The organism is Paenibacillus sp. DS2015, from assembly GCF_050433705.1.
Taxonomy (GTDB): Bacteria; Bacillota; Bacilli; order Paenibacillales; family Paenibacillaceae; genus Paenibacillus_AQ.
This window is the reverse complement of sequence record NZ_JBNPWS010000016.1, coordinates 1-57671: the sequence shown is the minus strand read 5'-3', so window position 1 is coordinate 57671 and position 57671 is coordinate 1. Positions and strand designations below refer to the sequence as shown.

At 42.3% G+C, this 57671-nt stretch carries 56 protein-coding genes and 1 riboswitch (1 of these 57 running past the window's edge); of the genes, 12 read left to right on the top strand and 44 right to left on the bottom strand.

Features of this window, described 5'->3' with window-relative positions:
- Nucleotides 1–575 carry the 3' portion of a TVP38/TMEM64 family protein gene (locus tag J2T13_RS14885; protein WP_429372571.1) on the top strand. Its footprint begins 40 nt before the window's first position, so only the last 575 of its 615 coding nucleotides appear in the window; the start codon falls outside the window, past its left edge; the stop codon is at nt 573–575.
- A 93-nt stretch (nt 576–668) separates the two neighbouring features.
- Nucleotides 669–1643: a peptide-methionine (S)-S-oxide reductase MsrA gene (gene msrA, locus J2T13_RS14880; protein WP_429372569.1), complete on the top strand. Its 975-nt coding sequence runs from the start codon at nt 669–671 to the stop codon at nt 1641–1643.
- 163 nt (nt 1644–1806) lie between these two features.
- Here msrA and J2T13_RS14875 read toward each other — a convergent pair whose 3' ends face one another.
- From J2T13_RS14875 to J2T13_RS14865, 3 genes are all read right to left on the bottom strand, one after another.
- Nucleotides 1807–2826 (bottom strand): S66 family peptidase, encoded by a 1020-nt coding sequence (locus J2T13_RS14875; RefSeq protein ID WP_429372567.1) that lies wholly within the window; start codon nt 2824–2826, stop codon nt 1807–1809.
- 177 nt (nt 2827–3003) lie between these two features.
- Complete coding sequence (locus J2T13_RS14870; protein WP_429372565.1) at nt 3004–3321, bottom strand: acetyl-CoA acetyltransferase; 318 nt, start codon at nt 3319–3321, stop codon at nt 3004–3006.
- Between the two features lie 151 nt (nt 3322–3472).
- Nucleotides 3473–4189, bottom strand: a complete 717-nt coding sequence (locus tag J2T13_RS14865) for a YitT family protein (protein ID WP_429372564.1) — start codon at nt 4187–4189, stop codon at nt 3473–3475.
- 544 nt (nt 4190–4733) lie between these two features.
- Between J2T13_RS14865 and hmpA the strand changes: the two genes are divergently transcribed.
- Nucleotides 4734–5939, top strand: a complete 1206-nt coding sequence (gene hmpA, locus J2T13_RS14860; protein WP_429372562.1) for an NO-inducible flavohemoprotein — start codon at nt 4734–4736, stop codon at nt 5937–5939.
- Between the two features lie 111 nt (nt 5940–6050).
- Here hmpA and J2T13_RS14855 read toward each other — a convergent pair whose 3' ends face one another.
- Entirely contained in the window at nt 6051–6548 is a 498-nt protein-coding gene (locus J2T13_RS14855; RefSeq protein WP_429372560.1) for a Crp/Fnr family transcriptional regulator, read from the bottom strand.
- Nucleotides 6549–6732: 184 nt separating this feature from the next.
- On the opposite strand from J2T13_RS14855, the gene J2T13_RS14850 reads away from it, so the two are divergent.
- The gene (locus tag J2T13_RS14850; RefSeq protein WP_429372558.1) at nt 6733–7128 is read left to right on the top strand and encodes a hypothetical protein; all 396 of its coding nucleotides are present in this window, start codon (nt 6733–6735) and stop codon (nt 7126–7128) included.
- Here the strand turns inward: J2T13_RS14850 and J2T13_RS14845 are convergent.
- The 4 genes from J2T13_RS14845 to J2T13_RS14830 all read right to left on the bottom strand — a co-directional run bounded on the left by J2T13_RS14845 (nt 7125) and on the right by J2T13_RS14830 (nt 10179).
- Nucleotides 7125–7580 carry a hypothetical protein gene (locus tag J2T13_RS14845; protein WP_429372557.1) on the bottom strand — a complete coding sequence of 152 codons (456 nt, stop codon included), beginning with the start codon at nt 7578–7580 and terminating at the stop codon, nt 7125–7127. The two genes, J2T13_RS14850 and J2T13_RS14845, sit on opposite strands and share 4 nt — an antisense overlap.
- A 116-nt stretch (nt 7581–7696) precedes the next feature.
- A riboswitch (cyclic di-AMP (ydaO/yuaA leader) is annotated at nt 7697–7862 on the bottom strand.
- Nucleotides 7863–8223: 361 nt separating this feature from the next.
- Nucleotides 8224–8589 (bottom strand): hypothetical protein, encoded by a 366-nt coding sequence (locus J2T13_RS14840; protein WP_429372555.1) that lies wholly within the window; start codon nt 8587–8589, stop codon nt 8224–8226.
- Nucleotides 8590–8605: 16 nt separating this feature from the next.
- The gene (locus tag J2T13_RS14835) at nt 8606–8941 is read right to left on the bottom strand and encodes a YolD-like family protein (RefSeq protein ID WP_429372553.1); all 336 of its coding nucleotides are present in this window, start codon (nt 8939–8941) and stop codon (nt 8606–8608) included.
- Nucleotides 8938–10179, bottom strand: coding sequence for a DNA polymerase IV (locus tag J2T13_RS14830; protein WP_429372551.1), 1242 nt, complete (start codon nt 10177–10179; stop codon nt 8938–8940). Before J2T13_RS14830 ends, J2T13_RS14835 begins: the two co-directional genes overlap by 4 nt.
- 430 nt (nt 10180–10609) lie before the next feature.
- On the opposite strand from J2T13_RS14830, the gene J2T13_RS14825 reads away from it, so the two are divergent.
- From J2T13_RS14825 to J2T13_RS14815, 3 genes are all read left to right on the top strand, one after another.
- Nucleotides 10610–11710 carry a hypothetical protein gene (locus J2T13_RS14825; RefSeq protein ID WP_429372549.1) on the top strand — a complete coding sequence of 367 codons (1101 nt, stop codon included), beginning with the start codon at nt 10610–10612 and terminating at the stop codon, nt 11708–11710.
- On the top strand, nt 11711–12331 hold the full coding sequence (locus J2T13_RS14820; RefSeq protein WP_429372548.1) for a hypothetical protein: 621 nt from the start codon (nt 11711–11713) through the stop codon (nt 12329–12331).
- Between the two features lie 603 nt (nt 12332–12934).
- On the top strand, nt 12935–13609 hold the full coding sequence (locus J2T13_RS14815) for an SOS response-associated peptidase (protein ID WP_429372546.1): 675 nt from the start codon (nt 12935–12937) through the stop codon (nt 13607–13609).
- A 66-nt stretch (nt 13610–13675) separates the two neighbouring features.
- Here J2T13_RS14815 and J2T13_RS14810 read toward each other — a convergent pair whose 3' ends face one another.
- From J2T13_RS14810 to J2T13_RS14795, 4 genes are all read right to left on the bottom strand, one after another.
- A complete protein-coding gene (locus J2T13_RS14810; protein WP_429372544.1) occupies nt 13676–13963 on the bottom strand; it encodes a stage VI sporulation protein F in 288 nt (95 codons plus the stop codon).
- A gap of 62 nt (nt 13964–14025) precedes the next feature.
- Nucleotides 14026–16083, bottom strand: coding sequence for an ATP-dependent DNA helicase RecG (gene recG / locus J2T13_RS14805; RefSeq protein ID WP_429372543.1), 2058 nt, complete (start codon nt 16081–16083; stop codon nt 14026–14028).
- A gap of 15 nt (nt 16084–16098) precedes the next feature.
- Nucleotides 16099–16956 carry a DegV family protein gene (locus tag J2T13_RS14800; RefSeq protein WP_429372542.1) on the bottom strand — a complete coding sequence of 286 codons (858 nt, stop codon included), beginning with the start codon at nt 16954–16956 and terminating at the stop codon, nt 16099–16101.
- A gap of 28 nt (nt 16957–16984) precedes the next feature.
- A complete protein-coding gene (locus tag J2T13_RS14795; RefSeq protein WP_429372541.1) occupies nt 16985–18763 on the bottom strand; it encodes a DAK2 domain-containing protein in 1779 nt (592 codons plus the stop codon).
- Nucleotides 18764–19138: 375 nt separating this feature from the next.
- On the opposite strand from J2T13_RS14795, the gene rpmB reads away from it, so the two are divergent.
- The gene (rpmB, locus tag J2T13_RS14790; protein WP_429372540.1) at nt 19139–19327 is read left to right on the top strand and encodes a 50S ribosomal protein L28; all 189 of its coding nucleotides are present in this window, start codon (nt 19139–19141) and stop codon (nt 19325–19327) included.
- Between the two features lie 141 nt (nt 19328–19468).
- On the opposite strand, the gene spoVM is transcribed toward rpmB, so the two are convergent.
- The 19 genes from spoVM to J2T13_RS14695 all read right to left on the bottom strand — a co-directional run bounded on the left by spoVM (nt 19469) and on the right by J2T13_RS14695 (nt 40696).
- Nucleotides 19469–19549 carry a stage V sporulation protein SpoVM gene (gene spoVM, locus J2T13_RS14785; protein ID WP_082063033.1) on the bottom strand — a complete coding sequence of 27 codons (81 nt, stop codon included), beginning with the start codon at nt 19547–19549 and terminating at the stop codon, nt 19469–19471.
- 162 nt (nt 19550–19711) lie between these two features.
- A complete protein-coding gene (locus J2T13_RS14780) occupies nt 19712–19972 on the bottom strand; it encodes a hypothetical protein (protein ID WP_429372538.1) in 261 nt (86 codons plus the stop codon).
- Nucleotides 19973–19975: 3 nt separating this feature from the next.
- Nucleotides 19976–20638: a ribulose-phosphate 3-epimerase gene (gene rpe, locus J2T13_RS14775; protein ID WP_429372536.1), complete on the bottom strand. Its 663-nt coding sequence runs from the start codon at nt 20636–20638 to the stop codon at nt 19976–19978.
- Nucleotides 20639–20643: 5 nt separating this feature from the next.
- Nucleotides 20644–21567 (bottom strand): ribosome small subunit-dependent GTPase A, encoded by a 924-nt coding sequence (gene rsgA, locus J2T13_RS14770; RefSeq protein WP_429372534.1) that lies wholly within the window; start codon nt 21565–21567, stop codon nt 20644–20646.
- A gap of 56 nt (nt 21568–21623) precedes the next feature.
- On the bottom strand, nt 21624–23840 hold the full coding sequence (pknB, locus tag J2T13_RS14765) for a Stk1 family PASTA domain-containing Ser/Thr kinase (protein WP_429372533.1): 2217 nt from the start codon (nt 23838–23840) through the stop codon (nt 21624–21626).
- Entirely contained in the window at nt 23837–24613 is a 777-nt protein-coding gene (locus J2T13_RS14760) for a Stp1/IreP family PP2C-type Ser/Thr phosphatase (RefSeq protein WP_429372531.1), read from the bottom strand. Before J2T13_RS14760 ends, pknB begins: the two co-directional genes overlap by 4 nt.
- 6 nt (nt 24614–24619) lie before the next feature.
- The gene (gene rlmN, locus J2T13_RS14755) at nt 24620–25660 is read right to left on the bottom strand and encodes a 23S rRNA (adenine(2503)-C(2))-methyltransferase RlmN (protein WP_429372529.1); all 1041 of its coding nucleotides are present in this window, start codon (nt 25658–25660) and stop codon (nt 24620–24622) included.
- A 147-nt stretch (nt 25661–25807) separates the two neighbouring features.
- The gene (rsmB, locus tag J2T13_RS14750; RefSeq protein ID WP_429372527.1) at nt 25808–27193 is read right to left on the bottom strand and encodes a 16S rRNA (cytosine(967)-C(5))-methyltransferase RsmB; all 1386 of its coding nucleotides are present in this window, start codon (nt 27191–27193) and stop codon (nt 25808–25810) included.
- Nucleotides 27190–28128, bottom strand: coding sequence for a methionyl-tRNA formyltransferase (fmt, locus tag J2T13_RS14745; RefSeq protein ID WP_429372525.1), 939 nt, complete (start codon nt 28126–28128; stop codon nt 27190–27192). Before fmt ends, rsmB begins: the two co-directional genes overlap by 4 nt.
- A gap of 7 nt (nt 28129–28135) precedes the next feature.
- The gene (gene def, locus J2T13_RS14740) at nt 28136–28618 is read right to left on the bottom strand and encodes a peptide deformylase (RefSeq protein WP_429372523.1); all 483 of its coding nucleotides are present in this window, start codon (nt 28616–28618) and stop codon (nt 28136–28138) included.
- 80 nt (nt 28619–28698) lie between these two features.
- Complete coding sequence (gene priA, locus J2T13_RS14735) at nt 28699–31227, bottom strand: primosomal protein N' (RefSeq protein ID WP_429372521.1); 2529 nt, start codon at nt 31225–31227, stop codon at nt 28699–28701.
- Nucleotides 31227–32447, bottom strand: a complete 1221-nt coding sequence (gene coaBC, locus J2T13_RS14730; protein WP_429372519.1) for a bifunctional phosphopantothenoylcysteine decarboxylase/phosphopantothenate--cysteine ligase CoaBC — start codon at nt 32445–32447, stop codon at nt 31227–31229. Before coaBC ends, priA begins: the two co-directional genes overlap by 1 nt.
- A 130-nt stretch (nt 32448–32577) precedes the next feature.
- The gene (rpoZ, locus tag J2T13_RS14725) at nt 32578–32793 is read right to left on the bottom strand and encodes a DNA-directed RNA polymerase subunit omega (protein WP_429372517.1); all 216 of its coding nucleotides are present in this window, start codon (nt 32791–32793) and stop codon (nt 32578–32580) included.
- A gap of 91 nt (nt 32794–32884) precedes the next feature.
- Nucleotides 32885–33460 (bottom strand): guanylate kinase, encoded by a 576-nt coding sequence (gene gmk, locus J2T13_RS14720; protein WP_429372691.1) that lies wholly within the window; start codon nt 33458–33460, stop codon nt 32885–32887.
- Nucleotides 33461–33473: 13 nt separating this feature from the next.
- Complete coding sequence (gene remA, locus J2T13_RS14715; RefSeq protein WP_044876249.1) at nt 33474–33734, bottom strand: extracellular matrix/biofilm regulator RemA; 261 nt, start codon at nt 33732–33734, stop codon at nt 33474–33476.
- Nucleotides 33735–33788: 54 nt separating this feature from the next.
- The gene (locus J2T13_RS14710; protein WP_429372514.1) at nt 33789–34685 is read right to left on the bottom strand and encodes a YicC/YloC family endoribonuclease; all 897 of its coding nucleotides are present in this window, start codon (nt 34683–34685) and stop codon (nt 33789–33791) included.
- 36 nt (nt 34686–34721) lie between these two features.
- A complete protein-coding gene (locus J2T13_RS14705; RefSeq protein ID WP_429372512.1) occupies nt 34722–36608 on the bottom strand; it encodes a bifunctional homocysteine S-methyltransferase/methylenetetrahydrofolate reductase in 1887 nt (628 codons plus the stop codon).
- A 378-nt stretch (nt 36609–36986) separates the two neighbouring features.
- Nucleotides 36987–37823 carry a diaminopimelate epimerase gene (dapF, locus tag J2T13_RS14700; protein WP_429372510.1) on the bottom strand — a complete coding sequence of 279 codons (837 nt, stop codon included), beginning with the start codon at nt 37821–37823 and terminating at the stop codon, nt 36987–36989.
- Between the two features lie 74 nt (nt 37824–37897).
- Nucleotides 37898–40696, bottom strand: a complete 2799-nt coding sequence (locus J2T13_RS14695; RefSeq protein ID WP_429372508.1) for a calcium-translocating P-type ATPase, SERCA-type — start codon at nt 40694–40696, stop codon at nt 37898–37900.
- Between the two features lie 252 nt (nt 40697–40948).
- Here J2T13_RS14695 and J2T13_RS14690 point away from each other — a divergent pair, with 252 nt between their 5' ends.
- Nucleotides 40949–42694 (top strand): Rqc2 family fibronectin-binding protein, encoded by a 1746-nt coding sequence (locus J2T13_RS14690; protein ID WP_429372506.1) that lies wholly within the window; start codon nt 40949–40951, stop codon nt 42692–42694.
- An 82-nt stretch (nt 42695–42776) separates the two neighbouring features.
- Here J2T13_RS14690 and J2T13_RS14685 read toward each other — a convergent pair whose 3' ends face one another.
- The 8 genes from J2T13_RS14685 to J2T13_RS14650 all read right to left on the bottom strand — a co-directional run bounded on the left by J2T13_RS14685 (nt 42777) and on the right by J2T13_RS14650 (nt 50970).
- Nucleotides 42777–43631: a PHP domain-containing protein gene (locus J2T13_RS14685; RefSeq protein ID WP_429372504.1), complete on the bottom strand. Its 855-nt coding sequence runs from the start codon at nt 43629–43631 to the stop codon at nt 42777–42779.
- A 33-nt stretch (nt 43632–43664) separates the two neighbouring features.
- Nucleotides 43665–44558: a selenium metabolism-associated LysR family transcriptional regulator gene (locus tag J2T13_RS14680; protein WP_429372503.1), complete on the bottom strand. Its 894-nt coding sequence runs from the start codon at nt 44556–44558 to the stop codon at nt 43665–43667.
- A gap of 237 nt (nt 44559–44795) precedes the next feature.
- Nucleotides 44796–45233 carry a hypothetical protein gene (locus tag J2T13_RS14675; RefSeq protein WP_429372501.1) on the bottom strand — a complete coding sequence of 146 codons (438 nt, stop codon included), beginning with the start codon at nt 45231–45233 and terminating at the stop codon, nt 44796–44798.
- A 264-nt stretch (nt 45234–45497) separates the two neighbouring features.
- Complete coding sequence (locus tag J2T13_RS14670) at nt 45498–45761, bottom strand: YlbG family protein (protein WP_429372499.1); 264 nt, start codon at nt 45759–45761, stop codon at nt 45498–45500.
- 33 nt (nt 45762–45794) lie between these two features.
- On the bottom strand, nt 45795–46229 hold the full coding sequence (locus tag J2T13_RS14665; protein WP_429372498.1) for a YlbF family regulator: 435 nt from the start codon (nt 46227–46229) through the stop codon (nt 45795–45797).
- A gap of 111 nt (nt 46230–46340) precedes the next feature.
- Nucleotides 46341–47960 (bottom strand): helicase-associated domain-containing protein, encoded by a 1620-nt coding sequence (locus tag J2T13_RS14660; RefSeq protein WP_429372496.1) that lies wholly within the window; start codon nt 47958–47960, stop codon nt 46341–46343.
- Nucleotides 47957–49675 carry a DNA repair helicase XPB gene (locus tag J2T13_RS14655; RefSeq protein ID WP_429372494.1) on the bottom strand — a complete coding sequence of 573 codons (1719 nt, stop codon included), beginning with the start codon at nt 49673–49675 and terminating at the stop codon, nt 47957–47959. Before J2T13_RS14655 ends, J2T13_RS14660 begins: the two co-directional genes overlap by 4 nt.
- Before the next feature lie 125 nt (nt 49676–49800).
- A complete protein-coding gene (locus J2T13_RS14650) occupies nt 49801–50970 on the bottom strand; it encodes an amidohydrolase (protein WP_429372689.1) in 1170 nt (389 codons plus the stop codon).
- Nucleotides 50971–51211: 241 nt separating this feature from the next.
- Here J2T13_RS14650 and J2T13_RS14645 point away from each other — a divergent pair, with 241 nt between their 5' ends.
- Nucleotides 51212–51553, top strand: coding sequence for a YugN family protein (locus J2T13_RS14645; RefSeq protein ID WP_429372492.1), 342 nt, complete (start codon nt 51212–51214; stop codon nt 51551–51553).
- 14 nt (nt 51554–51567) lie between these two features.
- A complete protein-coding gene (ftsW, locus tag J2T13_RS14640; RefSeq protein ID WP_429372490.1) occupies nt 51568–52791 on the top strand; it encodes a putative lipid II flippase FtsW in 1224 nt (407 codons plus the stop codon).
- A gap of 34 nt (nt 52792–52825) precedes the next feature.
- Here the strand turns inward: ftsW and J2T13_RS14635 are convergent, their stop codons facing one another.
- On the bottom strand, nt 52826–53212 hold the full coding sequence (locus J2T13_RS14635) for an Asp23/Gls24 family envelope stress response protein (RefSeq protein ID WP_429372488.1): 387 nt from the start codon (nt 53210–53212) through the stop codon (nt 52826–52828).
- A gap of 235 nt (nt 53213–53447) precedes the next feature.
- Between J2T13_RS14635 and cax the strand changes: the two genes are divergently transcribed.
- Complete coding sequence (gene cax, locus J2T13_RS14630) at nt 53448–54518, top strand: calcium/proton exchanger (protein WP_429372486.1); 1071 nt, start codon at nt 53448–53450, stop codon at nt 54516–54518.
- A gap of 81 nt (nt 54519–54599) precedes the next feature.
- On the opposite strand, the gene J2T13_RS14625 is transcribed toward cax, so the two are convergent.
- The 4 genes from J2T13_RS14625 to J2T13_RS14610 all read right to left on the bottom strand — a co-directional run bounded on the left by J2T13_RS14625 (nt 54600) and on the right by J2T13_RS14610 (nt 57419).
- Nucleotides 54600–54893 carry a DUF1507 family protein gene (locus J2T13_RS14625; RefSeq protein ID WP_429372484.1) on the bottom strand — a complete coding sequence of 98 codons (294 nt, stop codon included), beginning with the start codon at nt 54891–54893 and terminating at the stop codon, nt 54600–54602.
- Between the two features lie 132 nt (nt 54894–55025).
- Nucleotides 55026–55271, bottom strand: a complete 246-nt coding sequence (locus J2T13_RS14620; protein ID WP_429372482.1) for an HPr family phosphocarrier protein — start codon at nt 55269–55271, stop codon at nt 55026–55028.
- A gap of 94 nt (nt 55272–55365) precedes the next feature.
- Nucleotides 55366–56481 (bottom strand): aminopeptidase, encoded by a 1116-nt coding sequence (locus tag J2T13_RS14615; RefSeq protein ID WP_429372480.1) that lies wholly within the window; start codon nt 56479–56481, stop codon nt 55366–55368.
- A 113-nt stretch (nt 56482–56594) separates the two neighbouring features.
- On the bottom strand, nt 56595–57419 hold the full coding sequence (locus J2T13_RS14610; protein ID WP_429372478.1) for a hypothetical protein: 825 nt from the start codon (nt 57417–57419) through the stop codon (nt 56595–56597).
- Nucleotides 57420–57671 lie beyond the last annotated feature (252 nt).

Below are 57671 nucleotides of genomic sequence, written 5' to 3'. Positions count from 1 at the left end.
TGGGAATAGCCTTTATAAATAAAACGGTCATTTGGGACTGGATGAACCGTAACGACTCTCTGACACTTCTCATCACTATGGCTACTTTATTTGCTCTCTTCCCTATCGTTCCATATAAATTGGTCATTGCTACTTTGGGATATACCAGCGGTATCGTATGGGCTTCCATCATTTCATGGCTAGGTACTATGCTAGCTGGAGTCATTGTTTATGGTCTCGTGAGATATGCCTTCCGTGAACAGGGGCGACGTTACCTCGCCAAAAAACCATGGATTCAATCATTCACTACAACGATTGAGACTCATCCATTCATCGCCATCATGATCGCACGACTGCTACCGATTGTGCCCCAGATGGCAGTGAATATTTTCGCTGGTGTAGCCTCTATCTCTTTATGGCGCTATACCCTTGCATCGGGTATCGGTAAACTTCCTGGCATTGTGCTCTATGCCTATCTGGGTGAAAACCTTGCCTCTAGTCCTTATACCTCTTTATCTGTTTTAGCTATTTATTTATTACTACTGGGCATTGTATTAAGCCTCTATAAAATGATCTTGAAACGACGCAGTATTTGAAGCAGCTATATCCCTGTTCTTGGTTCTATAGACAATATGAATTATAATGAAAGAGACTTAAATCATTTACAGTTAACGAAACGGAGTGATATTATGACAGATTTACAACCAACCACAAGTGAAAAGGCTACTTTTGCGGGCGGATGCTTCTGGTGCATGGTAAGCCCGTTCGAGGAACTACCTGGCATATTGAAGGTCGTTTCCGGGTATACCGGTGGACATACAGAGAATCCAACTTATGAAGAAGTATGTACGCATACAACTGGACATGTGGAAGCTATTCAGATTACTTACAATCCGGTTGTGTTCCCATATGAGAAACTGCTAGAGCTATTCTGGCAGCAGATTGATCCTACCGATGCAGGAGGACAGTTCTATGACCGAGGCAGTTCTTATGCCACAGCCATTTTCTATCATACGGATGAGCAACGCGTTCAAGCTGAAACATCTAAGCAGGCACTTGAACAGAGCAAACGATTCGACAAACCCGTCGTCACACCCATTCTTCCAGCTAAACCATTCTATGAGGCAGAGGAATATCACCAAGGTTATCACAAGAAAAATCCAGCTCACTACAAGCGGTACCGCACTGGATCTGGACGGGATGCCTATATTGAGAATCACTGGTCTATAAATAAAGAGGACTTGAAGCAACGCTTAACGCCCATCCAATATGCAGTTACACAGAAGAATGGGACCGAGCCAGCATTCCAGAATGAATTCTGGGATCACCATGGTGAAGGAATCTATGTCGATATCGTCTCAGGTGAACCTTTGTTCAGTTCTGTTGACAAGTATGACTCTGGCTGTGGCTGGCCTAGCTTCACCCGTCCACTTCAGGAGTATGTAGTTAAGGAAAAAACGGATGCTACTCACTTTATGATTCGCACAGAAGTACGTAGTAAAGACGCCGATTCACATCTAGGACACGTATTTAACGATGGTCCCGGACCTACAGGTTTACGCTACTGCATTAATTCTGCCGCTCTCCGCTTTGTACCCAGAGAGGATCTTGCGCAGGAAGGTTATGCAGAGTATCGCGTTCTATTTGAGAATAACAATTTATAATTTCTCCTATTCATACAAATCATGAGTGAACCAAATGACGTATCCCTTAAGCTCTGGGATACGTCATTTTTATTGGCTTCATTAATTGGTCTTTATGGGTTCCTTTGTTGGCTCATTCACCCACCAAACATTTATATCGCACGTCAGCTTTTAAATCTCCCCATTATTCATTAAAATATTGTATGACCGTCCCCTTACCTTCAGCTACCTTAACTTCGACATAGGCTCCATTGATCAAGGTGATTTGCGGAGGCCTATGACCACAATCTATATCATAGATAATAGGAAAACCAAGCTCCTCAGATAATTCTTGGTATACATCTTCTGCTGTATAATCGTTGATAGGATGATTGGCATCACTTCGCCCAAACATTATACCCGAGCAATGCTCAAACCAACCTGCCAACTTCATTTGAACAAGCGATCTCCGTAAATCCGTTGTTGATAATTCACAATTCTCAAGATACCACACTATAGATTCGCCATGGATCATATGACTTCTGAAATGGTGTACATCACCATAGGGCGTGCCAATTAAGTGTCTTATCACATCTATACAGCCACCTAATAACCGTCCTTGGATTGCGACATCGCGATTTGTAGTCGTTCGCCAATAGGTTTGTTCAGATAAATTAAATATACAAGGCGAGAGATTATCCCCCGGCGGCCATTCTTTTTGATATTGAGCTGATGAATGTTGGAGGATAGATCTTCCTGTAGGTGTTGTTAAGACCGACTGCCACATCGCTGTTGTGTCATCCGTGATTTCCCCTCTCAAATCTACAAAGCTCGCCCCATGAGCCGTTGCCATCCCCGTTTTCAAGGTGATTGCTAACAATAATAGACTTATATCTGAATACCCCATGATCCACTTATTCTCGATATGCTTATAATCAATGTCTTCAAGAATCTCGATAAGTAGTTCACCACCCCAAATGGGGATGATGGCATGAATATGCTCGTCTTGCATCATGTCATTGAACTCTTGAGCACGTTGTTTAGCTGGTGCCGATTTCGCCTTATGTTGAGTCCATACCGTTTCTCCACATTTAATCGTAAACCCTCTCGCTTCCATACGGCTACAAGCTTGTTGCAACATCATATGTAGGTCAACCCCCATCCCAGATGAGGGCGCTGTCACCCCAATGGTTGCATCCTTTGTCACGAACGGATATTTAATCATGACGTATCCCCCCCTACCTTAAAATATGTAAATATACTATATTTCATTATTTATTATACTCCCAATGCCACTTCCTCCATAGTGCATGTCTATCCACCATCTATGAGGAATTTGGATCATACTCATAAGAAAGAGTGGTGCCTCTATTTCGGCAGCCCTCTTTCTTTGATTCCTCCATTACAACAGTAACGTAATCACTAACAGTTCATAAAGTACCAAAGGCAAGATCACATTATTATAAGGATTATACAACTGGCGGTTCATATGTGGATTACCCGATACATTTAAATATAAATGTGCGCCATCTAAATTGGCGAGTAATCCTTGATAGATATGACCATCGACGGTTTGAACACGAATGTTATGATTCATATATTGATGAGCCATCTGATGAACTCGATCCCGCTTGTGTCTAAGAGTCTGTATCGTGTGAGGATCCGCTTGATAAATCACCTGCGGGGTCGGGGTAAGCAGGGATGGTGGAACGATTGTCATACATCTCACTCTCCATTTCTGTAACTTTCTTCATTCCATCATATGCTCCAGCCTAGCAGTTGGAACTAGAACAAGCGCTTTTTAATACCTTCTGCACCCTTAATTACAAGAAAAAACCGCTCAGTTCTATAAACAGAACAGAGCGGTTATCTTATGTTAGCTTCACATTATTTATCGCATGTATGGGTTTGGAAGTTACCGTCTTGTTAGGTAATGAAGGTATTGATACCTGTGGTGCAACCCTAACTTTACGTGGAGTCTTCCTTCTTTGATAAGTTACCGTTAACGTAATGACCTTACTTGCAACACTTACGGCTAGAATCGTATACAACGTTTCCCTTAAAGGTAAATAAAATAGTGAAAGCAGCAGAACAACAGCGTCCAGTAGGAAAAAGACATTGCCCAACTTCATTCCTGTCCAGCGACTAATAAGAAGCGATAGAATATCGTCTCCGCCAGTAGCTCCTCCAAAACGTAGTACAAGTCCCGTTGCAAATCCCGTCATTACCCCCGATAACAAGGCAGCTAGAAATAAATTATTCTGCATATCAATAACTAACGTAGAGTAACGTTCTAATCCTTCATAAAAGATAGAAAAAGAGATCGTTGCAATAATCGTGTTCATTAAAAATTTACGACCTTTGATAAATATCGCAATCAAAAGCACAGAAAAATCTAATACAATGATGCTTAGTGCAGGTGGCAGATCTAACACGTATTTGCCTAATAATGCTAGGCCAACAAACCCACCCTCGGTTAAATGATTCTGAAAATTAATGTGATAATAAGTAAAAGACATTAAAAATGTTCCTAACAGCATTACGGCGATTTGTAGTATCGTTGAAATCAATTGTTCTTTTTTCCTCATACAAGTTTCCCTCTAATCGTAGAATATTGGTCATAAACAGCACAACCATCTACGGGGAGCTAACTTGTAGGACATGGCCCTTCGCATCTTCAGCTTCCTTCTTTCGCAGAGGTTGTTGTGTCATCAACTATCCGACATTGCTCTACGAAAGACGCTAAGTGTATGAGAGATCGTAACGTTTCCAGATCGTCCTTTGGGGAATGTTCCTTCGGGGACACATGGTATCCTGATCCTTTCTCTTATTAGATATATTCTGACGTTATTATAACACCATTTAGAGCATTGCTAAACAGCTAACCTGATAAAAGCTGTATTTCCCTAGTTATATTCCAACTTTCCCTTTTGAGTGGCTACGAATGAGATCGAAGCATTTCGGACAAACCTTCCACACTTTCTGCGATTCACAGTGAATAATATCATTGCAATTTTATTTTCGTTCACATTTTATCAACTTTTCCTGTGACGAAAAACACACTTTAGCTTATTCCCCTTCGATATACTTTAATATGTAGCAAATATTTCATTGCAGAAAGAGGTAATGGTTATGTTAGACCCACATATTATTGAAATTATTAAATCAACTGTTCCCGTATTGCAGGTTCATGGGAAGTCTATCACTACTGCTTTCTACGGAATGCTATTTGAGAATCACCCCGAACTGCTGAATATATTCAATCATGCCAACCAACGTCAAGGCAAACAACAAGCAGCCCTTGCTAACGCCGTGATCGCCGCAGCTGCCAATATTGATCAACTAGAGAACATTCTACCCGTAGTGAAACAGATCGCTGTGAAGCACCGGGCATTAGGCGTCTTGCCGGAACATTACCCTATTGTAGGTGAAACGCTATTATCAGCTATCCAACAGGTACTTGGTGATGCAGCGACACCAGAAATTATGGATGCATGGGCCCAAGCCTATGGCATAATCGCTGATGCTTTTATCGGTATTGAAGGTGAGATGTATCGTGAAGTAGCAGAGGCACCTGGGGGTTGGTCTGGATTCAGAAACTTTGTTGTAAGCCAGAAAGTAAAAGAAAGTGAACTCATTACTTCCTTCTACCTCTCCCCTCAGGACGGAGGCGCTATCTCCTCTTATTTACCGGGACAGTATATCACTGTACGCGTTCAACCCGAAGGTGAACAATACACCCACATTCGCCACTATAGTCTATCAACAGCATCTGGACAGCCTTATTACCGTATCTCCGTTAAACGAGAAGACGAAGCTGTTAATAAGCCAGCAGGCATTGTATCTACTTACTTACACGAAGCCGTTGATGTGGGTAATGTATTGGAAGTCAGTACCCCAGCTGGAGTCTTCACACTGGATCAAGGTATAGATATCCCAGTAGTTCTTATCAGTGGGGGGGTTGGACTAACTCCAATGGTGAGTATGCTAGAGACATTGGCTACGGAACAGCCTGAGCGTGAAGTAACGTATATTCATGCTGCCATCAATGGAAGACTACATGCGATGAAGGGATTAATTAATGAACTGGTTCAATGCCATCATCATCTGAAATCCTATGTGTGTTATGAATCTCCAGTGGAAGGGGATGTCTATGATAAATCCGGTTACATTGATCTAGCCTGGCTTCAAGAGGTAGCAGACCCGAACGCCGACTTCTACTTCTGCGGACCTACCCCTTTTATGAGCGCCATATATAAGATACTGTTGGAATGGAACGTGCCTGAGGAAAGAATCCATTTTGAATTCTTCGGTCCAGCGGGTAGCTTGATAGAGTAACGAATAAGGAATTATAGTATTAACTTTAGAGTAACATGTAATAATAAAGGGTCTATTCCAAAAAGGTCTATCCCGACCTGAAGAATAGACCCTTATTGGTTGTTGCATTCATTACTTTAATCGCAACAAACGATTCACCGTTTCTCTACGCACACCAATCAACTGCCCAATTTCCTCTTGTGTCAGCAGTTCCGTCACATCTACCCCATGAGAGTAGTCATGTAACCATTCACTAAGTAGCTCCAGACGCTCCGCCGGAGTCCCCACGGTTAGATGATCCAAACGTTGCTGCATGAAACGTAATTTCTCCTGTAATAATAGTGCGACTTCCATTGGTTTATTGTGATCCTCCCGCAGTTGACGATACCATTCGGTAGCAGGTATGGCTTCCACTTCACTACGCATAAGTGCTATAGCGGTACCGTGGGCTTCTTTAGGTGTAATCAGGGAATGATGGGGTACCGTTTCTCCGGCGTATAGAATGTTGAACAGCACCATATTTCCATTCTCATGTAACCTTGTCACCTTAAATAATCCACTTTTGATATGGTATAGATATTCCCCACCATCACCTTGATGAAATAAAATTTCTCCCTTATGTAAAATCATTATATTATGTTCCTCCATTATTTAAACTTAACCAGATTTATTCAACCTTATCTAGTTAGTATAACAGATGGTTATCATTCTCTTGCAAAAATTGGTGCTTGCCACGGGGAATACTTCTCCCTTAGTATGAACATAATAAGAACATGTGTTCTTATTATCAAAATTCATACGAGGAAGTGCTGTCATGAAAGCTACCCCTCCCGCTCCATCAGAAGAGGATGCCCTACTAGTTAAGAATTACTTATTACACATGATTATGCTAGATGTTCTAGAGCGTGACATTCAATCTATGGTGACCCTCTCACTCAAGATGCAGCCATTATATATTCGAGGGTTGTCAGGAATTCAAAAACAAGTAATGAGTCACCTCTCCACCCTTCGTCTTCATATGGGGGCTCGAGGTATCCGTATCTACCAAGAATCACGTACGAATTCTAGCGTTGAGACCTTATATCTGTGTCGAGGATATCATCGCCGCCTCTTCATGCCCCTGTCCTATATCAAATCAGAAGTAACACTTAAATTAAACATATATTTAGGAGCAACATCCACACTTCCCAATTCGAGAATAGAGTACTAAAACGCGAAGTACGCTTGGGAACGATCAAATAACAAAGAACGCTCCCGAGAATGACTGACCCGTTCCAGTTGCTGCATAGGATTGTTTAGATTCGAAATCAGGTCAGTCAATGCGCATTCCACTAATATCTTCCTTTCAGGTCCCCATACTTCATCTTTGTCTTGCACATAGCGTATACTCTCCGCGATAGAAAGACCTTTTAAACGTATAAATACAGAGGCCCATTGAACGAGGTCTATATTCGTTCTCGTGTCTGGTATGGTGTACTCTGCATACCCAGCCACGCCGCAACTGAATACCTTTAACAATCCACATATGCAAAGTGCGCTGCCCAAAGGATTACAATTCTCTATTGGTTCGGAATCAAATCGAAATATTTCCATATGACTTACTTTTAATTCAGACCGTTCCTTCTCTTCTAACCAAGGGAAATACCCGGTTAATTGCAACATGACAGGATTCTCCTCATCTACAAAAAATAAAATACAAAGAAGCCCTAAGAGCAGAGAAACTCGGCTCATGGGCTTCTTCCACAGTAAATAGACGCACTGTAGAGGCTACGGTCGCAGTTCTCTCTCAACTACGCTTACGAGGTTAGCTGTCGGATTCGGGCTTGAGAGTGCCCTACCTAAGTGCTTGTGTGGCAAGCATAAGGATTCACCCCATGAGGCCGTATTCGCGGCTCTCGGTTGGTTCCCCCATTTCCCTATTCGGGAATTCAGCGTTGGAATGAAAATGTTAAGTTATTGAAATGAATCATACGCTCTATGGAATTCAAAAGTAAAACTCTAATAAGAGGGTTATTCTACGTATTTCGAATGAAAACACGAGTGAAAGCGAATACATATTGAATACACATTGATTTTGTACATAAATACTACGTTATGCTTGTGTTATCAATAAATATTAGAGAACGAGAGAAATAAGGAGTTAGATACAGTAAATTGAAGATATATATTGAATAAGTCACCCATAATGTTCTATATTCCCAGATTTGCATTCATGTCTTTTTTTACAGAAACAATCGCCAGGGGTATCATTCATCTCATTAATACAACAAGAGATTATGAACAGAATACCAGTTATGTCAATTTATTAAAGAGTAGAGGCGGTTAAGTACTCGACCAACATAACCTCCGAATCATACTTAACTTTACTCCATAACATTTCAATTTGTTGTTGGTATCCCCTACATCTATATTGAGCTATAAGCCTATCTGCAGTTCTCGATTGGGCGATTATCCTCATATCCTTACTGATCAATTCATTTTTAACGATATGCAGATCTTTACTAACTTGGTTCTGGACGCTGTCTAAATACTCACTAAACCACTTTCTTAAGCTCATACTGCTATTTATTACTCGCTGCTTGTCATACTCTAGAACATCAAGCAATATGGGTAGTTCAAGATATTTTTTGACAAGTAGCAGTTCTGGCCCTGTCTGACTCTGTCTCACCATTATGCAAGCTTCCTCTCTACATGAACTGAACACTTACAATTTCGTCAAAATCAATCCATTCCAATCCTTCTTCGATCTCCATCCTAATTTTCTTTGTGAACGGGCTTATTTCTGTTACTACCCCACAGATTACATGAGGCTCATATTCACTAAATAATCTAACTTTTATGACCTCTTTGTAATGTAGTGAATCACTTATATTTCGGGTCATGATCTCCAGTTCATCTTCGTGGATGATTGGACGACTTTGTCTGTTGTACTGTTGCTGATGTTCAATAATACGTTCTTTATGTTGAGGTAACATCATCCGACTCGATTCCCACAATCCATTCCCATGAAGTTTTTTGCTCATCTGTAATGCCCCCCAATTTTAGCAGCTCTGTCCACTGCCTGCCCTGCCGAAGTTATTGAACTTGCTCTTAGAATGGAAATATCTCCAAATCGGTCCTTTATATCATCCATAACCTTATCAATAGCCCTTTGATGCTCCTTATCGTCAAACAAGGTTAACTGATAAGAATCAGCACCGGATAGCTCGGATAACGAAATGGCTACTCTTCTAACAGGCTGCCTATCCCAATGCGTATGAAAAAGTTTCTTTGCGACTTCGTATACCTCACGGGTTATGTTTGTAGGATCTTCCAGTTTCATTTGTCTATGAAATCCTGTAGGTCGGTCAAAGTCAGCACCAGAAACACTTATGGAAACCACACTCCCCATCAATCCCTTTTTCCTTGACCTCCTGGAGACCTCTGTACAAATATCAAGAATAACCGCTTCAATTTCCCATGCTTGCGTATAATCTCTAGGAAGGGTCATCCCGTTCCCAATATCTTTTTGAACATTATGCGTTGTTACGGTTACAGGCGAGTCGTCGATCCCATTGGCAACACGCCATATCACTTCCCCATTAACTCCCCATTTCGATCTTAGTTTATCTAGAGGCGTTGTCGCTAAATCCCCTATGCTTCTAATCCCCATCTTCCAAAGGTGTTGCTGCATCTTTGACCCGATTCCCCACATGTCTCTAACGGGTTTATCCCAGATGTATTTATGTAGCTCACTTTTCTGTAAATGAAATATACCCTCTGGCATCTTCTTCGCAATCATGTCACAGCAGAGCTTAGCGATTACTTTATTTTCTCCAATTCCGGCTCTGGCAAAAATTCCTGTCTCGCTGTAGATTTTATTCTGAATTTGCCTTGCTAGATCAATTGGATTATCAGCAAATAAGTGCATCGAGGAAGTATGGTCTGAGAACATTTCATCAATGGAGTAAGACTCCACTAAGTCCGTAAACGACTCCATAATCTTCATGATTAGCGTCGATACTTCTATATACTCTTGCATATGTGGCTTTACAATAATCAACTCAGGGCATTTCTGTAGAGCTTGCCACAGGGGTTCTGCAGTAGTCACCCCTTTCTTTTTAGCTAAGGGACAAGCTGCTAAGATTATACCTGACCTTCTGGATGGGTCTCCTGCCACCACCAAGGGTTTATCTTCATAAGAAGGTACCTTGGCCTTTTCCACGCTTGCATAAAAACTTTGCATGTCAATTAACATCACTATTCTCTGCTTCTTCAACATGCGGACCACCTCTCAATAGGAACGTACGTTCGTTATTTTATATTCGTATTATACACCCAATCCCCCTTCTTTAATCAAGAGGTATTATTTGTATCATCACTTCCGAATCTTAAGCCACAAACCGGCCACTGTTCGCATAGTCTGTGACAGGACCGATTTTCATTTTTCTTTGATTTATGCGAGATTGCTACCCTACTGATGTTCTAGGAGGCCCAGACATATTCACAAAAATAGTAGTTTTATGCAGATGTCTAGCTGTAACTACGTTCATTAATCATATTTTTTGGAATTAATGTAATTTGTTTCAACATGACTATTTTGGGTTATTATTCCAGTAAGGAGGTAAAATAATTTCAGTATAACAAATAACGTAGAACATTTAGTTTCACTTAAATTGGAGTTAATACAAAACGATTAGAGGAGAAAAATGATGTCTAAATACTTAAAATCATTTACTTTAAGTGCAGCACTGGTATTAACATTATCTACCGGAGTTGTCATTGCAGATTCTGATATACTACAAAAATATGCTACACAAAGCGACAGCAAAATTCAAAGTGAGCTAAAAAAAATCAGCAACGACGAACTACTAAATGAGGTTAACGATCTTTCAAAAAAAATTGAACCATCCTCTGATATTAACGTACTAATTCCTTTTGCTGCAGAATTACTTGATCGGAAAGATGTAATCTCAAATGAAGAGATTCTATCTTCAATTAAAGACTCAAAAAATACGACTATAACGCGGAATACTATGATTGAACTTTACCATGTCAAGAATAATAACGATGACAATAATAAAAACGAACTAAAGAAAATATTAAAAGATAAATCTTTTGATAGAAATGTAAAGGCAAAAATTATTTCTACATCTGATTTTCAAAAAGAAGATGTTCCTTTATTACAAGCAATAGTGCTAGAAGATGAAGACCAACTAGCATTTCAGGCTATGAAGAAACTAAGAAAATTAGACAAGGAAATGGCATTCCATATTTCTGAAGAGATACTAAGTAATTACAAAATTCACTCTGAAGATAAGATATCTTCGGCATTAAAGGCGACATCTTACTATATTAAAAATAGTAACAATGAAGTTACCCTCTCTAATAATTCAAACGAGAGTGACTTGGTTAATCTGAGTCTAGATATTATGAACTCTGATAAGTACAGTTCCACACTTAAAGACTCAGCATTCTTTGCTACGTCCGATTTAAGGAGTGAGAATGCAATATTAACTATCCTCTCACAAGACAATATTGATCAAGAACTAATTGTATATGCAGTCGGTCAGAACTTTTTTGTATTAAACGATATTTTAAATAGTAATCCTACTGAAAATCAAATTACATTAGTAATAAAGGCAATGGAAATAAATCCACTGACTGATTTATATGATTCCTTAAACAAAATTGTACCAACAATTCAAAATAATGATTTAAGAAAACGAGGGGAACAAGTGCTTGTTAACATTAAAGAAAATGGAGAAAAAGCAAATTATAAGTGGTTGGATAATGCTGGGGGTGAGAAATAAATGAAAAAGACAAAATTAGGTATGACCTTTCTTTTCGTAATTTCTTTCATGATTTCGGCTTTAAATATTGGAGCAGAGAATGTAAACGCAGCCACAGGTAACCAAGGTTATGCAATTTATAGAGATGGTGTGTTTTTCAACTCAACTGATCACGCAGGTTTTATGAATAAGCCTGATACTAACTCCTACACTAATCCTATCATTCACCATTCAGGTAATGGCTATGTCAATTTTGATACTTACACTGGCTTTTTAGCAAATAATACATTTAAGGGAGTATACCGACCGAATGGAACAGTGAGTAGTACAAATAGAGATACATTTGTTGCGACAGCAAGAACATTACAAACAGAACAGATTTCTTATAATCTCATGTTTCAAGTGAACTATACAGATTTTGAAGTGGGGAGTTATGTTTCACCGGATGAAGTTACGGAAATGAGATGTGATGGGGTTGTAGAATACGTTTATGAATGGAATAACTTTAAAGTTTACGGCAATAGTACAAATTGGGATGTTTCAAAAGCTACTCTTGCTAATAAAGACGAACACAGAGCGACCCAGGTGACCCCGAGATCACAACGCAATTACCTTACACTAGTTCAAACAAGTAAACCTTGATAACAAAATTTTTGTTAGGTTTATGTCTCGGGGTTCCTTTTACTATAATTAATTTCAGTGGATACTTGAAAGGTAACATACCCTCTACTTTTCAAATATTTAGTTCAATTGTATTTTTGATTTTATGGTTACTTTGGGGATTTCACTATAATTATAGGAACAAAGACAGTACGATTTTTTTGAAATTTAGTACTCTATATTGGATTTTGGCCTTTGTTTTTGTTTTTGTTATGAACAGCATAGACTGGATCGTTTTTTCAATTCCTACAGTCATTATTTTTTCAGGTCCCTTATATGGGCTTAGATATTATATTCCAAATGTTTCTTACGAATCATTCGCATATATTAGTTTGATCGTTGCATATGCTTTTAGCTTAATTGGCTCTTTGTTGGGATATATTACGAATAAAAGCTTTGCCAAAAAGTAAAATAAAAGATCATATGATATTAGCTAAAAAAGATGGATAAGATTGCTGCATAGTATTAAAATTTACTATGCTTGCTTATCCATCTTTTTTATGGGTGAATAAATCAAATATAAGAATGTGAAGGAGAAATATAATCTATAGTGGATACCCAAAAAAATCATGAGGAGGAATTTTCATGTGTGGTCGCTATAGCTTAACCGTTACTATTGAAGAGCTCATGCTACGCTATGAGATCGATGCAGCATCGGCGATTCCATATCATCGTCCGCAATACAACATCGCCCCTACCCAGCTCGTGGTATCCATCATTCATGACGGACATAACCGCCGACTAGGAGAGCTGAGATGGGGTCTGGTGCCCTCTTGGGCTAAGGATGACAACATGGGAAGCAGAATGATCAATGCACGCAGTGAGACACTGAATGACAAACCTGCGTACAAGCTCCCTTTTGCACGCAAACGATGTCTAATTCCAGCAGATGGTTTCTATGAATGGCAGAAGCGTGAGAACAGCAAACAACCTTATCGGATCACTCTGAGAGACGGCAGCATTTTTAGCTTCGCAGGATTGTACGATACTTGGATAGCCCCAGACGGTAGTAAACGAAGTACGTGCACGATTATTACCACAACTCCCAACTCTTTGATGGCCCCTATTCATGATCGTATGCCTGTTATATTGAAGCCAGAAGATGAGATGAAGTGGCTGAACCGCCAGGAAATGGGAACACCCTCTCTACAACAACTACTCATTCCTTATCCTGCTGAGGCTATGCAAGCTGACCCTGTCAGTACAGAAGTCAACTCTGTAAGAAACGACTCAGCCTCCTGTATCCTCAAGTTGACATAACAAATCCTCTGCCATGTGACTAGAGATGTCCATGCAGAGGATTTGAATTCTATTATACTTCCATGGTTAACGAAACATCCCCCAGAGCTTGATCAGATGAAGTGTGCTATTAGGATCAATCTTCTGAGATAGAACAAATTTAACAATTTGCCCTTCTTCCGCAGGCGTCAACTTCTCATGTAGCGCGCTCCCAATAGACTTTACGAGCCTTTTCACCTTAGCACTGTCCTGTAGATCATGCTTATTGAGGCCATCAAGCAACTTTTTGACACGCTCTTTGGCGGCTGCATTTTTCATTTTGAGTTTAATCCGCTCCACTAACTGCGGGGTGATTCCATACTGCTGATAACCCAAGATTGGCACCTCCCGTCAATTACAATTCTATGTAGTATATGACGAGAGTCCTGTCCAATTACCTAATCAATCAGGTTTCCTTCAAAAATCTGTTCCTGCTGTAAATAATGGCGAAGTGGGGCATACGTAGGAGATGTCCAAAAGGACTCATCACTAACTAACAATGCAACATCATCTCGCGCTTGTTCCAGCACGGCAAAATCACTAAGCATATCCGCTAAACGGAATTCAGGCAACCCACTCTGCTTCGTACCAAAAAAATCTCCAGGCCCTCTGAGCTCTAGATCGCGTCTCGACACCTCGAACCCATCATCCGTCTCTGTCATCACCCGCATGCGTTCTTGACCGATCTCGGTCTTCGGATCCGCAATTAGCACACAATAGGACGCATGTGCTCCACGACCGACACGTCCACGCAATTGATGCAATTGAGAGAGTCCGAAACGATCCGCATCCATGATAACCATGAGTGTAGCATTCGGTACATCGACCCCGACTTCCACCACTGTGGTGGAGACAAGTAGATGAATCTCATTATTGTTGAAGGCTTGCATGATTGCTTCCTTCTCCACCGGAGTCATTCGGCCATGCAACAGCCCCACCCGATAAGCGGGAAAGGCTTGCTGCATTTGAATATGCAGATCAATAACATTCTGCACATCCAGCTTCTCCGACTCCTCAATAAGAGGGCAGATCAGATAGGTCTGGCGACCTTGGTCCACTTCCCGAGAAATGAATCCCAACACACGCTCCATCATGCCATGTTTCACCCAGTACGTAGCAATTGGAATACGCCCTTTAGGGCGTTCATTTATGGTGGAGACATCTATATCGCCAAAAGCAGTAATCGCCAGTGTACGTGGAATCGGTGTCGCTGTCATCGTCAACACGTCCGGGTTGTACCCTTTACGACGTAGCACACTCCGCTGATTCACACCGAAGCGATGTTGCTCATCCGTGACGACCATTCCTAAATTGCGAAAGAATACCTCATCCTGAATCAACGCATGCGTACCCACCACAACGTCGATCATTCCCATTTGCAATGCAGCCAATAGATCCTTTCGCTTACGTCCTGTCACACTACCTGTTAGCATACCAACAGAAATACCAAAAGGCTCGAATAGGCGGACTAATGATCGTAAATGCTGCTCGGACAGTATTTCTGTAGGCACCATCAAGGCACCTTGGAATCCTGATCGTACACTAGCATAGAGAGCTATAGCTGCAATGATCGTTTTACCCGACCCCACATCACCTTGAAGTAAACGATTCATACAATAAGGAGCTCGCATATCCTTCAATATCTCTAATTCGACTCGCTTCTGCGCATCCGTCAATTCAAACGGAAGACTACGGACAAATTCACGAACCACAGCATTCTCCACCGTGTGAACGACCCCATCCATCCTGCCCCGCGTTAACGCTCGAAAGGCTTGCATTTTTAATTGAAAAAGAAATAACTCCTCATACACCATCCGCTCACGCCCTTGTTGACCTTCCTTGGTGTCTTCTGGCTGATGGATGGTTATAATGGCTTGCTTCCTCGGTAACAGATGATACTTTTCTAACAGGGTATAAGGTAATATTTCTGGAATCATATCCCCATACTGCTGCAGGGCCTGTCCTATCGTTTTGCGCATCCACGCTTGCGTAATCTTAGCCCCCACAGAATATACAGGTTGTAATGACCCCCCTCGTCTTACTCCTTGATCAGGAAACTCTGAGTCCGATACGGTCAATTGCATCCGCCGTTGGTCCCATTTCCCGTTCACTATAATTTCTCGACCTGGTGTTAATTGATCTCGTAGGAAATGGCGATTAAACCATGTCCCCGTAAACATCCACTCTTCGGCCATCATTTTACACGTTAATCGCGACTTTCCCCCATAACGTTGTAGCACCGGGATTCCCACGATTTTGGCTTGAATAGTCACCTTATCCCCACTCTTAACCTCACTTAAGGAACGAAGACGATAATCCTCATAGCGATACGGATAATACTCTATTAAATCCTTAACCGTAAAGATGCCAAAGGCGTGAAGCTCCCCCTCTTTGAGGGCACTCACGCCACGTACCTGTTTCACCGAAATTTGATCTAGACTGAGATTAGTTCTCATGATTTATACCTCGATTCAAGCCGGCCATATAAATACGGCAATGACTCCAGCTCCAACGTGGCTACCTACTACAGCGCCAACGTTCGTTAGAACGACTTCTTCTAGCTTAAAATGACTAGATAGCTCCTCTAAAAAGGATTCTGCCGAAGCCGGATCTGCCGTATGTCCTACCGCCACATTTATGGTGTTGATATTACCCAAGTCTTGTTGAAATAATTCAATCATTCGAGCTATAGCCTTCTTACGACCTCTAACCTTCTCGACAGGATAGATAATGCCCTCTTCATCAATAGAGAGAATTGGCTTAATATTGAGTAGGGTACCGAATAAAGCAGCCGCTTTGCCGATTCGCCCTCCCTTTTGCAAATTTTCAAGTGTATCCACTAGAAAATAAAGTTTCCGTTGCTTCCGCAACTGTTCCACAGCTTCCATAATCTGCTCTACAGCCCATCCCTCACTCGCAAGCCGAGCCGCATGAATGACTAATAGACCGAAGCCATAGGAAGCTGACAATGAATCAACAATCGTAATATCAGCTTCCTCCTCCATCATAGACTTAGCAATCAGAGCCGATTGATAAGTTCCACTAAGCGCAGAAGAAATATGAATGGAGAGAATCGGTGAGCCTGGATGTTCTTCCCTAATTTGCTCGTAAATCCGTACATAATCAGCAGGAGACGGCTGTGATGTTGTCGGTAGCTCCTTAACCTGAGCTAATCGATCATAGAATTCCTTCGCTGATATATCTACACCGTCCAGAAATGTCTCTTGCCCAAACAATAATCGCAGAGGAACCACATAAACATGATGTTTCTGTAGTAACTCTGCGGGAATATCAGCCGTGCTGTCCGTAACTATAATGGTATTAGCCAAGAAAATCCCCCTCTTCACAATGGATCGATTAGGATTCAACTGAGAATATATAGTAATAAATGGGCTGTCCGCCTTCATGAACTTCTATTTCTGCTTTGGGATAGTTCTCCTGCAACCATGTGTCGAGCGCATCTGTCATTTCCGAATCCGCTTCTTCACCCGATAAGACGGTAACAACCTCATCCCCATTAACTAACATCTTGGATAATAAATCCTGACAAGTAGAAAGTATACCCTCCGTAGCTGACACAATCTTGGAATTCTGAATTCCAATATACTGTCCGGCTTTAATTTCCAGTTCATCAATGCAAGTGTCTCGAATAGCATGAGTTACCTGTCCCGAAGTGACTTGAGTAATCGCCTCTAACATATTATCTGTGTTATTATCCAAACTCTCTTCCTCCAAGAATGCAAAGGCAGCAGCCATCCCTTGCGGGATGCTCTTGCTTGGAATAACAGTGACACTCCGCTCTCCTTCTAGCAATTCTCGTGCCTGTTCCGCAGCAAGTACAATGTTAGAGTTGTTCGGTAAAATGTAAATATGCTGCGCAGAAATGGAAGCAATCGCATTTACGAAATCCTCTGTACTTGGATTCATGGTTTGTCCACCAAACAGTACCACGTCCACGCCTAAGCTCGTGAATATTTCTGTGATTCCTTTACCCGAAGACACCGCGATAAAGCCATACACGGCCATCTCCTCAGCAGGAGGTTCCACTGGCGTTACGACAACCGTCGCCTGCTGCATTGGAATCTCAGCAAAAATTTCAGACATAGGTGCACTATCCATCCCAGCCGACAGTAAGTCACGATGTTGCTCACGCATATTCAGAATATGAATTTGTGTAATTTCACCGTATTGCAGAGCCAAATTCAGCACTTCACCAGGACACTTGGAGTGAACATGTACTTTGATAATTTCATCATCAGCAATGACAATAATAGAATCGCCATTGGTTGATAACGCTTCCCGAAATTGCCCCTCATGAAATGGAGTTTGCGTATGACTTAACTGACGATTTATGAAGAATTCCATATCATATAAGAACTCAATATCTGCCGTATCAAGCTGAGATTGCGCCGTCATAGGAACCTTAACAGCAACCAGTGGTTGGAGCGGTGTACCGGTATAATCTTTCAGTGGAGTCAACGTGCCCGAAGAGGCATTAGCCGATGGGTGTGTGTTAACATTACCCTTCAGATATTGTAAGAATCCTTCATAAATATAGACTAGTCCTTGACCCCCTGAATCTACTACCCCTACTTGCTTAAGGATCGGAAGTAATTCTGGTGTCTGAGATAATGATTCTTTAGCTTTCAAAAGTACTTGTTCCATTAGTTCTGTAATATTGCTTGTCCGACGGGACATATAAACGGCATGTTTAGCAGCATCCTTGGCAACGGTAAGAATTGTCCCCTCAACAGGCTTAACAACCGCTTTGTACGCCGTATCTACACCAATCTGTAGTGCCGCGGCAAATTGCTGAGTATTCAATTCCTCATAGGTTGTGGCATAACGTCCAAACCCACGGAACAATTGGGAGAGAATAACACCCGAATTACCTCGTGCCCCCATAAGAAGTCCCTTAGACAATACACCTGCACAATATCCAATAGAAGCCGTATTATTTTTCTTTAATTCTGTAACTCCCGCAGTCATCGTCAAATTCATATTGGTTCCCGTATCGCCATCCGGCACTGGAAATACATTCAGGGAATTGACATGCTCGGCATGCTGTTGCAATTGTTCGGCTCCAAGCAGAACCATACCTGTGAAATCTGTTCCATTCAAAGAACGCTTACTCAAGTGAGAAATCCCCTTCCTAGCTTTAATACGTCATAACTCGCATCTGTATATTTCAACAACCATTTTTCAATGTAGAGACTTTACGAACCTATCTCTACCGACTAACTTTATTCTAATTACTTATCATATAATAAATCATACCATTTGTTAATGCTAAAAGTTTCACCCCTCGGGCTAGAAGTAATGTCTGAACTGCGCATCATTACTGCAAAAAATCGTTACCCGAGTATGCAAGATACGGGTTATACAATATTGTACTATAAGAGCCATAAGAAATAAATGTTTTTGCTAATGGTTGACGTAGCAATTTTTGCTGTGATATTATATATAAGTATTGTTTTAATGCAGGTGTAATGTAACAAGGAGGTGTAATCTATGTCTCGCAAATGTCATGTGACAGGTAAAAAACCAGGCAGCGGTAATAATGTTTCTCACGCCAACAACCGTAACCGACGTACCTGGGGCGTTAATGTGCAAAAAGTTCGTATTTTGGTGGATGGTAAACTAAAACGTGTCTACGTCAGTACTCGTGCACTTAAGTCTGGTAAAGTCACTCGCGCCTAATATCTACAACAGCATATAAACAAAAAGCACCTTGTTTTCCGCAGGTGCTTTTTTGATGCGATAAAAAGGTTTACAAATTTTGTTAACGGTACCCTTAGCACCTGTGTCAGATTTCCTTGGTGTACAAATTCACTACTACAATTAGCTTTTGTGAAATGTGTTAAGAATGGCTTTAACGAATCCTCCCAAAAACCTTGGTAACTTGAATGTGTAAAATTTCATACCTCACCCTCCCCATCATTCCCATGCCTACATCTTACGTTTACCAATGAAATATCAAAAAGCATTGTCTGTACCTTCACTTTCTGATATATAAACAAAAAAGGCTACATGAGAAATCTGCTCATGTAACCATGTTTATGCGGGAACATCATACCCTATGCCTCACATCAAAGTAAGGTCAAGCTGATTATATTTATACACTGACACCATAAATAGAAATACAATGTAATAAAGAATAGCCACTACAACATATCCGATTCTAAGACCCTTACGTTCGAAATTACGAAAATAATAAATAGCAATCATCATCGCAAGCAATGAAGCGATCACATTAAATGGGGACTTTAGTAGTGAAAAAATACCAAGCAACGAACCTGTACCTAGACTTGCTAATGTAAGCCAGAGCGACTCTTTGAGTGTCATAGCTTACTTTCTCCCTATGCTTTGGCGAATTTGTGAAATCGCATGAGCTCGATCCTGCTGCCCAAATACAGCACTCCCCGCCACTAGCACATCTGCACCTGCTTCCACGACCTTCGGAGCTGTCTCAGCTGTAATTCCACCATCTACCTGAATATGAACATCAAGATAAGAAGCTTCGTTCATCCACTGACGTAACTGCCGAATTTTATGAAGTGTATGAGGTATGAAGGCTTGTCCTCCAAAACCAGGATTAACTGTCATAACCAGTACCATATCAATATCACCTAACACTTCTTGGATCACTGAAGCAGGTGTACCTGGATTAATGGCTACGCCTGCTAGTGCACCCTGCTCTTTGATCATATGCACCAAACGATGGAGATGATTAGTTGCTTCAGCATGGACCGTAATGACCTTTGCACCTGCCTTAATAAAGTCAGTTACATAACGTTCCGGTTGTTCAATCATGAGATGTACATCTAAAGGCAGGCTTGTGTAATGCTGGATTGCGCTCACAATAGGTGGGCCTAGTGTGATATTAGGAACAAAGTGTCCATCCATCACATCGACATGAATCCAATCTGCCCCAGCAGCCTCAACTTCGGCAACTTCTTGCCCAAGCTTGGCGAAATCAGCTGATAATATAGAGGGTGCAATTTTAATCATTAGGATTAATACCTCCGCTTCTTGTCTTTGATCTCTGCATAGAAATGCTCGTAGTTCTTATAACGACCCAATGAAATATCACCGTTGTCTCTAGCCTCAATAACTTTACAACCTGGCTCATGTAGATGGCTACAACCTCGAAACTTACAATTAGCCGCAAGCGGAGCAAATTCTCTGAAGCAAGCAGACAACTCATCTGTTTCCACTTCTAAGAAGTCAAGCTGACTGAATCCAGGTGTATCTGCTACAAAGGCACCGTTCTCTAATTCAATCAATTCAACATGGCGAGTCGTATGTTTCCCTCGACCTAACTTCATGCTTATTTCGTTAGTTTCTAAGTTTAATCCAGGCATCATTGCATTAATAAGAGATGATTTACCAACCCCAGATTGCCCTGAGAATACACAGATATTACCGGCTAGACGCTCCTTCAATCTCTCTTGACCTGCTCCAGAACGTGAACTTGTGACGATCACTTCATAGCCAATACGCTCGTAAAGTTCCTGTACATACGTAATCGGATCATCCTTATCCAACAATTCGTTGTCCACTAAATCTTGCTTGGTTAAGCAGATCAGAGTATCCAATCCAGCATGCTCAATATGAACAAGAAACTTATCTAATAATCCCAAATTTAGATCTGGCTCACGAAGAGAGAATAACAAAACAGCAAATTGTACATTAGCCACCTGAGGACGAATTAACTCGGAATGGCGAGGTTTAACCTCAGTGACAGTCCCCTCGCCATTCTCTGTTAGTGAATACACGACATGATCTCCCACTAAAGGCGTAATGTCTCTATTCCTAAACACACCTCGGGCTCTACATTGTATCGCTTTCTGTCCTATCGTCGTTACCGCCCTGCCGTTCAATATTGGCTTGACGTAATAATATCCGCTGAGCGCTTTTACGATCACACCATCTGGCATACATGATTGGCCTCACTTTCCATCGATCTGTAGGTCTTTCTATCTTTGAAAGGGTATTATCGTTTAGATGAAGTTAATTGGTTGCCATTCGTATTACCGTCTTTCCCTTTATTGCCCTTATCTATGTTCTTATCTTTGTTATTTGACTTGCCGGGAGAAGTCATAGCTGTTGGATCGTCTTCTACGTCTCCCGTATTATTCTCGGGATTACCTTCAGTATCGGTATCAGGCTCCTCTGGAGGCATCACAGGCTCATCCTCAATGATGGGTAATACAGGCTCCGGTTGCTGAATTACGACTTCAGGAACAGTACCATTCTTAACATCATTATAATAAATCGTGTATTTATCGGTAAGTTGTCCATCCAGAAACACGGACACAACAGCATCCTTATTCGGTGCCAACACTAACTTAACTGGGAAGACTTGGGTAGTCTGAATAGACTGCGTCCCATAATCTTTAGCCTCTTCACTACGAGCATCAGTGTATGTGATACGAACCTTCGTCTTCTCACCTTCCACTTTAGGTGCAACCGGTAGTTTAAACGTATAATCTAACGCTTCTACTGGATAACCTGTGCTAACAAACAGTGTGATCTCTTCACCAGGAGACACCTTTTCCTTCGGATCGTATGGCCACTGTTGCGTTACCTTTCCTTTTTCAACCTGATAACTAGGATCTTCCTTAATCGCCAAAAGTTTCAACCCTTTAGCCTCAAGCTCACTTTGTGCTGCTTGTTGGGTCATACCGACTAAGTTAGGCATAGGAATACTTTCTTGACCTTTACTTACAGTTAAAATAATTTCCGTAATGTCCCCATCAAAATCGGTATTCGCACCTGGACTTTGACCAATAACCGTCCCGCTAGGTTCATCACTGAATTCTTCTTTTTTGGTAATATTATCTTCTTTTATCATCTTAGCAATGAGTATCCTAGATGCTTCTTCAAAGGTTGAACCTTTCACGCTCGGCATGTTGATGAACGGCTTCGCTGTGCTGACCGAAAGACCGATACTCGATCCTTCCTTGACCGTCGTACCTTCCTTCTTAGTCTGCTCATACACTATTCCCTCAGCAAATTCTGGTTTGTACGCACGCGTGATATTGTCAACTTCAATGCCTAGCTTCTTAAGTTCAGCAACAGCAACATCTTCCTGCTTGTTTATAACACTTGGAACTGTAACTTCTGCTACAGCAAACATATTATTCACATACAAGATAACACCTACCATAGCAATAAGTATAAAGAGCGTTAATGATATCCAAAGTGCAGGCTTGGCCCACTTCTTCTTGCCTTTATTGCTTGTCATAGGCTTATCATCCTCATCATCTTCTTTGAATAGATCCTTATTTCTTCTAAGTGATGTGCCCTGTTGTTGTACTTTAATTGCAGGTAATGCTCGCGTCTGATCTATATCAAAATCGGCAAACTGCAGCTTAGGTTCATTTCGTCTTTCAGGAAGCAAACTGGTCTCTATATCCACTATCATCTCTTTTGCAGACTGATAACGTTCTTGAGGATTTTTGCGCATTGATTTCAATATAATATTCTCTACACTTTGTGGAATAAGTGGGTTCACATCTCTTGGATCATCAAACTCCTCTTGTAAATGTTTCAGAGCCACGCTGATCGGACTTTCTCCCAGAAAAGGAAGTGTAGCCGTCAACATCTGATACATAACAATACCGAGAGAGTATAGGTCTGACTTCTCACCAGTCGCAACACCCTTAGCATGCTCAGGAGAAAAATAGTGCACAGATCCTATGAGAGAACCCGTCTGTGTAATTGTTGTGGATGTCACTGCCCTTGCTATACCGAAATCAGTAACTTTCACTCGACCATTTCGACCAATAAGAATGTTATGAGGCTTTATATCTCGATGAATAATTTGGTTCTGATGTGCATGATCCAGTGCATCACAAATTTGCGCAGCAATTCTCACAGATTCTTCCACCTGCAAGGGTGCTCGCTCCTTAATAATTTCATTCAGATTGTAACCTTCTACATATTCCATCACAATATAATGAATCTCATCTTCTTGCCCAACATCATAAATACTAACTACATTGGGATGAGATAAAGAGGCTGCTGATTGAGCCTCGCGTCTAAAACGCCGAATAAACTCTTCATCGTGCACAAACTGTTGACGCAGCACCTTAATAGCAACGTTTCGGCCCAACAAAATATCATGAGCTTTATAGACGAGAGCCATTCCGCCCCCACCTATGCGCTCTATAATTTCATAACGACCGCCCAATTCATGTCCGATCATGAATCCCACTCCTTTGTACTTTCCCCTAAAGCTTCGTCTTGAAGTTCAAACAGGGCGAGCGTGATATTGTCATCGCCTCCGGCAAGTAGTGCCAGTTGTAGCAATCGATCTGCTCTTTCTTCCAGCGAGACATCTTGCATTCCGGCTATTTGCCCTAGAAGCTGACTGTTCACCATATTGGTTAGACCGTCACTGCAGAGAACTAGAACTTCTCCCGGAGAAAGTGTAATAGGATTGAAGTCCACAGCAACTTCAGCATCCGTCCCAAGAGCTCTTGTAATCACATTTCGACGTGGGTGACTTTGTAATTGTTCACTACTTATTTGTCCGTTTTTATACAATTCATTGACTAGTGTGTGATCTTCCGTAACTTGAACAGCTTCGCCCTTAGTCACTTTATATGCTCTACTATCCCCAATATGACCAATCCATCCAGAAGATCCATCCATTAGCAACGCTACAACCGTCGTGCCCATATTGTGATACTGCTCATTGTTAGCTGCCTCACGATGAATGATGTCATTCGCATGTAAGATGGCATCTCCCAGAGCGGCACGTAGAGCTTCCCCCGACATCCCTTCTTCAAGAACAGCTAGATCTGTCGAGATGCTCTCCACCGCAAGTAGACTTGCCCGATCCCCAGCCTGATGACCACCCATTCCATCAGCAACAATTCCAAGCACGTACATGGCCTCTTTATCACTGATCCATACTGAATCTTCATTAACTGAACGCACGCATCCAATATGGCTGACACACACTTTTTTGATCAATTATAATCACCTCAACTCCATATGCTTGGCCCGTAGTTGTCCACAGGCGGCCGCTATATCGTGGCCCTGTTCACGGCGAATTGTCACATTCACTCCGTTATCTGCAAGAATCTTTTGAAACTGGAAAATATCGTTGCGTGATGTACGAACATATTTACGTTCAGGCACATGGTTAACTGGAATCAGATTAACATGACATAACATATTCTTCAAGACAGAGGCCAATTCCTCTGCATGCTCCGGTTGATCGTTGACGCCTCCGATAAGTGCATATTCGAAGGAAACACGACGACCTGTCTTAGCTAGATAATAACGAAGCGACTCCATGACATCATCAAAAGGAAAACGACGGTTAACAGGCATCAACTTCGAGCGTAATGCATCATTTGGAGCATGAATCGAGATGGCAAGATTGATTTGTGTATTCTCATCTGCAAATTTATAAATATTAGGAACAATCCCACTTGTTGATACTGTAATATGGCGTTGCCCAATATTCAAGCCATTCTCATGAATCATAATCCGTAGAAACTTCATAGTAGCTTCATAGTTTTCAAAAGGCTCACCTGTGCCCATGATAACAATGCTACTCACACGTTCATTTTTCTCATCAAGTATCTTTTGCGCCTGAACGACCTGTGCTACGATCTCACCCGCGGTTAAATCCCGCTTCAAGCCACCCAGTGTAGATGCACAGAACGTACACCCAATCCGGCACCCTACTTGGGTCGTGACGCAAACACTGTTACCATAATTATGCTTCATAATAACGGTTTCGATTGCATGATCATCATGCAATCCGAATAGGAATTTCACAGTTCCATCCTTGGACACAAATTTAGTGATTTCACTAAGGGTCACGAACTGGAACTGATCCTCTAGCTTCTGTTGTAGCTCTTTGGAGAGATTGGTCATCTCTTGGAAGTTGTTAATGCGTTTCACATACAGCCAGTCGAAGATTTGGCCTCCCCGAAAAGCGGGTTCACCATTCTCCTTCGCCCAATCTTGAAGATCTTGGTAACTGTAATCATATATAAAAGGTTTCATTATCTTCTCACCTGCTCTTCTTGTTCATATTATTACAACTATTATTTCTCATTCTTACTATTTTAACACAAAGTAAAGTGACGGTAAAAGAGAAAACCCGCTAAAGCTCGGCGCTAGCGGGTTACATGAAGCAAAAGCCAACGATCTTTAGGAGAACCTCTGAATTCGAGCGATAAAAAATCCATCACTGCTGAAATGATATGGTAAAATTTGTATTCCGCTTCCACGTGGTAATGCCACTTGGCGTAGATCATCCCAAGAAGAGGGTTCCTCTACGGGGATTCCAAATTGTGGGTGGTTGTCCAAGAAACGAGCCACTAACTTCTCATTCTCTTCAGGTTCAATCGTGCAAGTACTGTATACCAGTATGCCCCCAACTTGGAGTAGTGGAGCCACTGTTTCTAGCAATTCATACTGAAGCGCTGCAATGCCTTGAATATCTTCAGGCGTCTTAGCCCACTTCAAGTCCGGTTTACGACGTATAACTCCAAGACCTGAACAAGGTGCATCCAGTAAAATCCGATCAAAGGAAGCTTCTGAATATCTATCCTTCAGTTCCAAGGCATCTCCTACAACTGTTTCAATGGATTCTAACCCCAGCCGTTCCGCTTGTTCGCGAATCAGATTCTGTTTGTGAGGGTATAGATCATTCGCAACCACTAGCCCCTCATCTTTCATTATTTCAGCGATATGAGCTGACTTCCCCCCAGGCGCAGCACAACAATCCAGCACCTTCATTCCGGAGACAGGTCCAACCGCAGTACCAACAAGCATGGAACTCTCATCCTGAACAGACAGCCATCCATCACGGTACCACTCGGTTAGAGCCATATTCCCTCCACTCCTCACGAGAATCCCCTCAGAAGTCAGGGGAGAAGGAACAGCCTCTATGCCATTCTCTAGCATGGCATTAATCATCTTCTCACGACTAATCATTGTTGTATTAACACGCACACTAACAGAGGGAGGTTCATTGTTCGATGCACAAATCTGTTCAGCAACCGTTTCCCCATATAATTCTATCCAGCGTTCCACAAGCCATTTTGGGTGAGAATGCTGAAGACTAATTCTGTTAACTGGTGAAAGATTCTCAGGTATAACTAACTCTTCCTTACTACGCAATATATTGCGTAGTACACCATTGACCATACCTGAAATTCCTTGATGGCCCCGCTTCTTAGCGATATTAACCGCTTCATTCACAACAGCATGCGGAGGAATTCGATCTAGATAAAGAAGTTGATATAAGCTCATTCGTAGTACACTTCGTACCCACGGCTGTAACTTCTCCATTCCTTTACTAACATAACGATTCAAGAAATAATCCAGTGTATTTAGGCGGGATATCGTACCATACACCAATTCAGTTGCGAGTGCAGCATCCTCTCTAATCAGAGAAGCTCTTTGAAGGCCTACGTTTAACTGTAAATTGCTATAAGCACCCTCTTGTTCCACACTTGTTAGCACATCTACGGCTAGCTCTCTAGCTGTAGGCTTATGCCCCTTAGATGTTTTGTTACCGTTATTACTCATGTCAGCACCGTGCCTTTAGCCATACTGGTTCCACGAACGAATGAGTCGACTTCCAGCACTTTTTTGCCACTAGGCTGTACCTTTGTCAACGTTAGTGATCCATCTGCTGTTGCAACTTCTATACCTTCTGAACTCAGCTTTAACACCGTTCCAGGAACTGAAGTACATTCAGACGTAGGTTCAGTAGGTTCAAGTGCTTCCCACACTTTAAACACTTCACCCTCCCAGATCGTAAAAGCGCCAGAGAAAGGTACTAAGCCGCGGATTTGGTTATATAGTTCACGTGCACTACGATTCCAATCCATCTTCTCATCTTCACGCTTAAGATTCGGTGCATATGTCGATTCTTCATCATTCTGAGGAATAGCCGTCACTTTACCTTCTAGTAACGGAGGCAATTCCTTCTGAAGTAGTGAGGCACCCACTTCGCTAAGCTTCTCGAACACCGAACCTGAAGTGTCATTATTCTCAATAGGGACCTCTACTTGAGAAATCATGTCCCCTGTATCTAACCCTTCTGCCATATACATTAATGTGATCCCTGTGACCGTCTCTCCATTAATGATGGAGCGCTGAATAGGCGCTCCGCCTCTATACTTTGGCAATAACGAGCCATGGATATTAACACATCCAAATCGTGGCATATCCAAGACTGCCTTTGGAAGAATCTGTCCATAAGCAGCAGTAACAATCAGATCAGGCTGATACATGGCCAACTGCTCTACCGCCTCAGGACTACGCATACGTAGCGGCTGTAATACAGGCAATCCGTATTCAAGCGCTACTTCCTTCACTGGTGTCGGAGTCAGTACCTTTTTACGTCCCTGTGGGCGATCAGGCTGAGTTACAACAGCGACAACGTTATAGCCTTCTTTAATTAGCATACGTAGGCTAGGAACGGCAAAAGCCGGTGTTCCCATAAATACAATATTCATGAAGCCGTCATTCCTTTCCAAGCCGTTCCGGTATATACTCATATACTTTTTCGGCAATGTCCGTAAAAAGCACACCATTCAAATGATCAATCTCGTGTAAAAATGCGCGTGCAAGTAATCCTGTTCCTGTAATGGTTACTTCTGTACCTTCAGGATCAAGACCCTTAACCGTTACCGTCTCAGCACGTCTTACGTCACCGTTAATCCCAGGGATGCTTAAACAACCCTCTGGACCAAATTGTTCTCCTTCTTGAGACACAACTTCAGGATTAATAAGCTTGATCAGTCCATGCTCATCTCCTGCATCGACCACAATTAGACGTTTCAGAATACCCACCTGCGGTGCTGCAAGACCCACACCTTCTGCATCATACATCGTGTCCGCCATATCGTTCAGAAGCTTCTGAACATTAGGTGTAATCTTCTTTACTTCTTTGGCTGTCTGATGTAACACTTCATCCGGTTCTAATACGATAATACGAATAGCCATTTGATCTAACACCGTCCCTTAAAAATTATCTTTTTTTCACTTTTATAAATCATACCATGATGATCTTCATTATATGTTTGTTACATTAACATTTGTGGGTCTATGTCTATGCTAATTTGAAATTTAGAGTCGTGCACGGAATCTTGAACATGTCCCGTGGCCTCCAGCACAAGCCCGATGGCATCGATGTTCCCACGCCATTTTATCATACATTGGAATCTGTATCTATTTTTTATCCTGGGAATTGGTGAAGCGACCGGTCCTAGCACCTCAAGAGCGTCTGCCGACAATCTGTCCAGACTCCCATACCACCCCCGCTGTCTCGCCTTTCCTTGTAAGGTGGAAGCCATGTTCTCAGCCATTCGAACTAACAAGGGTAACTGCTCATGAGACAAAGTTACTAGAATTAATCTGCAATAAGGAGGGTAATGTAGACCGCGGCGATGTTGTAGCTCCTCTTTGACAAAGGAGGTGTAATCATGCCCACTCGCATGAATAATCGAATAATGATCTGGTGTATATGACTGAATCATGACCTCACCTGGTAAATGATGGCGACCTGCGCGTCCCGCTACTTGGGTAAGCAGCTGAAAGGTTTTCTCTGCGGCACGGAAATCTGGTAAATTCAGTGCAGAATCAGCCGTAATCACACCAACCAACGTCACATCCGGAAAATCAAGCCCTTTAGCCACCATTTGAGTCCCAAGCAGTACATCCGCTTTTTTATTGTGGAACTGATTCAACAACTTCTCATGAGAACCCTTCTCTGTCGTCGTATCCACGTCCATTCTAATGACTCGTATACCAGGAAATAGTTTCGCTAGTTCTTCCTCCACACGTTGTGTACCTGTACCGAAATATCGAATATGCTCGCTCCCACATTCTGGGCATACCTCTGGAGCAGGTTCTGAATAACCGCAATAGTGACAACGTAAATTGTTGGATTTCTGATGGAAGGTCAGAGAAATATCACATTCAGAACAACCCGCAACATAACCACAGCTACGACACATCACAAAAGTAGAATACCCGCGGCGATTAAGCAACAGCACCATCTGCTCCTGCTTCTCTAAACGAATGTTAATTGCCTCATGTAATGCCCTACTGAACATCGACCGGTTACCTTCACGTAATTCTTCACGCATGTCTACAATTTGAACTCCAGGTAGCTTATTACCTAATGCACGTGTGGGCATCTCGAGTAATGTCGGTGAAAAGTTAGGGTTGGACTGAGATCTAGTAGCATGGTACGTCTCTAGCGATGGCGTTGCAGAGCCTAGTATGACTACTGCACCATGTTGCTGAGCTCGCTTAACAGCGACATCTCTAGCATGGTACTTGGGACTCTCTTCCTGTTTATACGATGTCTCATGCTCTTCATCCATAATAATAAGACCCAGATTCATAAATGGCGCGAAGACGGCCGAACGGGCACCTACGACAACAGAAGCTTTGCCTTCACGTATTTTGCGCCATTCATCATAACGCTCTCCTGCTGACAATCGACTGTGCATCACAGCAACAAGATCGCCAAATCGACCTTTAAAGCGTTCCACCATTTGGGGAGTCAACGAAATTTCCGGTACCAGCACGATCGCCTGTCGCTTTTGCTCCAAACAACGTTGGATCGTTTGCAAGTAAATTTCAGTCTTTCCACTTCCCGTTACACCATGAAGTAGAAATACACCATGCCGTCGCTGATCTAACGTATCCACGATCTGATCATAAGCACGTCCTTGCTCATCCGTTAACGTTAGCGGGGTCGTCGGTTTGAAATATCGTCCCTTGTATGGATCACGAAATACCTCTTGATCCTCAATTGTAATATATCCTTTGTCTGCAATACTCTTAACCGTACTTGAAGTGACTTGTAAAGTGGACATGATATCTTTCAACGGTAATGGAAGCAGCTCACTAGATTCGACGATGAATTGAAATACTTCACGCTGGCGCATCGCCTTAGCTGGATATTGTTCAATGATTTGACGAGCTTCTTCTACACTTACAGCTAAATGTACAGCTTTGAGCGTTTTCTTATGTAGCTTGTCCTTAATCGTCTGGTTTTCCTGCAGAATACCTCTACGAAGTAAAGATTTGAGCATACCAGCATGATCTGGATAAGCTCTACTCAATTGTTGTAGCGTGACTTCACCTTTGTGTCTAATGAACGCAATAATCTGTGATTCCTCCGTTACTGTCTCCACAATATCCGGAAATAACGAATCCTCATCTTGTGCACGTTCTTCTATATCTGCAATGGAAATATACCGTTCTGCTTTCCCTTTCAGTGCTGTGGGTACCATAGCCTGGATGGCGGTTATTTCACGGCATGCATAGCTACTACTCATCCATCCAGCCAGCTCCACAAGGTCTGGTGACAGGGGCGGAATAATATCCAATATTTCCTGGATCGGTTTCATCTTAAACGTTTCCACTTGTGGCTTAGGATGCAGCGATACCACAAATCCTTGAACGGTACGATGCCCAAAGGGTACACCTACTCTGCTTCCGACTTCGATCCACGCCCGCATGGACTCCGGAATAAGATAGTCAAATGGACGATCGGTTTCCCGTGAAGGAACATCGACAATCACCTTGGCCATTTCCATCAAGAATAGACTCCTTGTATACGTTCTGCAGTGATCTTAAGCAATCGGCGGGCAACTTCCTGTTTAGAGAGCATGGGCAATTGTTCTACGAGACCGTCAGCGTCATAAATCTGTACGATATTCGTATCCGAACGAAAACCGGCACCTGCAGTGGATACATCATTAGCAACGATCAAATCGCAATTTTTACGTACGAGCTTTTCCTTCGCAAACGTTTCTACATCGTTGGTTTCCGCTGCAAAGCCGATCAAAAACTGTGATTTTTTTAATTTACCAAGTTGTTCTAGAATATCCACCGTTTTGACCAACTCAAGCGTCATTCTGTTCCCGGACTTCTTAATTTTACTGCTAGCCACATGCTCCGCACGATAATCCGCCACAGCTGCTGCCTTAATGACCACATCGCTATCTTCCCACAGGTCAAGCACAGCATCGTACATTTCTTGTGCAGACTGAATAGACACCACTTTAATTCCTTTAGGTGGAGCCATGTCTGTGTGCCCTATTACAAGATGAACATCCGCACCCATGTCGTGAGCAGCTTGAGCTATAGCAAAGCCCATTTTGCCTGAAGAGTCATTCGTAATGTAACGAACAGGATCTAACCGTTCAATGGTTCCTCCTGCTGTAACCACGATCTTTTTACCTTCCAAAAGCTTGGGTTCCGCTTGCTTCTGCTCGGCGAAGAATTGCTCGATCACCTGTATGATGGTCTCTGGTTCTTCCATCCGTCCTTTGCCAACATATCCACAAGCCAGTAAACCCTCACCGGGTTCGATCATCATCACGCCACGTGACACTAGGGTATTCATATTATCTAATACAGCTGGATGCTGATACATATGCACATTCATAGCCGGTGCTACCATAACAGGAGCCATCGTTGCTAGCAACGTAGTAGATAACATATCATCAGCTAAGCCATGCGCCATTTTGCCAATCATATTAGCGGTTGCAGGTGCCACAAGGACAAGATCCGCCATATCAGCCAAGTCAATATGAGATACAACCGATGGATCACGTTCATCAAAAGTATCGCTATATACCGGATTCTTGGATAGTGACTGCAATGTCAGCTCCGTAATAAATTGTTTAGCCGAAGAAGTCATAATAACATGAACATCTGCACCCTTTTGAGTAAGCTTACTACACAAGACGGCCGCCTTATAAGCAGCAATTCCACCCGTTACGCCTAACACTATTTTTTTACCGTTTAACATGCATACTCCCCGCTTTCATCTGGGATAAAGAAAAAAAACAACAACCTTACGGTTGTTGAACAAACAGGCACTATTGCTGGTGAGCAGCAGTAATGCCTTGAATTATGGATAATCTAAGCTCTCGTTACTACTACTTGTTGTTCTCTTCTTCAGTTCCTGGTTCAACAACAATCATATCGGCGTATATTTCTTCCAATGCGATACCTACGTTCTTATGCGATTTCGGGTTCTTCACATTTGTCTTTCCGCCTTCACGCAATTGTCTTGCACGACGGGAAGATGCGATAACCAATGAATACTTACTGTCAACTTTTTTCATCATTTCATCAATGGAAGGATACAACACGATAAGACACCTCTTCTTTTTTTCTAGATTTCAAGAAATATTCTTTAAGGGATGTTCAAAAATTCATCTATTGAACACGCACTTTAAGAGATTACTTCTGCTTTACTTTACAATGTTCGGCGATAACTATAGATTCTATTCGCTTGCAGGCATGATCAATTTGATCATTTACAACAGCATAATCATAATGCTCCATTAAATTGATCTCATCCACTGCAACTGACAAACGATGATCTATTGTATCTTGAGACTCTGTTCCACGCCCAGTAATACGATCCTTAAGTTCATCGAGTGAAGGTGGAAGCAGAAAGATAAATATTCCTTTAGGGAATTTCTCTTTCACTTTCAATGCACCTTGCACTTCAATTTCCAGAATAATATCCTGACCGTTATCAAGCGTCTGCTCCACGAAATCCCGTGGTGTACCATAATAGTTACCGACATATTCAGCATATTCAAGTAGCTGATCTTGTTCTATCATATCATTAAATTGCTCACGACTTTTAAAAAAATAATTAACTCCATTCTCTTCACCCAGTCTAGGATGACGAGTCGTCGCGGATACAGAGTAGACTATATTGTCCATTTTACCACGTAAAGCGTTACATACAGTTCCTTTACCGACACCTGAGGGGCCGGATAATACAATTAATAATCCTCTAGACATATTACTCTCCATCTTATTCGTCATTATCATCATCTTTGCTAGATAGACGATGAGCAACCGTCTCCGGTTGTACCGCTGATAATATGACATGATCACTGTCGGTAATGATGACAGCTCTCGTCCGGCGTCCGTAAGTTGCATCGATCAACATATGTCGATCTCTCGCTTCCTGAATAATCCGCTTAATAGGAGCAGATTCTGGGCTTACGATTGAAACGATACGGTTAGCTGATACGATATTCCCGAAGCCAATATTAATGAGTTTGATTGCCATATTCAGTTTTTCCCCCTATACATTTGACCGTCTATACTCGCAAATGCATGATCCTTATTCAATATTCGCTGCTTGCTCTCGAATTTTCTCGAGTTCTGCTTTCATCTCAACAACACGAGTGATCAATGTCAGATGATTAGCCTTAGAACCTATTGTGTTAACTTCCCTATTCATCTCTTGAATAAGAAAATCCAATTTCCGTCCAATGGGTTCATCTGACCGAAGTAGGCTCATACATTGTTTGAAATGACTTTGTAATCGAATTAATTCCTCATCAATGTTGGAACGATCTGCAAATACTGCAATTTCCATTCCAAATTTATGTTCATCTAAGACGAAAGAATGATCCTGTAATTCAGATAATCTCTGTTTCAGTTTCAATCTATAATCCTCGACTACGGTAGGCGCAAAGCTTACCATCTCGCTATGAAGGGATTGCAGATATTGTAATCGTTGCTCAACATCTTGTAACAAATGACTACCTTCCGTGCTTCGCATGAATACTAATCTTTCAAGCGCTTGTTCAAGTCCTTCTTGGAGAAAGGCTCCCCATCCCTCCATATCATCCTCAGCATTCGCAGGTAGTTGATCAGGAGGGATTAGAATATTAGGTAAAGATAGCATATCCCGCACTGTCAGTGATCCTTCTAAGCCATATTGGTCATTAAGATCACTAGCAGCTTGCATATATGCCTTAACAGCGGAATGATTAAGTGCTCCGAATAACACGTCTCCTTCTTCTGCCTCTTTATTAATAGAAATATCAATACGCCCGCGCTTCACAATCCGTTGTACTGTTCTCTTCATGACATCCTCAAAGCACGTCCATTCACGAGGCATTCTGAACACAACTTCACAGTATCTATGGTTCACAGATTTGATCTCGAATTCAACTTTGTATCCCCTAAAATTCAAGGCGGATTGACCGTATCCGGTCATACTATATAACACTCGGCACCACATCCATTACACTATTGTAATTGATAACTATGAACGAAACAAGGGGGACAATTCACGGCCTGATCTCTGCCACACATGCTCCGTGAGTTCCACACTCATCTCATAAAACATAAATGGAGTCATGATATAGATTCCGTTAAAATGATTCATTGCCTCATCGATCAATTCTTTAGCAATGGTTATTCCCATGGCTCGTCCCTCTTCTCCTTCAAGTCCAGCCATTCTTCTACGGACTTCATCCGATAACTGGATACCCGGTACTTCATTATGGAGGTATTCTGCATTTCTACCACTTGCAAGTGGCATAATACCAAGAAAGATCGGGATACTCAGATGAGATGTAGCTTCCTTCATCGATGCAATTAGCTTCGGATCGTATACGGGTTGAGTCATAATATAATCTGCACCAGCAGAAATTTTCTTCTCCAGACGCTGTACAGCTTTGTCTAAATATTTCACATTCGGATTAAACGCTGCTCCTACTACAAATTTAGCCTTCTGCTTCAAGGGTTTCCCCGAAAAAGCAATACCATCGTTGAGCTGCTTAATCATACGAATGATTTCAAAAGAAGTAAGATCATATACTGAACTCGATCCTGGCAAGTCTCCAAATCGAGCAGGATCTCCTGTTACAGCAAGCACATGATCAATACCAAGCGCATCAAAGCCCATCAGGTGAGATTGTGTACCAATTAAATTGCGGTCTCTACAAGCGATATGAATGAGTGGTCTAAGGCCCATTCGATCATAAATGAGATGTCCCAGTGCCATATTACTCATACGTGTAACCGCAAGTGAGTTATCGGCCAACGTCAATGCATCTACACCCACTTTTTTCAAAGCTTCAGCGCCTCGCATAAATTTATTAATATCAAGATCGCGAGGCGGATCAAGCTCAACAATGACCGCATGACGAGTCTTCACAATATCGACAATATTAGGTTCGGTTCCTACCGTTCCTTGATCACCACTAACACCAGGTTGTTCATTTATGATAATCGGAGGTACATAAGTCTCTAATGTGCTCGTCCGATCAATCGGGGCAGGAATGTAGTCGGTTAAAGCCTCTGCGATATGAGCAATATGTTCTGGCGTAGTTCCACAGCAACCCCCAATGATTCTTGCTCCTAAGTCTGCAAAACGAACAGCCATTTGACCAAAATACTCTGGTGATGCTGCATAACGGTATTCTCCATCCACATAATCCGGTATACCCGCATTAGGGAACACGGATACAGGTACAGCGAGTTGATCTCCAATACTTTCCACAGCCCGCATAATACCATTGGGTCCTGTGCGACAATTAAAGCCAATGACATCAGCGCCCGCCTGCTGTACGATCCGGAAAGCCTCTGGCATCGCATATCCATCCAAAGTACGGGCTACATCTTCTACAGCGAACTGGCAAATAGTAGGCAAATCACTCATCTTCCTTACAATCGATAAAGCCAATACAAGCTCTTCCACATCATAGAAGGTTTCAAGCAATAATCCATCTACACCTTCTAACAGGATGGCATGGATATGCTGTTCAAAATAATACTTAAGTTCAGATGCTGAAATATTGGTCCGCTTGCCCCCACGTATAGAGCCTATAGCACCTACGATATATCCATTATCCCCCACGGCACTCCTTGCAATACGAACGCCAGCACGGTTAATTTCCTCTACTTTAGATTCCAGACCGTATTTGGACAATTTATCATAGTTAGCTGAGAAGGTATTGGTCTCCAGCACTTGTGCTCCAGCTGCTACATAACGACGGTGCACATCTGCGATAACCTCTGGGGATGTCAGATTTAACTCCTCATAAGAAATACCTACAGGAAATCCTAAATTGTATAAATAAGTGCCCATCGCACCATCACCGATTAGCACGTTGTTCTCCAAAGCTTGCCGCAAATCCGGTTTCATTATTGCCCCTCCACCCTCACGCTAGTTTCATATAAATGTAACATATATCCCTACCAAAGATAAGCTTCATATGAAAAAGTAGCTTTATAAATCGGGGCTAGCCTCTAGCGGTCCCTTCGTCTTCCAATTTCAACTGCTGTACGATTTCAATCCAAAATTTGTAGACTACAACGATTGGAGGAACGTTCCATTAGCAGAGCATCTCTCAAAGCACCTAAATTCCTCCTTCAAAAAAAATGGGGTGTCCCTAGCCATTTTCATGACTTATGGGACAACCCCCTCTAAATATGCTAGCTACCTAATAAGTGTACATCATTTCTTCAAAGGACTTGATGGGAACAAACGCATCCCCTTCTTCCTGATCTATATGTGCAAAAACTACCCCTCTAGTGTCCCTTTGTAGACCACTGCTGCCGGTCCCGTCATATAGACGTGGTTATCTTCTTCATTCCATTCAATGAATAGATCCCCTCCCTTGAGGCTGATCCACGCAGAACGATCTGTAGATCCATTCAACACAGAGGATACAAGTGTGGCACACGCACCTGTTCCACAAGCTAACGTGGGGCCCGCACCACGTTCCCACACACGCATATCAACTTTGCCGCGATCATGTACCGTAGCAAACTCTACATTCACCTTTTTGGGAAATAGAGGATGTACTTCGAGCTTAGGTCCCCAGGTCCCCAGGTCAAAAGAGACCGCATCATCGACATAAATGACACAATGCGGATTCCCCATAGAGACTGCTGTGAATCGGAATTCGCGTCCATCTACCTCGACTGGATAGTTCACCACCGTTTTGGCATCTACGGCGGTTGGGATTTTGATCCCTTCCAACACAGGTTCGCCCATATCAACCGTTACTTTGTCTACCTGTCCATCCTTCAATTGAAGATGTACAGCCTGTGCACCTGCTCCTAACGTTTCAATTGTAATATGTTCCTTCTGAACGTATCCATGATCGTAAAGGTACTTAGATACACAACGAATCGCGTTACCACATTGTTCTGCTTCCGATCCATCTGAATTGATAATTCTCATCTTGTAATCAGCAATATCCGAAGGCAATATATAGACTAAACCGTCTGCACCGATACCAAAAAATCGATTACAGTATTTCTCAGCCAGCTCTGCGACGTTATGTGGCAATGCTTGTTCTCCAAATATAACTACAAAATCATTACCTAATCCATGCATTTTTGTAAATTCCATCATCCCACTCCTTCACGATTGCTGCACTTAACTTTAGTTAGCATAACGGAAAGAATGGGACAATTGTATTGATTTTATGCCGAAATCTTTGTACTTTTCACCACGATTCTACCATTTCCACGATGCTTGTGACGTTTGCCTCCCCACACACTACCGATCCCCATGAGGAAGGTAGGAATACCGGCGGCTACAATCGTAAGTGCCCATTCACGCAATCCAAGGGGTACGGTCTTAAAAATCGGTTGAAGGGGTTCGATATAGAACACCGCTAACATCAGAATTAAGGATGATAAGACCGCTACGACTAAATACTTATTCTGGAACGGATTACGATGAAATATTGAGCGTGAGCTGCGGCAGTCAAATACATGGATCAATTGAGCTATCACCAATGTAGCAAAGGCGACCGACTGTGCTTTGATCAGCTGACCTGGTTGATCTGGAGCAACACGTAATGTCAGCCAAAAGGCTCCCAATGTACACAAACCAATTAGAAATCCGCGGCTAATAATTTTCCAGCCTAGACGCCTTGCAAATATATTTTCCTTCGCTCCACGAGGCTTATGTTCCATTAAATCCTTCTCTGGCTGGTCCACACCTAGGGCCATAGCTGGTAAGCCATCCGTCACGAGATTGACCCAAAGAATCTGTATGGGCAACAACGGTAAGGGAAGAGCCAACATCATTGCGAATAACATCGTCAAGATCTCCCCTACATTCGATGCCAATAGGTACCGAATAAATTTACGGATATTCTCGTAAATATTTCGCCCTTCTTCAATCGCAGATACGATCGTAGAGAAGTTATCATCACTAAGGATAAGGGACGATGCCTCCTTGGTTACGTCTGTGCCCGTAATACCCATAGCAATCCCAATATCAGATGCCTTGATGGCGGGTGCATCATTCACACCATCTCCTGTCATAGCCACTACATGCCCTTTGCGCTGTAACGATTTCACAATCCGTAACTTATGTTCAGGAGATACCCTGGCATACACAAAGGTCTGATCGACTTGAGCATCCAATTGATCATCACTTAATCCGGATAACTCCTGCCCTGTCATGGCAAGTCCCCCGCGAGGTAGAATGCCAAGCTGATGCGCAATCGCTTCTGCTGTTGTGCCATGATCCCCGGTAATCATGACGGTCTTGATACCTGCACGACGGCATGTTGCAATAGCATCACGAACCTCCCTACGCGGTGGATCAATCATCCCAGTGAGTCCCACAAAGATAAGTTGTGACTCCGCCTCACCTTCACTTCCCACTCTTTCTTGAGGACGTAAATCACGATAGGCCATACCAAGAACGCGAAGCGCCTTAGAGGCCATCTCTTCATTAGCATCTAGTACCTTCTGCCGCAATGTGGCTGTGCAAGGGACAACTTTTCCCTCCCACAATATATAGGAACACTTGCGAAGCAATACATCGGGTGCCCCCTTGGTACATAGGAGTCTTCCACCTTGATGTCCTGTAATAACAGACATTAACTTGCGTTCTGAATCGAAAGGAAATTCTTGTTCACGTTGATATAGACTGCTGAGCGAGGATGGGGACATACTCATTTTGGAAGAAAGGGCCACAAGCGCTCCTTCTGTAGGATCTCCTTTTAAATCCCAACTAGAACCCGCTTCTCCATCCTCTTTCCCTTTCCTTTTACCCTGCAGTTCATCTGGAAGGGTCTCAACAATTTCCGCATTGTTACAAAGTGCCCCAATCTGCAATAATCGACGCAGTCCTTGGTCATTCTTAAGCTCAACTGGACTTTTATTCTCTAGAATTTGTCCTAGAGGCGCATATCCATCTCCGGTAACTTCAAGGTTTCGACCGCCCACCCAAACATGGGTAACTGTCATTTTATTCTGTGTTAATGTTCCTGTCTTATCTGAGCAAATAACAGATGCGCAACCTAGAGTCTCCACAGAAGGCAACTTACGAACAATAGCCTTACGCTTAATCATTCTCTGCACACCCAGCGCCAAGGCCACAGTTACGATTGCGGGTAGACCTTCTGGAATCGCAGCCACTGCCAAGCTAACACCCGCAAGTAACATTCCTACAGCAGGCTGTCCATTCATAATACCTGCAACAACAACTAGAACAGTTAACGCTAAAGATACAATAATTAATATTTTACCTAGTTGTTCAAGTCGATGCTGTAAAGGTGTCTCCTGTGATTCTGTATTCTGTATAAGGTCAGCAATCTTGCCCATCTCTGTCTCCATACCCGTTCGAATGACAATTCCTTTAGCTGTTCCTCTGGTCATCATCGTACCCATAAAGCCTATGTTCTTCTGATCTCCTAACGCTACTTCGTCTGCATGAATAGCTTGGCTATGTTTGGATACCGGCAACGACTCACCTGTCAGTGCAGACTCCTCAACACTACAACTATTCGCTTCAATCCAGCGGACATCTGCCGGAATACGGTCCCCACTCTCAACCACAATGATATCTCCAGGAACAAGTAGCACCGTGGATAATACATCTAACTTTCCAGAGCGAATCACTTTTGCACTAGGAGCTGACAATTGCTTAAGCGCGAGCAAGGAACGCTCTGCTCGAAACTCTTGGACAAATCCTAGAATGCCATTCAAGAGAATAATGGCAATAATCGTGATGGCATCCAAATACTCACCTAGTAATCCCGATATAAGAGTTGCCCCCATTAATACCAAGACCATGAAATCTTTAAATTGATTCAAGAAAAGGATAATGGGGGAGATCCGTTTAGCCTCGGTTAATTCATTCCATCCATGCTTCTTCCTGACTCGTTCCACATCTTCTTCCGTAAGGCCCTGTTGCGGTTGAACACCTAACATATCCTGCAATTCTTCCGCATGCATCTGATGCCATTTTTTTAATTCCATGCTTCCCGTTCCCTCCCAGTCTCTTTCGCAGTTTTTAGCGACGTAACAGCTTTTCCACCTTGTATATCGTATTCATATTCGGACAGGTGTTAAAATATCACAGAGGTGCCTCTTAAGTTTTTGTCCGAACTATGGCATCATAGAGAGTATGAGGATACACAGCCTATCCACGAAACTCTCTAAATAACGGGATTTCGGATTTCATAACATGCACATAGATACGTATTCAATAATCGATGGGAGATATATAACATGGCATTAGACGGCATTGTAACAAGAGCTATTGTGCAACAACTACAGCCATACAAAGGCGCCCGCATTAACAAAATATATCAACCTAACAATCACGACATTCTATTCAACATACGGTCGAGAGAAGGAAATGCTAAGCTACTTCTCTCCGTCAATCCAACTTATCCTCGTGTTCAGTTAACCGAGAGAAGTTTTCTTAACCCACAGGTAGCTCCCATGTTCTGCATGCTTATGCGTAAGCACTGCGAGAGTGGTACGATCGAAGAAATTGAGCAAATCGGAATGGAACGGATTATTCACATAACGATTCGCCAACGGGACGAGCTCGGTGATGTATCTTTGAAGAAAATCATCATTGAACTCATGGGCCGTCATAGTAACATCATTCTGATGGATTCCGTGACAGGTACCATTCTAGACGGTATTCACCATGTGACCCCAGCCATCAGTAGTTACCGGATCGTAATGCCAGGTGTAGCTTATACATCACCTCCTGAGCAGAACAAACTAAATCCGTTAGAGAGCAACAAAGAGTCATTCATAACAGCTTACACAGAGAGCGAACAAGAGCCTATCTCCTGGATCGTGGATTCTTTTAGCGGATTAAGTCCTTTAATTGCCCAAGATATTGTCTTTCGTGCAGATAAAGAAGAGGTTGCCGAACAATATAATGCCCCTCTTAAGTTGTGGCACGCATTCTCTCGTGTAATGGAACTCGTGAAGAACCACGAATATAAGCCCGTTATGGGCGCCAACGCCAAGGGAAAAATGGTGTTCTCCGCTATTCCTCTAGCACTATTGGGAGATGAGTTCAAAACCTATGATTCTATTAGTGACTGCATGGAGGATTACTACGGAGAAAAAGCAGAGCGAGACACGGTCAAGCAGAAGGTTAGTGATCTGTTGCGATTCCTCCATAATGAACGTTCTAAGAATACTAAGAAATTAGATCATCTCAATGAGGACTTAACGGATGCAGGAGATGCCGATCAATATCGTATTTGGGGAGAGCTGATCTTCGCCTCGCTTCATATGATTAAAAGAGGTGACAAATCTGTCGAGGTATCTAATTTTTATGATGAAGAGCAAGCTCTGATTACGGTTCCACTAGATCCATTACTGGGTCCATCAGATAACGCACAGCGCTACTTCAAAAAATATACCAAATACAAAAACAGCCTTGTCGTTATTGGAGAACAACTGGATAAGACGCGTGAGGAAATCCGTTACATGGATGAGCTGCTGCAGCAGTTATCTTTTGCCGCGATGAACGATATTGAAGAAATTCGTGAAGAATTAATTCAACAAGGGTACTTACGGGATCGTAGCAAAAAAACGAATAAAAAGAAGAAGAAATCCGACAAGCCAACCTTACATGTATTCACTTCTTCCGAGGGCATCGATATTTACGTTGGCAAAAACAACTTACAAAATGAGTACGTAACAAATAAGCTAGCTGGACCGAATGATACATGGCTTCATACGAAAGATATTCCTGGCTCCCATGTCGTCATCCGAAGCACTGAGTTTGGAGAAGCTACACTTGAAGAAGCTGCTCAACTCGCTGCTTATTTCAGCCAAGCCAAAGAATCAAGCAGTGTTCCTGTCGATTCAACGCTCATCCGTCATGTACGTAAGCCAAGTGGATCCAAGCCTGGATTCGTCATCTATGATCACCAGAAAACATTATTCATCACCCCAGATGAAGAGCTAATTAAACGTCTTCCTAGCGTCATCAAAAATTAAAAAAGAAGCTCTAAGGGACGATAAGCCTGAACTTCGTCTCCTTAGAGCTTCTTTTATTCTAATCCAACCCTATCTTCCACAGTTACAACTTGCGTCGTTGTAACTGTGGAAGTACGTTTACAGATATGCTTACACTACCTATGTCTCCATGAAACACTACGCCTTGTCTAGCCCCATGATAATCTGAACCCGCCGTTACAACCAGACCGAAATCCTCTGCTAGCGCAAGATACCGTACTTCCTCTTCGGTCCCATGATCGGAATGGTACACTTCAATCCCTAGCGGTTTCGCCTTCTTAATTATCTCTCTTACTAAATCGTCATTCTTATACAATCCAGGATGAGCAATAACGGGTGAACCCCCAGCTTCTCGAATCCATGCACAAGCATCCTCAGGTGAAATTCGTGGCTCAGACACAAAAGCGGCTGCTCCCTCCGCTAGATAGCGATCAAATGCATCACGCATGTCTACCGCATAGCCTTTCTGAACCAGAACATCCGCAATATGAGGCCTACCCACGCTTTCATCAGGTTTCAGTTCACGCCCTAAACCAAGTACAACCTCATCCAAGGTTATAGAGACACCTAGATCCTGTAGGCGTTTAATGATTTTGCCATTACGAAGTTGACGAGTTTCACGGAGTTCAGCTAATCTCTTAAGGAACGTTTCATTTAGATAATCAACATAGTAACCTAACACATGAATGTCTTTTCCTTCTGCACGAGTGCTTATTTCAACACCAGGAATGACAGACACCCCATATTTCCTACCCGCTTCTAATGCTTCCGCAACACCTGCTACTGTATCATGATCCGTAATAGCAATCGCAGAGAGCCCCTTTGCTTTGGCTAATCGAACATTATCAGCAGGCGGGTGCATCCCATCTGACGCTTGTGTATGTGTATGTAGATCACAGCGACCTTGTTCTTCTGGCATATTCTCGTCCCTCCTCGACTATATCTATCCATACTATATTGTATTTTTTTGTAAAAATGTGAGAAAGGTTACCGCTGAAATAGGTAGTACCGTAGACTTCAAATGAATGGCGTAAAACTGACGCTTAAACTCCACATCCCGTATATTAACTATTTTCACTAAACCTAGTGCCGTCTCATGCTTTACTGATGATGGGGATAACATGGTTATGCCTAGTCCTGCTTCCACTGCTGATTTCACTGCACCTGTACTTCCCAACTCCATCACAGTGTGAAGATTCTCTGCCGGATATCCCTTACTATTTAACTGATCCTCCATCACTTGACGTGTCCCTGAGCCCCGTTCTCTTAGAATAAAAGGATACTCTAGTACCATTTCCAACTCCACCTCTTCATACTCAGCTAAAGGATGGAGAGCTGGCACGATCAGTTTTAATTCATCTTGCATGACCACGTCAATGACCATGTCTGGATGCTCAATAGGTGCTTCTATGAGACCGAAGTTCAACTGATGCTTCGTAATTTCCTCAATAATTTGCGTTGTATTCATAACCTTCATCATAATGTTAATATGCGGAAACTGTTGACCAAAAGGTCCGAGTAATCTGGGTAGAACATATTCTCCGATCGTAAGACTAGCACCAAGCTGTAATCTCCCCTGTAACATTTGGGTATATGAAGACATCGCCACATCTGCTTCGCGGACTAAATCTATACTGCGTTTAGCATAGGGAAATAACGCTTTACCTGCTTCCGATAATTCAATTTTTTTGGTCGAACGGTCTAATAGCTTAGCACCAAAATACTCCTCTAGCGATTGCACTTGCATGGTTACTGCTGGCTGTGTCATATGTAGCACCTGAGCTGCTGAAGAGAAACTACCCCGCTCCGCAACGGTGTGAAATATATGAAGCTGGTGAAAATTCATATCCTGAGCTCCCCCTTCTTCGTAACTCTATTGTAACGGAACATGATAACAAAAAAAACACGCACTAGAATAAGCTGCATGCGTAAGGACTACCATTCATCATACTGATTAGTCGTGTACATAAGATTGACTAAAGTTTACACTCACCAAACTCTATGCGTTCTAGTAAAATCAAGAATCGTATGAGGGTTCGTCTTTAGTTCAATCATATGGAGGTGTCTTTCTTATTTCTTAGTTTCACTTTCGTTTACGGCTATTCTTAATGAGAGTCATTCTGCGAGAATGTCTAAGCCAAGAATAATACGTCTTTAAATCTCTTAATTCCATCGTTTCGGACATTTTACCTAAAAAAGTGACGATAATCATCTTATGAAGGATATTCCCAGTAATATCTAGTTCACTTTCAAGCTCCGTAAACTCAGCTACTACAACTATATCCTCATCAATTAAATACACGTCTTGCTCATTACGATAATAGGGCTTTATTCGATCTTGCTTCAGGCATTCCCACATCCATGCTGCAATCTCATCATTATCTTTCCCACCATGCTCGATCCGATCTAGATACCGTGTTCTTGCATGGTTAGTAATGACTATATCTGCTACTCTCTTGTCACCTAGAGACACAAAAAAAGATTCATATGTGCTCCAACGTTCCGTCCCCTTGTCGCGCATGGAATATCACTCTCCACCACATAGGTCTTTATATCTATGTATTTATACCTATTATATTACAGTATAGCGCTATGATTCACAAGAGAGTAACACATAAATTAAATATATTTACATAGATAGGACTTAAAACTGCTTTGTTGACGTCTGCAATAGTGCGCACAACCTATATTTGTCATATGATTGCACAAAAAAAGCGATCCTTATGGACCGCATGATATAAATAAAAGGTTACTAACCTTCTTCTCTACTTCTTACTTAGAGAATCTAGAGACCATAATAGCTTGTTTTATCGGGAATATCACTGCTATACTCAGTTGGAATTTCAGTACGAAAAGAACGCTCGATCTTACGTACATATGAAAGCCTACGTATGTTTTTGGAAACTTCCTCTGCTCGATCAGCATTTACGTACATCACCACATAATGCATTCTCTTAGATATATAATGAACAGTTCCGTATTTCTCCAGATTCCGTGCTGCTTTCAAATCATTTACCCAGATAATATACCCTGTACGTTCCGCGAACATGTTACTGCCACCCCTCTTCCTCTAACTAGCCAATTAACCGCATGAGCAGCCGCCCCCGCTGCCACAACCTTTAGGTGCAGGATCATTACTAGGTACTTTGATGGTATCCGATACAGAGAATGCAATCGTCTCTGACATCTGATGTAGCAACTCATCCAGCTTCTTCTCTGCCAACTTGAAGTTAACCACTTCCTGGTAACTCTCAATCTCTGCTTCAACAAGCTGCACATTCTCTTTAGCAGCATGGAAATCTGGGTGGAAATGCCCAAAACGTTGCGTTTCATCGAACAATTCCTTCTTAGCCTCCAGCTTCCTAACTAAAGACTTGATCTCGGGATGAGCTTCAACTTGGCTCTTCCAATATAGATAATCTGACACATTGACAGACTGATTAATCATATCGCCTAATTCATAGGCGTACATCAACACTTCTGTCATGTTGATTGTTTGTAATTCTGATACGACCATGAAATTCATCTCAATTCTAAAAAAGTTCTTCTGTTCTATCAGAAGACTTTTTCATCATATCATATCCTACGTTTCATATGAAGGGGTTTCAACAACGCGAATTAGGGTTTTTTAGTTAAAAGAGGGGATTAGTAACTTAATTTCTTGAAAATCACTTGGGTATAGTTCAATCCATTGATGGCCTTGATCATGAAGAACCGTTAGCTCCCCGCTCACCATCCAAGGATTGTAAGTTATATTCAATGGCGTAAATTCAGCCACCTTTCCATTCATCGTTATTCTAACTTTCGTATGCCACGCTAAGGCCTGTTCAACAATCGTTGTAGTCGTAGAGAAGTGGTATCTTCTAAATTCATCCCTCCACCTTATTGGAATTCGTTCTAGCCCTTGAAAAAGAGACACGGGCATAGGGATCTCCTCAACTACGCTGATATTTGAGCGTGCGGCAACCTCAAATACTCCCTCTTCTTCAAAGTCAACAGATTCAAACAACTGCCTTTTAGGTTCATTTGACTCATCTTTCATCTCTCTAGCCCATTGTTCAAGTACTATAGACACATGCTCCGGGATTACAACCAAGGAATGTTCCGTTAAGAATCGGATCATCTCTTCTATAGCTATGCCCTTATCCAACCCTCTCGTAATACTTAGCTTCGACAACCTATATACAGACATGTGATCATTCTTAATCATCTCCGTAAACAAAAGAAGTCTCCAACGCTGTATGAAACCTACATGGGAAGGGACCATAATGTCATAATCCGGCTGTACGTAAAAACCGTTATACCCACTATCCGTTATGTTAACGGCAGACTCCTCTAGATGCACACTCGGTATCTTCCAGCGAAAATAGCGAGGTTCTCCTTCTGATATCGCCAGATCCATCCAACCGAAACCAGCCAAAGCTTGTAGCCATGCTCTCGCTTTGCTTTGCCATTCTAGTCTTTGTCTCTCTATCAGGAGCCCCTGACGGGTCATCCAGCACATAACCTTGTCCAAATCTAGCCAAGATCCTGCCCTAACAACCGAACAACGGATGAATTGACAAAAGTGCTGCAGCTCACGATCTTGAACAATATAACGTTCATTCACTATACGATATACCCTGCTTATCATTTTATCTGTACTTAGGTTCAACCATTGATGCAAAGGTCTCTCATGTAGCATAACCTGCTTCGCATCCGTATCTATAGATATAAGATTCAGAAGAAGGAGCAAATCCAGGATAACAGCAACAGGCTGAGGATAATCCTTTAGCAGAGGTTGTAACACATCTAATGAAAGACCTCTTAGATCCTCTACATCAAGCTGTATAATCGCTGCTAGACCCTGGATACTCTTTTTATGTAAGGTCCCCTTTGTCGTAAAAAGCATCTTATGCTGAGACAGAAATACCAATACATTAAATAGATCTAGTATGATGCCTTGCTTCTCTTGCATCACAAGTTGAGTCCCTCTTCCCTCTACTTCAGCTAAATTCGGGGTGAAAAATGCTTCTTGTAGGGTAGGAATGCTCTCTTTAGAGATACAATATCGTTGTTCTCCCCAATACTTTTCGGTAGCCACAATATATCCCTTCCTCCTTACGGAGAGGAAGGCGAGCATAACCTCAACTCCACTTTGCCCCTCTACTCTCAGAGGCAGGATACTCGCCTCCTCGAAGGTCAGTCCAGCATGGTGAGTATATATTTTTCGCAAAAGTTCTTGCTCCTGAACATTTAGGTCTTTCATAGCAGAGAAGCGCCCTCCTCCAATTGAAGTTGTACACCTACATTCCGAGCGAAATCTACATCAGACTTATTCTGTATGATATACTCATACCCCTGTTCAATAAGGAACATTTGGCGCCGAAGCGCATAATCCTCCTCTTTGCTGTCCCTAGTGACAAGAGTATAGAAATAGGCTCTATTGCCGTTAGCTTTGGGACGTAATATTCTACCTAGCCGCTGCGCCTCCTCTTGACGAGATCCAAAACTTCCTGACACTTCAATAGCAATGGATGCATCGGGCAGATCAACTGCAAAGTTAGCCACTTTAGATACAACCAGAATAGGAATCTCACCCTGCCTATAGGCAGCATACAAATCATTACGCTCCTGTTGACTCATCATGCCAGAGATCAGAGGTGCCTGAATAGCTGATGCAATTAGCTTGAGCTGATCTATATATTGGCCAATGACAAGAATGGAACAATCCGAATGACGCTTCACAATATATTTAATCATCGAGAGCTTAGCTGGATTCTCCGCAGCCAATCGAAATTTGCTTTTGTTCTCTGCACTGAGATACTGCTCCTTTACTTCAGCCGACATCGGTACTCTTACCTCAATACAATCTACCTTAGCAATCCATCCCCGCTCTTCAAGTTGTCTCCATGGCATGTCATACCGTTTAGGACCTACTAAGGAGAAGACATCTTGCTCACATCCATCCTCACGTACTAGCGTGGCCGTTAATCCAAGACGTCTTGTAGCCTGAATGTCTGCTGTCGCACGAAATACAGGAGCTGGAAGAAGATGTACCTCGTCATAAATGATAAGTCCCCAAGAACGCTCATTAAACAGTTTCACATGCTGAAATTCAGCATCTTTTGAGCGCCGATGTGTCAGAATCTGATAGGTCGCCACCGTGACGGGCTTCACCTCTTTCTTCTGCCCCGAATACTCGCCGATCTCAGAAGCTGTTAATGTCGTCTTCTGAAGAACTTCATCGATCCACTGGCGAACAGAGGTTGTATTCGAGGTTAAGATAAGAGTTTCACATTGCAGCTTCTCCATGACTGCCATACCTACAACCGTTTTACCTGCACCACACGGCAGCGCGACAACTCCACTACCTCCACTTCCCGGCATTCCTTCAAATGCTTTAACTGCATGCTTCTGATAATCTCTGAGTCCAGAAAAATCCTCACGCCAAGAGAATGATAAAGGTTGACCCTCATGATACCCAGCCAAATCTAGAACAGGATATCCGAGTCTAGTCAGCTCTTGCTTCAAGATCCCTCTTCGATCTTGATGAAGACAGACCTCCGATATCGATATTTGCCTCATCCCAAGAGAGAGTAGAGCCTTATAGCCCATAATCTCTTCCAGAATATGTGGTTCCGAGCTCTTCAGAATCAGTTGCCGCGGAACAATCATATCTAGCTCCAGCGTTAGTTTCCCGTACCTAGACATGAGTTGCTCTATGTCCTCACATAAATTTAAAGGAACATCAAAGCGAGATATAGACTGCAAACTATCATTCACCAATGTAGCTGTCCATCCCAACGCAGCCGCATTCCACAAAGAGAGCGGGGTAATGCGATAGGTATGAAAGGAAACTGGACTTTTGAGCAATTCTGCATAACAGGAGAGCTTCTCCCTCGCCCACTCGAACTGGGGGTGCCTACATTCGAGCAGTACCGTTCGATCACGCTGTACAATGCAAGCTTTACTGTTATCCATGAGTATCCTCCCCTCTTCGCTTTAGTACAATAAGAAAAGCCCATCTCCGAAATGTAACCGGAAATGAACTTATAATTTATAAGAACTTTATTTATAATCTGTCCCAAATGGATATTCCTCATTCACTATTCTTGCTGTGCAGATTGAACCATCGTTATAAGTAGTTTCACACCATGTAACATAGCTTCTTCATCAAAATCAAAAAGGGAATGATGATGTGGATAGTCCATGCCTCTATCTGTATTACCTGCTCCAACGAACATGAAGCATCCGGGTACCTCTTGAACATAATATGCGAAATCCTCTGCTGGCATCAACTTAGGCATTCTTTGAACATATTCAGCTCCAAAAATATGAGGTGCCTCATGGAAGAATCGTTGTGCTTCAACTTCATCATTAACGAGCGGAGGATATCCCATTAGATATTCCACACTTGCCTCTGCTCCATAAGTTTGAGCCGTAAGTGTAGCTATAGATTCGATCTTATCGCGGATTAACAACCTTGTTTCCTCATCAAATGTCCGTACCGTTCCTGTGATTCGACATTGCTCCGCAATAATATTCTGAGCCGATCCACCTGCAATCGTTCCTACAGTTACTACAGCTGGCTGTAGAGGGTCAACAGAGCGACTTACAATGCTCTGGAGCTGCATCACAAGAGCAGCGCCTGCAACGACACTATCGATAGTCACTTGTGGGATCCCACCATGTCCACCTCTACCCTTAATATCAATAAAAAATTCATCCGCTGCTGCCATCAGAGACCCCCCTTTACTCCCAACCGTTCCTAAGGGAAGAGGTGTCCATAGGTGAATTCCATAGATGGCATCTACGCCATCCAATACACCACTTTCAATCATGCCCCTAGCGCCTCCAGGACACACTTCCTCTGCGGGTTGAAAAATAAAGATAATTTCGCCCTGAATCGCATCCTGATAACGACTGAAGTAGGAGGCAACACCAAGTAGGATAGAGGTGTGACCATCATGACCACAAGCATGCATCACACCATCCACCTCAGAGCTATAGTCGCAAGTCTTCTGATCTTGAATGGGCAATGCGTCCATATCTGCTCGTAGAGCAATTCTCTTCCCTAATTTACCACCCTTAAGCAGACCTACAACGCCGTAACCCCCGCCTACATTCATCTGCACCTCTATCCCTAACTCACGTAACTTATTCGCAACAAACTCAGCTGTATTCTGCTCACGGTAAGACAACTCCGGATGGCGGTGCAAATACCGTCTCCACTCTACCATCTTAGGTTGTAATTCATTAATAAACGTTTCCTCCATCATACATTTCACTCCTTCCGAACGTGCCCGTACGATCTTGCCGTTCTTTCATGACCTCTATTGAAGAAGATTTCAAGTTTCACCTCGCCCGTAAGCATAGGTCAATATGTTCTACTATTGTATCAGAAATGCCCTCTGCCGTGTATTCCTCAAGGTCTTCAAAGCTTGCACAAGTCCTTGAAACATAATATCATGGGTAAAGAACTTCATAGGTGAATGTAATTAAGGAGATGATTGAATCATGATGATCGAAAATACAGGTTTAAATGGCGTGAAAAGTGATTTGGCTTTACTAGATGACACTGCAGAAAAAGCTGGATTTGTTCGCTGGCAGTGGGAATACTACCGCGCAACATACGAGTATAAAATTGAAGATAACAACACGGAATATTATGTACGTATGAATACTAGAGTAGTGGAAGGCAAACTTGAGAAACCGGATACCGTTCTAGTAATAGAAGCGGTTTATATGGGTAAAGCAACTTTTCCTCACGGTCTAGACTATGAAACTCCTATTCCGACCGCTATTCAAGGCATTGCGAACAAAAAGCTGCAACAATTCAAAGAAATGCTAGAAGCTTAAATGGGACCTCTATCATGAATGAAAACAAGCCTCAACCCAAAAGAGGGACGCCGGATTTCCAGTTGCTTATCCTCACGTTGCTACTTGTGGGATTTGGCCTTGTCATGGTATTCAGCTCGAGTTCTAGTCTAACCATTGCCAGCAAAGTAAACGACGCATTATATTTCGCTAAGCGTCAATTTATGTGGGCTGTTATAGGTGGTTTCTTCATGTTTATTGCCATGAACATCCATTACAGCAAATATAAGAAATTGTTCATGCCTATCTTCATTGTCACGATCATTATGCTTATATTGGTTCCCTATATTGGCGAAGTTAGGAATGGTGCGCGAAGTTGGTTCGGTATCGGATCACTAGGGGTACAACCTACAGAACTTGCAAAAATCGCGACGATTCTATATCTCGCAGCCCTAATCACCAAAAAAGGCGAGCGAATGCGGGATCTAAAAAAGGGATTTATGCCCGTGATGCTTATTGTTGGCGTGGTCGCCGGCCTGATCATGATGCAGCCCGATTTAGGCTCATGTTTAATATTAGTCGCAACCTGCGGCTTAATTATCTATGCTGGTGGAGCAAGTATGAAGCACATCTTAGGCTCCATTACGCTACTTATCGTTGGAGCAAGCCTTGTCCTAGGAATGAATGCGGCTATTAAGTCTATTTCACCCGCGGACCCCTCGGTTTCCGTAGAGAAGAACTACAAGGTGGGGCGTATTGAGGCCTTCTTAGACCCATTTGAAGATCCAGAGGGAACAGGCTACCATCTTATTCAATCTCTCACAGCCATCGGACAAGGTGGATTAACCGGCGCTGGATTCGGACAGAGTGTACAGAAACTTCATTATCTCCCGAATCCTTATAATGACTTTATCTTTGCCGTCATAGGTGAGGAATTTGGATTTATCGGCACGACAATCTTTCTGTTACTCTACTTATACTTTATATGGCGAGGAATTCTAGTTTCTCTACGGTGTCCTGATCCATTTGGAACACTAGTAGGCATTGGAATAATGGGTCTCATAGCTATTCAAGCTTTCATTAATATTGGCGGAGTTACCCAGACCATTCCTCTGACAGGTGTTACACTACCCTTCATTAGCTACGGTGGTTCCTCATTACTTGTCATGATGTTTAGCATGGGGATTGTCCTTAGTATTTCACGTGAAAGCAACAAACCTGCAGTCACACAAGAATATATTAAATCCAAAAAAGACTACCGCGGAATATCTTCCGTGTAGTCTTTTTTTCTGGGCTCATCATTTGTAGTGATATTTATTTGTTGCGAATAACTAAATCATCAATTTCATCATCTTTGAAGGCGACGCCTTCTACCTTGACATTCACTTCAACAATATGCAATCCCGTCATACTTTCGATGGCTTCGCGTACATTTTGTTGTAGCATACGACACACTTCATGAATCGGTGTTTCGTAAAGTACAATAATTCGTAAATCGATAGCAGCTTCTAATTGACCCACTTCGACTGTAACTCCTTTTTGTACATTCTTACCACTAAGACGCTTAGCCCATCCTTCGGATAGCCCTCCGGACATTGCAGCAATACCTGGCGTTTCCAGTGCTGCCATGCCGGCAATTTTCGAGACGACATCATCCGAAATCCGTATTGTTCCATTATCCAGCTGAAGTTGTTCCGTCATGCCCATCCCCCTTCACCTCATTATTCGTTATTGTAAATCCTAAAGGGTCTAAAAAGCAAATCTAGCTTTCAAAAAATAAAGAACGTTCTACAAAATATGAACATGTTATGTGTATAAATATAGCGTCTTATAACCGCATTATACGATGATTAGTGTATGTTTACAACTATAACCATTTTGGGTATATTGTATAAGAATCATAACTAAATATATTCTTTTGAAGAGGTGCTTTAAGTTGAAAAAATGGGTTAGTCCTTCCTTGTTAGTGATTACGTTTCTACTAAGTGCGTTAGGCCATTTTGCTGGTTGGGATGCTACGGTACAATTCGGATTATCCGCACTATCCGTTATTTTTGTTGCTGGATTCCTGGGAAAAGCCACCGAAAGCGTGTCACATTATGCCGGACAGCGACTGGGTGGTTTCCTCAATGCTACCTTTGGTAATGCTGCCGAATTAATCATCGCTATATTTTTAGTTAAAGAAGGCTTATTCGACATGGTCAAGGCGAGTCTTACGGGTTCGATCATCGGTAATCTTCTCCTTGTTCTGGGTCTTAGCCTTTTCGCTGGAGGGCTAAAGTTCAAAATACAGAAATTCAACGTTTCCTTGGCTGGTCTGAATGGTTCTCTCATGATTGTTGCTGTCATCGCTCTATTCGTACCCGCTGTTTTCTTTAATACGCATTCCATTACGGTATCAGATACCAAGATCCTAAGCTTGGTCGTAGCGGGCATCCTTATTGCCGCGTATATCGCTTGGCTTATCTTCTCCATGATTACGCACAAAGCTTATTTAGCCGATGTTACAGAAAATACGCAAGAGGAACTTCCACATGAACATAAGCCCCAGTGGTCCAAACGTAAGTCGATCCTCTACCTCGTCTTGGCTACGGTCATGGTGGCTTTCGTCAGTGAATGGCTAGTTGGTACACTTGAAGTGTTCACCACTCGTTTTGGACTCAGTGAGCTGTTTGTAGGGGCCTTCTTAGTAGCTATTATAGGTAACGCCGCTGAACATAGCGCTGCAGTCATGTTAGCAATGAAGAACAAAATGGGCGCTGCCGTTGAAATCGCGGTAGGTAGCAGTCTACAAATTGCATTATTCGTCGCACCGGTCCTAGTCTTCATTAGTTATTTCATGGGTGATACAATGGATATTGTATTCACCATCATTGAACTCGTTGCCATCTCTGTGGCCGTGTTTATAGCTAAATCCATTATCGATGACGGATCAACCAACTGGTATGAAGGACTATTACTGTTAGTTGTCTATCTTATATTAGGCGTATCTTTCTATCTGGTCTAACACATAGTAAACCAAAAACGGGTATCCTCTTATGACAGAGGTACCCGTTTTGTATATATACTCTCTATGTACGCCTGTTACTCACAGGCCGCTTTTGGTGTTCAATGCTTCATAAAGAATCGCTAACTTGCGCTCTAGCTCACTGACCAACTGTTTTCCTGTATATTCAGCCAAAAGTCCTGCGCGTACTGCAAAATCAACCTCTTTTGAAAATCCATACATTTGGGTGTCTAGTACTTCCTCATATAGAGGACAGTAACGTGTTGCTAGATTCTCCATTTGTACTTCTATTAGCTTTTGAATTTTATCTGCATCTTCTTGTAGAAGATTGATTGCTTTGATGTTCAATTGTTCCTGCAAATCAAATGAAGTCATGCATCTTCCCCCTATGTCTAAAAGTCACTACTTTGCTACTATCCTTAATATTAGACGAAATCACACACCAATACAAGAACCCTCAACAAAAAAGCACCCTTACTGAACTCAGTAAGGGTGCTTTCGCTACAACTAATCAGCTACAACATCAATTTCAAGACCATGTTTGGAAAATACTTCCTTCATAGCTACTTTAGCTTCCGCTGCATCTGGACCATGAACATGAAGCTCATAGGCTTTACGACTAACTAAAGTGGTAAATAGGCCCAAAATACTTTTCACATCGATGTACTTGTTATCTGCCTGAAGTACGATCGAAGATGTGAACTTACCTGCTGTTTGAGCAATTTCAACAACTGCTGCGTTGTTACTGGACATATTATCCCTCCGTAACTTTCGGAATCATTTTTTTCTAAATCTTACCTCTATAATGATACCTTGAATCCGCTTTCTAACGCAAGTGGTTTCTCACTCATTTTAAATGGTCAGGATTCAAGCCTTCAAGCTCGGGAACTACAAATATTCCATCCTTACGGATAAGGACATCATCGAAATAAATTTCTCCTCCACCGTAATCTGGACGTTGAATCAGAACTAGATCCCAGTGAATGGATGACGTATTACCATTGTTGGTCACATCGTAGGCTTGACCTGGTGTAAAGTGTAGGCTACCCGCAATTTTTTCATCAAATAATATATCTTTCATTGGATGGAGAATATACGGGTTGAATCCAATAGCGAACTCCCCAATATATCTAGCTCCCTCATCGGAATCCAGAATATCATTCAGACGCTTCGTATCATTACTTGTCGCTTCCACGATCTTCCCATCTTTAAATGTAAATTTGATATTCTCGAAGGATATCCCATTGTACACGGTCTGTGTATTGTAGCTTATTGTCCCATTTACTGAATCACGTACCGGAGCACTATACACTTCACCGTCTGGAATGTTCTTCTGACCTGAGCATTTCTCAGCACCAATTCCCTTTATAGAGAAGCTAAGATCTGTTCCTGGGCCAACAATATGCACTTTATCGGTTCTTCTCATAAGTTCAGCAAGCGGATCCTGAGCGATGTCCATTTTGCCATAATCAAGATTACACACATCGAAGTAGAAATCTTCAAAAGCTTCCGTACTCATATTGGCAAGCTGTGCCATACTCGGATTAGGATAACGCAATACCACCCATTTCGTATGGTTGACGCGCTGTTTGCTATGTACCTTATGATTATATATGGAATTGTATAATTTCATTTTATCTTCTGGAACATCTGCCTGATCATTAACATTCTCTCCAGCACGAATACCAATGTAACAGTTCATCTGTTTCATACGTTCTAAATCAAGTTCAGCCCATGTTTCCATCTGCTCTTGTGTAGCATGAATAAACATCGTACGCTGTAACGATTTATCTGTAAGCTGGACAAACGAATGACCTTTACGTTTAGCCACTTCTTCCACAATAGCCTTAACAAGATCGCGTTCACTACCGATCATCTCAATAAGAACATTCTCCCCTGGCTGTACATCAACAGAATATTGTACAAGATTCTGCGCTAATTCTTGAATTCTAGGATCACGCATTTACTTCTCCTCCTTATGTCTGCTCTATCTTTTGAACACTGGTTAATTAATACTCTCTATTGTAGCACGATGTAATTTGTAAGTCAGCAGTCGATACCTGTATCCATGTACGATTAATGTTTAAAAGTAACATCACTAATCAGTGTCTCTGTCTGCTTATTTCCTTCTACATCCTTATATGCAATTTTACTCTCCGAGGTTAGTCTCAATGGAAGATTACTTGTTCGATCCATTGTTAAATGGTACACCGTGCCTACTTCCGCTTGTTCAAGCATCACCTTCATCTGTTCCTTTCCTTCCCTCCAAATCTGATCTAACTCCTTCTGAAGTTTGGATTTGGATGAGTCATTCAACTGATCACTCGTAGCCTCATTCCTTAAATGATTCATTTCATCACTCAATTGGGTATCTAGCCACGTTCGAGCATCCTCAGGATCTAATTCAATTCTAAGTACCTTCGTCCCTCTAGCGGCTCCTCCTTCTTCTTTAATCGCTTTCTTTAGCTTCTTAATCCCCTCCAACTGATCGAGCGGATTAAGCCTTGCAAGAACTTGATTCTCACCTATATCTGTATTAGACGTCTGGACCCACCGCCCATTGCTCAGCCGTAAATCCGTTGATTGATTCTGAGTCTTTGAAGACTTCTGTTGTTCAGCAGCAACACGAGTACTTTGTATAGGTAGAATACTATGCATCGTGAGTTCATCATGATTCTTGACCTGCCCTTCAAAGGCAAAGTGTTCCTGAAACTTTACTTGTTCATTTCTGCGTAGAGCTGATTCACCCGTAAATGTGAAATTGTCACTGCCTGTTAGTCCGCTCAACGTTAACTGAAACAATTCATCAGGGGTTCTGCCGTTAGGTAGAAGGTTACAACTAGTGAGTAAGCAACTTATCCCTATCACAAACAACCCTTTAACGATATACCTTGTATTCATAATCACTACCTCCTCCTCTATATCTTTATTTCCTTTATATTTCATTACCTTGCCCATTCCTATCAGAATATATTTAGATAAGAATCCGAAAGATAGACACTTAATAACAATGTACTCATGCTGGTCATTTACACAAAAAAAAGAGCACCCGTAGGCACAATGTCATTAAGTTAAGGCGCAGGCCAAAAATCAAGAACAAGAGCAGGTTATCGAAAAGATAGCCTGCTCTTGTTTTTGCACGAAAAAGAAAAC

Coding starts and splice junctions, on each gene's coding strand:
- J2T13_RS14610 (WP_429372478.1), bottom strand. CDS start 57,419: ATGAATACAAGGTATATCGTTAAAGGGTTGTTTGTGATAGGGATAAGT.
- J2T13_RS14685 (WP_429372504.1), bottom strand. CDS start 43,631: ATGCCAGAAGAACAAGGTCGCTGTGATCTACATACACATACACAAGCG.
- J2T13_RS14820 (WP_429372548.1), top strand. CDS start 11,711: ATGAAAAAGACAAAATTAGGTATGACCTTTCTTTTCGTAATTTCTTTC.
- J2T13_RS14695 (WP_429372508.1), bottom strand. CDS start 40,696: ATGGAATTAAAAAAATGGCATCAGATGCATGCGGAAGAATTGCAGGAT.
- dapF (WP_429372510.1), bottom strand. CDS start 37,823: ATGGAATTTACAAAAATGCATGGATTAGGTAATGATTTTGTAGTTATA.
- recG (WP_429372543.1), bottom strand. CDS start 16,083: ATGAGAACTAATCTCAGTCTAGATCAAATTTCGGTGAAACAGGTACGT.
- J2T13_RS14620 (WP_429372482.1), bottom strand. CDS start 55,271: ATGTCCAGTAACAACGCAGCAGTTGTTGAAATTGCTCAAACAGCAGGT.
- J2T13_RS14780 (WP_429372538.1), bottom strand. CDS start 19,972: ATGACACTCAAAGAGTCGCTCTGGCTTACATTAGCAAGTCTAGGTACA.
- J2T13_RS14870 (WP_429372565.1), bottom strand. CDS start 3,321: ATGACAATCGTTCCACCATCCCTGCTTACCCCGACCCCGCAGGTGATT.
- J2T13_RS14855 (WP_429372560.1), bottom strand. CDS start 6,548: ATGATTTTACATAAGGGAGAAATTTTATTTCATCAAGGTGATGGTGGG.
- J2T13_RS14825 (WP_429372549.1), top strand. CDS start 10,610: ATGTCTAAATACTTAAAATCATTTACTTTAAGTGCAGCACTGGTATTA.
- J2T13_RS14615 (WP_429372480.1), bottom strand. CDS start 56,481: ATGCGTGATCCTAGAATTCAAGAATTAGCGCAGAATCTTGTACAATAT.
- J2T13_RS14840 (WP_429372555.1), bottom strand. CDS start 8,589: ATGGTGAGACAGAGTCAGACAGGGCCAGAACTGCTACTTGTCAAAAAA.
- coaBC (WP_429372519.1), bottom strand. CDS start 32,447: ATGTTAAACGGTAAAAAAATAGTGTTAGGCGTAACGGGTGGAATTGCT.
- J2T13_RS14705 (WP_429372512.1), bottom strand. CDS start 36,608: ATGAAACCGGATTTGCGGCAAGCTTTGGAGAACAACGTGCTAATCGGT.
- rpe (WP_429372536.1), bottom strand. CDS start 20,638: ATGATTAAAATTGCACCCTCTATATTATCAGCTGATTTCGCCAAGCTT.
- J2T13_RS14670 (WP_429372499.1), bottom strand. CDS start 45,761: ATGTTCGCGGAACGTACAGGGTATATTATCTGGGTAAATGATTTGAAA.
- remA (WP_044876249.1), bottom strand. CDS start 33,734: ATGGCAATCAAACTCATTAATATTGGCTTCGGGAATATCGTATCAGCT.
- ftsW (WP_429372490.1), top strand. CDS start 51,568: ATGAATGAAAACAAGCCTCAACCCAAAAGAGGGACGCCGGATTTCCAG.
- J2T13_RS14830 (WP_429372551.1), bottom strand. CDS start 10,179: ATGTTGAAGAAGCAGAGAATAGTGATGTTAATTGACATGCAAAGTTTT.
- J2T13_RS14625 (WP_429372484.1), bottom strand. CDS start 54,893: ATGACTTCATTTGATTTGCAGGAACAATTGAACATCAAAGCAATCAAT.
- J2T13_RS14680 (WP_429372503.1), bottom strand. CDS start 44,558: ATGAATTTTCACCAGCTTCATATATTTCACACCGTTGCGGAGCGGGGT.
- J2T13_RS14660 (WP_429372496.1), bottom strand. CDS start 47,960: ATGAAAGACCTAAATGTTCAGGAGCAAGAACTTTTGCGAAAAATATAT.
- J2T13_RS14690 (WP_429372506.1), top strand. CDS start 40,949: ATGGCATTAGACGGCATTGTAACAAGAGCTATTGTGCAACAACTACAG.
- J2T13_RS14845 (WP_429372557.1), bottom strand. CDS start 7,580: ATGTTGCAATTAACCGGGTATTTCCCTTGGTTAGAAGAGAAGGAACGG.
- J2T13_RS14675 (WP_429372501.1), bottom strand. CDS start 45,233: ATGCGCGACAAGGGGACGGAACGTTGGAGCACATATGAATCTTTTTTT.
- rsmB (WP_429372527.1), bottom strand. CDS start 27,193: ATGAGTAATAACGGTAACAAAACATCTAAGGGGCATAAGCCTACAGCT.
- rlmN (WP_429372529.1), bottom strand. CDS start 25,660: ATGAAACCTTTTATATATGATTACAGTTACCAAGATCTTCAAGATTGG.
- rpmB (WP_429372540.1), top strand. CDS start 19,139: ATGTCTCGCAAATGTCATGTGACAGGTAAAAAACCAGGCAGCGGTAAT.
- pknB (WP_429372533.1), bottom strand. CDS start 23,840: ATGATCGGACATGAATTGGGCGGTCGTTATGAAATTATAGAGCGCATA.
- J2T13_RS14815 (WP_429372546.1), top strand. CDS start 12,935: ATGTGTGGTCGCTATAGCTTAACCGTTACTATTGAAGAGCTCATGCTA.
- gmk (WP_429372691.1), bottom strand. CDS start 33,460: ATGTCTAGAGGATTATTAATTGTATTATCCGGCCCCTCAGGTGTCGGT.
- J2T13_RS14865 (WP_429372564.1), bottom strand. CDS start 4,189: ATGAGGAAAAAAGAACAATTGATTTCAACGATACTACAAATCGCCGTA.
- J2T13_RS14875 (WP_429372567.1), bottom strand. CDS start 2,826: ATGATTAAATATCCGTTCGTGACAAAGGATGCAACCATTGGGGTGACA.
- J2T13_RS14650 (WP_429372689.1), bottom strand. CDS start 50,970: ATGGAGGAAACGTTTATTAATGAATTACAACCTAAGATGGTAGAGTGG.
- priA (WP_429372521.1), bottom strand. CDS start 31,227: ATGGAAATGGCCAAGGTGATTGTCGATGTTCCTTCACGGGAAACCGAT.
- J2T13_RS14665 (WP_429372498.1), bottom strand. CDS start 46,229: ATGGTCGTATCAGAATTACAAACAATCAACATGACAGAAGTGTTGATG.
- def (WP_429372523.1), bottom strand. CDS start 28,618: ATGGCTATTCGTATTATCGTATTAGAACCGGATGAAGTGTTACATCAG.
- spoVM (WP_082063033.1), bottom strand. CDS start 19,549: ATGAAATTTTACACATTCAAGTTACCAAGGTTTTTGGGAGGATTCGTT.
- J2T13_RS14635 (WP_429372488.1), bottom strand. CDS start 53,212: ATGACGGAACAACTTCAGCTGGATAATGGAACAATACGGATTTCGGAT.
- msrA (WP_429372569.1), top strand. CDS start 669: ATGACAGATTTACAACCAACCACAAGTGAAAAGGCTACTTTTGCGGGC.
- J2T13_RS14835 (WP_429372553.1), bottom strand. CDS start 8,941: ATGAGCAAAAAACTTCATGGGAATGGATTGTGGGAATCGAGTCGGATG.
- rsgA (WP_429372534.1), bottom strand. CDS start 21,567: ATGCCAGATGGTGTGATCGTAAAAGCGCTCAGCGGATATTATTACGTC.
- J2T13_RS14645 (WP_429372492.1), top strand. CDS start 51,212: ATGATGATCGAAAATACAGGTTTAAATGGCGTGAAAAGTGATTTGGCT.
- J2T13_RS14655 (WP_429372494.1), bottom strand. CDS start 49,675: ATGGATAACAGTAAAGCTTGCATTGTACAGCGTGATCGAACGGTACTG.
- J2T13_RS14850 (WP_429372558.1), top strand. CDS start 6,733: ATGAAAGCTACCCCTCCCGCTCCATCAGAAGAGGATGCCCTACTAGTT.
- hmpA (WP_429372562.1), top strand. CDS start 4,734: ATGTTAGACCCACATATTATTGAAATTATTAAATCAACTGTTCCCGTA.
- fmt (WP_429372525.1), bottom strand. CDS start 28,128: ATGAATATTGTATTTATGGGAACACCGGCTTTTGCCGTTCCTAGCCTA.